Raw genomic sequence first — 57,671 nt, 5'->3', positions numbered from 1 at the left:
AAGGGCTGGACCGGTCCGGCGACCCTGCACGGCAGGCGGGTGGAGGGCTCCTGGCGCGCCCATCAGGTACCGCTGCCCGCGCCGAGGGAGGACCCGGATCAGCTCCGGCTGCTCGACGCCTGGCTGCGGGGCTACGACCCGGCCGCGCTCTTCCAGCCCGACGGCGCTCCGATCCGCGAGATCCGGGAGCTGCACCCGGCGGGCACCCGCCGGATGAGCGCCAGCCCGCACGCCAACGGCGGCCTGCTGCTGCGGGCGTTGCGACTGCCCGACTTCCGCGACTACGCGGTGGGGGTGGACCGCCCCGGCGGCACCAAGGCCTCCGCCACCGGCGTGCTCGGCGAGTTCCTGCGTGACGTGCTGCGGGCGAACGAGGCCGAGGGCACCTTCCGACTGTTCTCGCCGGACGAGAACAACTCCAACCGGCTCGGCGCGGTGCTGGAGGCCACCGGCCGCGCCTGGATCGCCGAGGCCCGTCCGGACGACGACGCGGCACTGGTCCCGGACGGCAGGCTGATGGAGATGCTCTCCGAGCACACCTGTCAGGGCTGGCTGGAGGGTTATCTGCTCACCGGAAGACACGGCCTGTTCTCCTGTTACGAAGCCTTCGTGCACATCGTGGACTCGATGTTCAATCAGCACGCCAAGTGGCTAAAGGTCTCGCGTGAGCTGACGTGGCGCAGGCCGATCGCCTCCCTCAACTACCTGTTGACCTCCCACGTCTGGCAGCAGGACCACAACGGCTTCTCCCACCAGGACCCGGGATTCATCGACCACGTCATGAACAAGAAGGCCGAGGTCGTCCGCGTCTACCTGCCGCCGGACGCGAACACGCTGCTCTCGATCGCCGATCACTGCCTGCGCAGCAGGGACTACGTCAACGTCATCGTGGCAGGCAAGCAGCCGGAGGCGCAGTACCTGGACGTCGAGTCGGCCGCGACGCACTGCATCAAGGGGATCGGCATCTGGGACTGGGCGAGCAACGACGAGGACGGCGACGTCGACGCGGTGCTCGGCTGTGCGGGCGACGTGCCGACCAAGGAGGTCCTCGCGGCTGTGAGCCTGCTGCGGACCCGGCTGCCCGAGCTGCGGCTGCGCGTCGTCAACGTGGTGGATCTGATGCGGTTGCAGGACGAACGGCAGCATCCCCACGGGCTGCCCGATGCCGACTTCGACTCGCTCTTCACCACCGACCGGCCGGTGATCTTCGCCTACCACGGCTACCCGTGGTTGATCCATCGACTGACGTACCGACGGGCCAACCACGAGAACTTCCACGTGCGCGGCTACAACGAGGAGGGCACCACCACGACGCCCTTCGACATGTGCGTGCTCAACGGCATCGACCGCTTCCACCTCGCGATGGACGTGATCGACCGGGTGCCCCGGCTCGGCCCGACGGCCGCGTATGCGCGTCAGGAGTTCCAGGACGCGCTCATCAGGCATCGGCGATATGTGACGACCCGAGGCGAGGACCTGCCCGAGGTGCGCGACTGGTCGTGGCCGTCGTGGAGCAGGACGGCCTGAGCACCGCGTGCCGTAGGCGGACCGGCTGCAGGCCGCGCCGCTGCGGTCGCTGGTAGTCCGCCGCCGCTCTCGGCCCGACGAGCCACCGGGGCGTCGGGGCGACATCCGGCCTTCACCGTGAACGACGACACGATGGTGGTCGCTCAGCGATTCCGCCTGGTCACCCGGCGGCCGAATGCGTGAATTCCCGCAGGCGACGCGGCCACCCGGCCTAGAGTGAGGATCATGTCCGCCGAACCACCTGCAGGCAGCACACCCCCGCACTCCGCTGTCGCGGACGACCTCGCGGGCAGCCTCGCAGCACGTCGCAGTCTCGGTCCCGACGCGGAGGAGGCGGTGATCGCGTCATTCCTCGAACGCACCGGGGAGTCGATCGACCGGCGGGTCGAGGAGCGAGTCGCGGCCGAGCTGGCCGCGCGCACCGACACGTCCGCGTCGGATCGGTCGGACCGCAGGCGCAAGGACAGCCAGTCGCTCGCGCTGGCGATCATCTCGCTCGCCCTCGCCGTCCCGATCACGATCCTCGCGCCGGTCGGCGCCGGGACGCTGGTGATCGTCTGGCTGGCCATCGTCGCGGTGAACATCAGTTTTCGCACGACCCGGTGATCGAGGGACCGCGAGGGGCACGGCAACGGATCTCCGGCGTCCGGCGACAGGCGCAGGCCACCGACGCGCCCCTGTCTGAAGCACCAGGATGCGGTTCGTCCCTGCTCCTGCCCCGGTCGTGACGCCCTGAGACCTCGTCCGGGCCGCCTGCATCCCACCCGGTGACGAGGCCGCCGCCATTGCTCGGCACGGCGCCCGGATCGATCCGGGGCGCGGGCCTGCCTGCCGAACGCCCCGCTCGTTCACGGCGGATAGCACCGCACCTCGTCGGGCCGCACCGCCGCCCACAGCCGCGCGCCCGCCGCGAGACCGAGTTCGGCCATCGCCGCCGGGGTCACGTCGGCCGAGATCCCCGGTGGATCGGCCAGCCGCACGCGCACGCCGATGCCCCCTGCGGCCACCTCGGCGACGGTGACCGGGCGGCTGCAGGGGACCGCCTCGCGATGCAGGGTCACCGCAGCGGGCGGGAAGGCGACGAGGACCGAGCCGGTCTCGGATCGCCCACCGGCCTGGGCGACCCTGCCGAAACCCTCGATCTCGACGTCGGCGCCGTCGACCGTCCCTCGGCACAGGTTCAGACCGACCAGGGCTGCGACGTAGTCGGTGCGGGGTCGCGTCGCGACCTCGGCGGGGGTGCCGTCCTGGACCACGGACCCCGCTTCCAGGACGACCAGCCGCGTCGCCAGCGCCATCGCGTCCAAGGGGTCGTGGGTGACCAGCACCGCACAGCCGTCGAAGTCGGCGAGTTGCCTGCTCAGTTCGGCACGGACCGCCAGCCGGGAGCCCGCGTCCAGAGCCGCCGTCGGCTCGTCCAACAACAGCAGGCCGGGCCGGACGGCCAATGCCCTGGCGAGTGCGACCCGCTGTGCCTGACCACCGGACAGCCGGGCGGGCAGCCTGCGGGCGAGCTCGGCGAGGCCCAGCCTGCCCAGCCACTCCATCGCCGACGCTCGGGCGACTCGCCGCCGCACGCCTCGTGCCCTCGGACCGAAGGCGACGTTCTCCAGTGCGCTGAGATGCCCGAACAGCCGGTGATCCTGGAAGACGACACCGAGGTTCCTTCGCTCCGGCGGGACGAAGCGATCCGGCCTGCCCGGCTCGTCGACAACCTCGCCCGCCAGCTCGATCCGCCCCTCGTCCACGGGGAGCAGGCCCGCGAGCGCCCGCAATGCGGTGGTCTTGCCCGCGCCGTTGGGCCCCAACAGGGCCACGACCTCCCCCGGCCGGACGCGCAGGGCGAGATCGAGTCGGAATCCGGTGTCGCGGCGCACGATCAGCCGAGCATCGAGAGTCATCGCAGCCCGCCCGTCCACCGTTCCCGCAACGACACCAGCACCAGCACGCAGACCGTCAGCAGCAGCAGACTCAGGACCACGGCGGCGTCCGGACTGGTCTGCAGGGCGACGTACACGGCGGAGGGCATGGTCTGGGTCGCACCGGGCAGGCTGCCCGCGAAGGTGATGGTGGCGCCGAATTCGCCGAGCGCCCGCGCCCAGCAGAGCACCGCCCCCGCAAGCACGCCCGGCGCGACCGAGGGGAGGGTGACGCGGCGGAAGACGAGCCACCGCGAGGCCCCCAGGGTGGCCGCCGCCTCCTCGAATCGTCGATCGGCGCCGCGGAGGGCGCCCTCCACCGAGAGAACCAGGAACGGCATCGCCACGAAGGCCTCGGCGAGTACGACGGCCAGGGTGGTGAAGGGGATCGACACCCCGAACCAGGTGTGCAGTTGCTCCCCGACCAGGCCCCGTCGTCCCAGGAACAACAGCAGTGCCACGCCGCCGACCACGGGCGGCAGCACCAGCGGCAGCGTGATCAGCGCTCGCAGCACCCGACGGCCGGGGAATTCGGCTCGCGCCAGCACCCACGCCAGCGGTACGCCCAGCAGGAGACACAGCACGGTCGCCAAGGTCGCGCACAGCAGGGAGAGTCGCAGTGCCGAGCGCACCTCCGGGGTGGCCAACCGCGCGGGCAGCTCGGCCCACGGGGCGGCGGCCAGCAGGCCGACCAGCGGTCCGATCAGGAAGACGGCGGCCAGTCCCGCGGGCAGGATCAGCATCGGTGGAACGCCGAGGACCCGCGATCGGCGGCGGGCCCGACCGGCAGGCATCCGAGAGGACCGGGGACTCACGGGAGATCGAAGCCGAGGTCGGTCAGCGCCTCTTCGCCTGTCTCGGAACGCACGGAGTCGATGAACGCCTCGGCCAGCAGGGCCTGCGGCGCCTCCGTGACGACGGCGACGGGGTAGTCGTTGACGACCTGAGCGGCCTCGGGGAAGTCGACGCCGCGCACCGTCTCACCCGCCGCCCGGATGTCGGTGCGGTACACCAGCCCGGCATCGGCCTCACCCAGCACGATCTTGGTCAGCACCGCCTTGACGTCCTGCTCTCTGGTGTCCGGAGCCGGCTCGAGTCCGGCCAGATCGAAGACCGCCTCGGCCGCCGCGCCACACGGCACCTCGACAGCGCACAGCGCGATGGTGTTCGCAGGCTGCGCCAGGTCGGCGAGGCCCTGGACGTTCGCCGGATCGTCCGGCGGCACGGCGATCTGCAGCCGGTTCGAGGCGAAGACGACCGCGTCCGAGGCGGTCAGGCCCGCGTCCACCGCCCGGTCCATGGTCGGGATGTCGGCGGTGGCCAGCACGTCGGCCGGTGCGCCGTGTTCGATCTGCTGCACGAGGGTGCCACTGCCCGCGAAGCTCAGTCGCACCGTGACGCCCGGGTTCGCCTCCTCGAAACGGCCTGCCAGCTCGGTGAACCCGTCGGTGAGCGACGCGGCGGCGAAGACGGTCAACTCTCCCGTGAGCGTCTCTCCCGCATCGGACTCCTCCGTCGCAGCAGGCGAGCCGCCGTCGACCGATCCGGGTGCGACGCCGCAACCGAGCAGCGGCAGAGCGCATAACGCCACGGCCGCTCCGCGCAGGACAGGTGCCACCACGCCTCCTCTCCTCTCCGAGACATCGTCGACGATCGCCACCATGACGACGGAGATGCGGAATCATCCGCCGTGCCGAACCGCATCTTCGGCGATGTGTCGACGAATGTCCACCGGCTGAGCGATCGCCGGTCCCTGGACGGTCGTCTCCCAGCCTGCCTGCCTGTGAGAAGGCCCGTGCGGACGTCGGCGGGAGCACCCCGTGCCCGGCGCCACGCCCGCCGCCGACAATTCCCTTGGTTCTCTCGGTGTCACCGAGTAGGACAGGCCCATGACCCGAGATGATCTGCACACCCGAACCCTCACCGATGCCGACTTCGAGCAGCTCGAGGCGGTGTTGTCCGGAGCGTTCCTGCTCGAGGACCCGGAGGTGTGGGAGATCAACCGACGATTCCTGGAGATCGACCGCGTGCACGGGGTCTTCGACGGAACCGAACTGGTCGGCGGGGCGGGCGCGCTGACCCGATCCCTCACGTTGCCCGGCGGGTGGCAGAGCCCCGTCGCGGCGGTCACCTGGGTCGGGACGGCACTCGGACACCGCAGACGCGGCATCCTGAGCAGACTGATGACCGCCCAGCTCCACGGTCTGCACGAGGCGGGGGCGGAGCCGATCGCCGGTCTCGGCGCCTCCGAGGCGGGCATCTACCGTCGGTTCGGCTACGGCGTGTCCACCGAGTGGGCCAAGACCACGGTGCCGGGCAAGGCGCCGTTCCGGCCGGAGGTGGATCTCGGCGGCGATCGAGTCCGTGAGGTGCCTCGGGCCGAGGCGCTGCCACTGATCACCGCGCTGTACGACCGGTCCGCAGCACATACCGGCTGGATGTCGCGATCGGCTGCTCACTGGGAGTTCACCCTGGTGGACACACAGGCGATGCGGACGGGTGGTGCGAGCAGACTGCACTTCGCACTGCACCCCGAGGGCTACGCCGTCTATCGGGTGCGGCCAGGCGGCAGCATCTCGGCGCCGAGGTATCAGATGAGCGTCGTCGAGCTGGGCTCGACCAGCCCCGTCGGGCACGCCGCCGTGTGGCGATACCTGCTGGACGTCGACTGGATCAGCGAGGTCCGCTACGAGAAGTGCGCGACCGACGACCCGATCACCAGCCTGCTCGCCGACCGACGACAGGCGGAGCGCAGTGACGTGGACGCGTTGTGGCTGCGGTTGGTGGACGTCGATCGAGCGCTGATCGCCCGGCGCTACTCCGCGCCGCTGGACGTCGTGCTGGAGATCGTCGACCCACGCTGCCCGTGGAATCAGGGGCGGTGGCGGCTGCGTGTCGACGACGAGGGAGCCGCCACGGTGACGGCCGCCGCCGAGCGGGCGGATCTCACCATCGGGGTCGCCGACCTCGGCGCCGCCTTCCTCGGTGCCACCCGGCTGAGCACGCTTGCCGCGAGTGGCCTCGTGCAGGAGCACCGTGCGGGCGCCGTCGCCGCCGCCTCCCGGTCATTCCTGGCCGATCCGATGCCCTACTGCGCGGTCGACTTCTGACGTCGACGGACTCTCGGAACTCCGGAGCGACCCGCCGCAGGCAGCCGCCGAGCCCGTCCGGACGGAGCCCCCGGACGGGCTGCACACATATCTCCACAGTGGACTGCTCACGATGCGACGTCCGGGCGTGGGACGACGATTCCCTGTCCCTACACCGATATGCCGACTAGATCGACTCGGTCGGGGTCTTGACTCAGGCGATACGCACAACCGGTAACGTCTGAATCGTCGGTTTCGCGGCACAGCCGCACCGAGAACAGGAGGATTCCGTGGGCACCGCAATCGTTCTGATCGTCCTCGCGATCGTGGTCGTCGGTGGGGCGGTGGTGTTCGCGCAACGACGCGCGAAAGCGCAACAGCAAGAGCTGGACGACGCGAAGGCCGACGCCCGCCGCTGGGTCGAGCGCCTCGGCGGTCAGGTGATCAACCTGACCGGCACGAACGACGCGTCGAAGCAGGCCATGGCCGACGCGTCCGAGCGCTACACGGCCGCAGGCTCGCAGATGGAGCAGGCCCGCACTGCAGAGCAGTGCAATCTCGTCACCCAGACCGCGATGGAGGGCCTGTACTACGTGCGGGCCGCGCGTACCGCCATGGGGATCGACCCCGGACCCGAGCTGCCCGACCTCTTCGGTCAGACGCGGGCGGGCAAGGTGACCGAGCAGCGCGAGGTCGAGTTCGAGGGCAGGCAGATGATCGCCTCGCCGCAGCCGGACCAGCATGCCTCGCACTACTACCCCGGTGGTGAGGTCGCGGGCAGGCCGGTGCCGCAGGGCTGGTACAGCGAGCCGTGGTGGAAGCCGGCGCTGGTCGCAGGCGCCTGGGGTCTCGGTTCGGCGCTGCTGTTCAGCGCGATGTTCTCCGGGATGTCCGGGGTGCCCACCGACGTCTACGGCGACGGCTACGACGACGGCTTCGAGGCAGGCCAGGCACAGGCAGAGGAAGACGCCGAGGCCGAGGCCGACTCCGGTGGCGACGACTTCGGCGGCGGGGACGACTTCGGCGGGGGCGACATGGACTTCGGCGACTTCTGAGCCCGCTGCGGTCGGCCACCGAGGCCTGCGCCTGCGCGGCGGACACCGCCACGCTCGACGACGCGACAGACGATGCCGTGTCACCCTGGTTCTCAGCGGGTGACACGGCATCCGCCGTCTCGGGCACCGGCACACCGCTCCGGCCGGGGAACGAGCCCGCCCTGTTCCCCGGGAGCGGCTCGCACCCGCCGCACGGCTTCACACGATCGGCGGCCCGAAGGGGCGGGGCGATCCGATCGGCTCGGTGGCGGATCGCTTCGGAAGCCTGCCGACCGCATCCGATCCGATGGGCGGACCACCGACGAACGTCGCAGCCGGTGCCAGGCCGCCGAGAAGCAGGGCCGACGGTTCCGATGAGGCCTCCGACGCGGCACGGAGATCGGTCGGAACACGGCGGCCGACGGGCCCGGATCGTCAGAACCGATCTCGACCCGCGAGTCCGTCGACGTGCTCCCTGACGGGGCTGCCGCCCTCGGCCGCCGGTCGGGAGCCGATCAGCCTGCCTGACATGCGGGACACCAGTACAGCTTGCGGCCCTGCAGATCGCGCATCAGCACGGTCTCGCCACAGACCAGACAGGGCATCCCCGCGCGCCGATAGACGTAGACCTCTCCACCGTGTCGATCTCGCCTGGGCTCCCGGCCGGTGACGCTCGGATCGTGTTCCGGGCGCACGGTGTCGATGCGCCCGCTGCGCACCCCCTCGCCCATCAGCAGCACCAGGTCCGCCCAGATCGCATCCCAGGTCTCCCGACCCAGACGCGATCCAGGAAGCATCGGCGGCACGCCGTGGCGGAACAGGACCTCGGCGCGGTAGACGTTGCCCGCCCCCGCGAGGACGGACTGATCCAGCAGCAGCGCCGCGATCGAGGCGCGGGAACGGGAGACACGAGTCCACGCCGCGGTGGGATCGGCGTCCGGCCGCAACGGATCGGGGCCCAGCCTCGCCTGCAGCGCGGCGACCTCCGGCGCGAGCAGTATCCGACATGCGGTCGGGCCGCGCAGGTCCGTGACGTGATCCGCTCCGACGATCCGCATCCGCACCTGCCCGACCGGTTCTTCGACCGGCAGGGGATGTTCGACGAAGGTGCCGTACAGCCCGAGGTGGACGTGCACGGTCAGGCCGTTCTCGTAGTGATGCAGCAGGTGCTTCCCGTACGCCTGCGCCTCGCACAGCGTCACGCCGTCCAGCCGGGCGGCCTCCGTGGCGAAGCGACCCTGTGGACTGCTCACCGCCACCGGCCCACCCTCGAAGCGCCGCTGGTGGAGCCGGGCCAGTCGGTGCAGGGTGTGTCCTTCCGGCATCAGCCGATCATCCACCACAGCAGCACGGAGACGATGACATACCCCAGCAGCACACAGGCCGTCACCGCACCGGCATCGCGGAGGGCGAGGTGCAGTCCGAGCTCGCGGCCGCCCCGCGCCCTGGCTCGTCCCAGCAGGACGGACAACAGCAGTGCCACCAGCACGGACGCCACCCCGGCGAGAAACAGCATCACGCCGATGCCGAGTCCGCAGTCCGGAGATCCGCAGATGCCCTCGACACCGCCCGCGACGGCGGGCACGAGGGCCGACTGGCCGAAGTAGAGCAGGACGACGCCGAGCACGGTCGCAGGCGCCGCGAGCAGCGGGACCAGCGACCAGTGCACCGGTCGGTCCGGGACCGCCATCGGCTCAGCCCGTCGGCAGCGGCGGCGGAGTGCCGGTGGACTCGTACTCCGCGATCAGCCCGATCCGCCGCGAGTGCCGCTGTTCGTCGGAGAAGGTCGCGTCGAGGAAGGTCGTGACGATCTCGATCGCCTCCTGCGTGGTGTGCATCCGAGCGCCGACGCCGATGAGCTGGGCGTTGTTGTGGTTTCGCGCCAGCCGTGCGGTCTCCGGACTCCATGCCAGGGCAACCCGGGCACCGGGCACCTTGTTCGCCGCGATCTGTTCGCCGTTGCCGGAACCGCCGATCACGACCCCGACGCTGCCGTGGTCGGCGACCACCCGACTCGCCGCCTCGATGCAGAACGCCGGGTAATCATCCTCGGCGTCGTAGGCATGAGGTCCGACGTCGACGACCTCGTGGCCGAGGCCGCGGAGATGGTCGGCCAGCTCGTTCTTGAATTGAAAGCCTGCATGGTCGGCACCGAGATAGACACGCACGCCGGGCAGTCTGCCAGGTTGCGGCGGCGGAGGCGACGAGCGAGACCGCACCGGCGGTCGAGAGCGGCAATGGACTCGACTCGGCCCCCCTGGATGATCTTCGATGGCGACATGGCTGATGCACGCGTGTTTCGACAGGCCGATCACCGAATTCGGCTGGACTGGGGGCCTGCGGGACTCGCCGCCCTCGCCGAGGACTGCGCGGTGGTGGTCGTCGTCGACGTGTTGTCGTTCAGCACTGCCGTCGACGTCGCGATCGGGCGTGGGGCACGGGTCCTGCCGCTGCCCTGGCGCGACGATCGAGCGGCCGAGGCGGCCACGCGGGCAGGCGCCGTGCTCGCCGGGCCTCGGCGCGGTGCGGGCTGGTCGCTGAGCCCCGCTTCCTTGCGGGATATCCCCGCCGGGCAGCTGCTCGCGCTGCCCTCCCCCAACGGAGCCACACTCTGCGCCACGGCCGCTGCAGGGCAGGCCGCCGTGCTGGTCGGCGGTCTGCGCAACGCGGGCGCGACGGCTCGCCGGGCGCTGACGCTCGCGGCAGGCGGGCCGATCGCGGTGATCGCGGCGGGCGAGCGGTGGGGAGTGAACGAAGGCCCGCTGCGGCCTGCAGTGGAGGATCTCCTCGGCGCGGGAGCGGTGATCGCGGGGCTGGCCACCGGCGGCCTCTCCCCCGAGGCCGAACTGGCCGAGGCGTCCTTCCAGGGATGCCGCGTCCGGATCGCGGAGGTGATCGCGGGCTGCGTCTCCGGCCGCGAGCTGCGCGACGAGGGCTTCGCCGCCGACGTGGAGCTGGCGAGTCTCCTCGACGTCAGCCGAGCGGCACCGCAGCTGGCGGACGGCATCCTGGTCGATGGAGCCCGCCTCGGCTGATTCGCCGAGGCGGGCCGGGGCACGGCGCCGAGCAGCTGCGAGTCTGACGCAGCACCTCGGCAGGGACCACGTCCGACGACAGCACGGGAGCAGAAGTCATGACCGAGCCGCCAGAGCCCGCGCCCGCCGCGTGGTGGAGCGAGATCGCCGACGGAGTGCTGGTGCGGCGACATCGCGAACTGGACCTCTCGACCGGTCTGGTCATCGGCACGCGATCCTGCCTGGTGATCGACACCGGCGGCGATCATCGACAGGGAGCGGCCCTGGCGGCGGCCGTCCGGGAACGCACGTCGCTGCCCTGGGCCGTCGTCTACACCCACGCCCATTTCGACCACTGCTTCGGCACCGAGGCCTTCCTCCCCTGTCCGGTCTGGGCACACGAGCGGCTGCCTGCGGTGCTGAGGGCCACCGCATCGGCCCAACGAGACCAGTGGTCGACGCACTATCGCGACGAGGGCAGGCCCGATCTGGCCGACGCGCTCTCGGCCTCGCGGGCGGTCCCGCCGGATCGCACCGTGACCGATCACGTCGAAGTCGACCTCGGCGGACGGACCGTGGTGCTCGAACACCTCGGCAGGGGGCACACCGATCACGATCTGATCGTGACCGTGCCGGACGTCGACGTGGTGTTCACCGGCGATCTGATCGAGCAGGGTGCTCCGCCCGCCTTCGAGGACTCGTTCCCGCGAGACTGGGCCGCACTCGCGGCCGGACTCGCCGAACGCGGTTCGGCGGTCACCCGTTTCGTCCCCGGTCACGGCCGACCGGTCGACATCGCGTTCGTCCGAACACAGGCCGCGCAACTACGCACTCTGGTCGAGCACGCTGCGGCGCTCGGCGCAGTCTCCTACGCAGCCGAGGAGGGGCCGACTCACCCGTTCGGCGCAGCGGTCGTCCGCACCGCAGCCGACCGACTGCGCTGACCAGGCAGATCGCGGGCGCATCTCACCGACTGATCAAGTTGAGGATGCAACGATGCGGCGGAGTGCACGGCGGATATCGTGAGCAGGTCGATCGGCGGGCGGTACGCCCGCCTGTCAGCCGGGTCCCGGCGCGGTGTGCCGGACCGACAGCCTCTGCCCATCCCGACCGCGAGGGGGTCCCGATGCATGGCGACCGACCTCCGCAGGCACCGCCGCCGCAGCAGCCGCCGTGCCCTCCGACGCCCCCGACGTCTTCTCGACAGACCCGACAGCCCCGCCTCGACGCGCCCCATCCCGCAGGCAGGCGTGAGGAACTCGCCGAGGCGTTGGAGCAGGGCCCGTTCAGTAACGCGCTGCGCCTCGCCATCGAGGTGAGCGGCCTGAGCCTGGATCGGCTGCAACGACGACTGGCCGACCGGGGCGTGCGCGTCAGCCTCACCACCCTGAGCTACTGGCGGCACGGCCGCAGTCGCCCGGAGCGGCCCGACTCGCTGCGCGGAGTGCGCATTCTGGAGGAGGTGCTCGGCCTCCCGGAGGAGTCGCTCACCGGCCTGCTCGGCCCGCGTCGTCCCCGTGGGCGCTGGGTGGCTCGCAGCCACGGCACCGTCGACCTGGATCAGCTCTGGACCGACCCCGACACGGTTCGGGAGTTGCGGGCCCACATCGACGTGCCGCCGCCGAATCAGCTCAGCCCGCTCAGCGTCCAGGACATCGTGCTGGTCGGCTCCCAGCGTGACGAACAGGCGGTACGCACCCGGATGGTCGTGGAGGCAGCGGTGGACGGCGTGTCTCGCAGCTTCCTGGTCTACCGCACCGAGCCGGAGCGCTCCGTCGCGATCACCGCGACCCGTTACTGCACCCTCGGCGAGGTCGTCCACGGTCCGAGCGGCTTCATGGTCGCCGAACTCGTGCTCGACAGGGTGCTCGACGCGGGCGAGGCGACCATCTTCGAGTACGAGGTGGCGGGGCAGCCGGGCGAACCCATCCTGTTCCACGATCGACGCTTCGTGATGCCCACCCGGCAGTACGTGCTCCAGGTCGGCTTCCAGCCGGATGCGCTGCCCGTCCGGTGCCTGCGCTACCACCGGCCCAACGCCGACGCCCCGGAACAGGGGCTGCGGGAGGTCGCGATCGGCGCCTCGCACACCGCGCACGTCATCGAACTGGACGTCGCACCGGGGATCTACGGCATGCGATGGGACTGGGCGGACTGACGGCTCCGCGATCCGGGCTCACACCTGGATCGACTTGACCTCGAGGAACTCCTCCAATCCGAAGCGCCCGAGTTCCCTGCCCACCCCGGAGCGTCGATACCCGCCGAAGGGCGCCATCGGATTGAAGGCCGCGCCGTTGACGTCGACCTGACCGGTGCGCATCCGGCCGGCCACCGCGAGCGCACGATCCTGATCTGCGGAGAACACCGCGCCGGACAGCCCGTAGTCGGTGGAGTTGGCGATCTCGACGGCCTCGTCCTCGTCGCGATACGGCATGATCGCCAGCACCGGGCCGAAGATCTCCTCGCGCGCGATGGTCATCTCGGGTCGGACCTCGGCGAACACGGTGGGCAGCACATAGGACCCGCGATCGAGGCCGGTCGGCGTCTCGGTGCCGCCGACGACCAGCCGAGCGCCCGCCTCCATACCGCTTCGGAGGAAGTCGAGCACCCGGTCCCGCTGCGTCGCCGAGGCCAGCGGCCCGATCCGGGTGGCCGGGTCGGTGGGATCGCCCGGCGTGTATCGGGCGGCGGCCGACTCCGCCAGCGTCACCGCCTGGTCGTGCAGCGATTCGGGGATCAGCATGCGCGACCACGCCGTGCAGGTCTGCCCCGCGTTGATGAAGCAGTTGGCCAGACCGATCTTGACCGCCTTGGTCAGGTCGGCGTCGTCGAGGATGATGTTCGCGGACTTGCCGCCCAGCTCGAGGGCCACCTTCTTGACGGTCCCGGCCGCCAGCGCGGCGACCCGGCTGCCTGCCGCGACGGAGCCGGTGAAGGAGACCATGTCGACCAGCGGATGCGTGGCGAGCGCCTCGCCCACGATCGGTCCGGTGCCGTGCACGATGTTGACGACGCCCGGCGGAACACCGGCCTCGGCGACGATCTCGGCGAAGATCCCGGCGGAGAGCGGGGCGATCTCGCTCGGTTTGATCACTACCGTGCACCCGGCGGCCAGGGCCGGTGCGACCTTCGCCACGAGCTGGTGCAGCGGATAGTTCCACGGGGTGATGCAGCCGACGACCCCGACCGGCTCCCGAACGATCCGCGAGTTGCCGATCTCCTCGGTGAAGGAATACCCCGAGTCGAGCAGGTCCGCCACGGCCGCCGAGGTCGCCACCGGCAGCCCGGCCTGGACCTTCGTGGCGAAGGAGATCGGTGAGCCCATCTCGGCCGAGATGGTGGCGGCGAGATCGGCGCCTCGCGCGGCCAGTCCGCCGGAGATCCTGCGCACGGCGGCCGCTCGCTCCGTGACGGAGGTGGCCGCCCAGCCGGGCCAGGCGGCGGCCGCGGCGCGAACGGCCGCATCGACGTCGTCGGCGGTCCCCGCCGGAATCGAGGCGATGACCTGCTCGGTGGCGGGATTGACGACGTCGATCCGTTCATCGCCGCCGATCACCGCCCGTCCGCCGATCAGGTGACCGGTGCGAGCGGTGCCAGGAGCCGCCATGGGTCCTCCCCGAGTTGTGCGCGGTCGATGCGTCGGCCCCGAGCGTGGCACACCCGCCCGCCGAGGCGCATCCCTCCCCGCCGAGGCGCATCATCCCCGCGAGGCGCATCCCCCTCTGCGGAGGCGGATCCCTCCCCGCCGGTCATCCGGCGGGAAGGGATCCGACCGATCAGGTGAAGTCGAGCTCTCCGGTACGGGTCCGCTTCAACTCGAAGAAGTACGGATAGTCGGCCAACAGCCGCGCGCCGTCGAAGATGCGGCCCGCCTCCTCGCCGCGGGGGATCTTCGTCAACACCGGGCCGAAGAAGGCGGTGCCGTCGATGTGGATCGTCGGCGTGCCCACGTCCTCCCCCACCGGGTCCATGCCCTCATGGTGGCTCGCCCGCAGCCGCTCGTCGTAGGCGGTGGACTCGACGGCCTCGATCAGTTCGGCAGGCAGCTCGGCCTCCGCGAGCGCCTGCGAGATGGCCGTCGGCCGATCCCGGACCCCCTCGACGTGGATCAGCGTGCCGATCGCCGTGTAGTAGGCGGCCAGCGCCTCCGGCCCGTGCTGATGCTCCACGGCGATCGCCACGCGGACCGGACCCCAGGAGCGGTCCATCAGAGCCTGGTAGTCCTCGGACAGCTCACGTCCCTCGTTGAGGACGGACAGGCTCATCACCCGGAACCGGAGGTCGATGTCGCGCACCTTCTGAACCTCGAGGATCCACCGCGACGTGATCCAGGCGAAGGGACAGACCGGGTCGAACCAGAAGTCCACCGTGGTCCTCGCCGCGTTCGTGTTCGGGTCCTGTGCCATGCAGGGTCTCCTCGGAAATCGGTCGGCCTGTCACCCGTCGGGGTGCACCATGAACGACAACCATGCGACATCGACGAGGAATTCCCGATCGGGCTGACCCAGTCGGTTGACTGCCCCGGCCGCGCCGGACGTGATTGGATGCCAGCGACCTGCCCAGACTGCAGACCGAGGTGATCTGTTGCCCGCCCCGAACCTGACCCGCGAAGCCGCCCGCGAGCGGGCCGAGCTGCTGAGCGTGACGTCCTACGCCATCGACCTGGACCTCACCGACGGCGAGGGCGGTCCCGGCGAGAAGACCTTCCGATCCGTCACCACGGTCCGCTTCCGTTCCTCGGAGGTCGGCGCCCGAAGCTGGATCGATCTGGTCGCCGAGCAGGTCGACCGAGCCGTCCTCAACGGCGTCGAGCTCGACCTGGGCGGCTACCGCGAGGAGGATGGCATCGCGCTGCCCGAGCTGGCAGCCGAGAACGAGCTCGTCGTGCATGCCGACTGCCGCTACATGAACACCGGCGAGGGCCTGCACCGCTTCGTCGATCCGGTCGACGACGGCGTGTACCTGTACACGCAGTTCGAGACCTCCGACGCCAAGCTGATGTTCGCCTGTTTCGATCAGCCGGATCTGAAGTCCGTGTACCAGCTCACGGTCACCGCTCCGTCGAGCTGGAAGGTGATCTCCAACGACCTGATCAGCGAGACGACGACCGTCGGCGCGGCCGCCCGACATGTCTTCGCGACCACCCGACCGATGTCGACCTACCTGGTGGCTCTGGTCGCAGGACCCTACGCCGAGTGGCGTGCCGAGTACGAGGACGAGCACGGCGTCATCCCGTTGGGGCTGTACTGCCGCGCCTCGCTCGCGGAGCACCTGGACGCCGACCGCCTGTTCACCGAGACCCGACAGGGCTTCGCGTTCTACAACAAGGCCTTCGGCGTGCCCTACCCGTTCGGCAAGTACGACCAGTGCTTCGTGCCGGAGTTCAACGCGGGCGCCATGGAGAACGCGGGCTGCGTGACGTTCCTGGAGGACTACGTCTTCCGGTCGCGGGTCACCCGGTACTCCTACGAGCGCCGCTGCGAGACCGTGCTGCACGAGATGGCCCACATGTGGTTCGGCGACCTCGTGACCATGCGCTGGTGGAACGACCTGTGGCTCAACGAGTCGTTCGCGACCTGGGCGAGCGTCCTGTCGCAGTCCGAGGCCACCGAGTACACCCAGGCCTGGACGACCTTCGCCAACATCGAGAAGTCCTGGGCCTACCGTCAGGATCAGCTTCCCTCGACGCATCCGGTCGCGGCAGACATCCCCGACACCCACGCCGTCGAGGTCAACTTCGACGGCATCACCTACGCCAAGGGCGCCAGCGTCCTCAAGCAGCTCGTCGCCTACGTCGGGCTGGACAACTTCCTCGCCGGACTGCGGGTCTACTTCGCCCGCCATGCCTGGGGCAACGCCACCCTCGCGGATCTGCTGGCCGCGTTGGAGGAGGCCTCCGGTCGAGACCTGTCCTGGTGGAGCGCGCAGTGGCTGGAGACGACGGGGCTGAACTCCCTGCGGCCGCGCTTCGAACTCGACGACGAGGGTCGCTTCACCCGGTTCGAGGTCGTCCAGGGACCCGCCCACCCCGGTGCGGGCGAGCTCCGCACGCACCGGCTCGCGGTGGGCGTCTACGACGAGGATGAGCGCGGCAGGCTCGTCAGGACCCACCGGGCAGAGGTGGACGTGTCCGGTCAGAGCACCGAGGTCGCCGAGCTGGTCGGGGTGCCGCGCGGAAAGATCGTGCTGGTCAACGACGACGACCTGACCTACTGCGTGATGCGGCTCGACCCCGACTCGCTGGCCGCGCTGATCGACCGGATCTCCGACATCGAGGAGTCGCTGCCCAGGACCCTGTGCTGGTCGGCGGCCTGGGAGATGGCGCGGGAGGCCGAACTCAAGGCTCGGGACTTCGTGGCGCTCGCGCTCGGCGGCGTGCATGCCGAGGAAGAGGTGGGGGTGGCGCAGCGCCTGCTCATGCAGGCACAGACCGCACTGTCCTCCTACGCCGCGCCCGACTGGGCGCCGGAGGGCTGGCGACGGCTGACCACCAGGGTGCTCGAACTCGCCCGTGCCGCCGAGCCGGGCTCGGACCACCAGCTCGCCTTCGTCAACTCGCTCTCCGGATCGGTGCTCACCTCAGAGCAGCTCGACGTGCTCCGGGGCTGGCTGGACGGCTCCGACCCGCTGCCCGGCCTGACGGTGGACACGGACCTGCGCTGGCGTCTGCTGCTCGCGCTGGTAGCCCATGGTGCGGCCGACACCGCCGAGATCGAGGCGGAGCTGTGTCGCGACCCGACCGCGACCGGACGCAGGCATGCGGAGCGCGCGCGAGCACTGCGGCCGACGGCGGAGGCCAAGGAGGAGGCATGGCGACGGGCCGTGCACGACGACGAGCTGCCCAACGCCGTGAACGAGGCGATCATCCACGGCTTCTCGCATCCGGCGCAGAAGAAGCTGCTGGCCGACTACGTCCAGCGGTACTTCGCGGAGGTGGACGACGTGTGGCGGCGGCGATCGATCGAACGGGCTCAGCCTGCCGTCGTGGGGCTCTTCCCGTCCTGGGCGGTCGAGACGAGCACCGTGGAGGCGGCTGACGCCTGGCTGGCGGGAGACCATCCGCCCGCGCTGCGGAGGCTGGTGTCCGAGGGTCGAGCGGGGATCGTCCGCGCACTGGCCGCGCGGGCCTTCGACGACCACTGATTCCGGTGACGGACCACGGGGGTGCGGTTCATGCCGCACCCCCGGCGGTCGGTCTCATCACGGCGGCCTGGACACGGCCGGGCCCACTGCCGCCGCGTCGACAGGCGGTTCCTACCGGGTCGTCAGCTCGTTGCCCGCCTGGTCGGAGAGCATCCGCAGGCCGCTGAGCAGCCCGCCGACGAGATCGCCCTCCTTGAACGAGGCGACCATGCTCATCACGGCGAGCTTGCAGCCCCGGTTGGGCACCCTTCGTGCGGCCTCGAAGCCCGTCACCAGCTCGACCACCCGCCCGGCAGGCGACACGGCGATCAGGACGGCGTCCCGCGCGGCGAACCCGATGGAGGCGTGCAGCTCCTCCGCCCGTGCCCTGCTGTCCTCGCCGAGGCCGCCGAGGTAGATGCTGAAGTCCAGCCCGGTGGACCGACCTGCCAGCGTCAGCGCCTCGTCGAGCCGCGCCAACTGCGACGGTGTGAACGGGAGCGCGGGCTCCTCGTCACGCGTCAGCCTGCGAGCGACGGACACTCGGCCGGTGGACGTCACCACGGCGCCGAGGCCGAGATCGGCATCGGCGGCCTCCACTCGGCGGGTCAGCTCACCAGTTCCCACGAGCACCTCCCCTGGCCGTCGACACGTTCGGGTCGTCGGTCTGCGCTGCCTGGTCGTCGTGCTCCTCGGCTGCGGCTGCCCTGGCTCGCTGGGCCTCGCTCAGGCCCGCGGGGTTCGCGGTCCACCACACCGGTCGGTAGTCCCATTCCTGGCCGGGGCGGTAGCGCGCAGCCCGAGCAGCCTTCTGCCGCAGGGTCAGCATCATCACCACGCCGTAGACCACCAGGGGGATCAGCACGAAGACGAGGATTGTCTCCACTACGGTCACGCCTCGTACGGTAGCCCACGGGTCGACCACCAGGGTGTCTGCGTGTCAACGCCGCCCGAGATCACTCGCCGACGGCGGGCTCGGCCACCCCGGTCCATCGGTCTGCGACGGCGGGCGGGCGGGCCCGGTGCGCCTGCGGCGCGGAACCATCCGATCGTCGGGAATCGCCGCCCGAGGCAACCACGCATCGCGATCGTCCATCACGCTAGGTGTGCGAGTGCTTATACGCCCGCTACGACGGGTAACCCTTCAGCACGGAGTCGCACCGGCAGGGATCACTCGGTCGGACCAGCAGGCTCCCCCGTTCGGACCCGGACCAGAAGGGGGTGAATGCCACTCACATTGGCGGCTTGTCCAGGCCCGCCCAGGCTTCTACTTTCACCTGTACGGGTCTTGCACACATCCAGTAGGCGAAAGATCCGTCCGGATCGACGTCAAGGAGATGACATCATGTTTTTCAACATCCACGTATGGAGCAAGGACACCACCCGTCCCAACGGTAGCCGCCCTACCGCACCGCACAGTGCGACAACGACTCTGCGTACTGACGAGCCTGCCGCGAGAGCGGGGGTCCGAGTGACTCGGTCGACGCCGTCCGCAGGGGTGCGCGTCACGCGCACCGATTCGACGCCGTCCGGGCTGTCCCTGACGCTCGGGGTCCGCGTCACCAGGATGCTGCCTCAGGACGGTGTCCGCGTGACCCGCGACCTGCCCGAGGCCGGGGTTCGCGTCACCCGACGCACGCCGGACTGCGGAGTCCGGGTCACGAGGAGCACGGCGGGCGTCCGGGTGACCAGGCACCTGCCCGAAGCCGGGGTTCGCGTCACCCGACGACTTCCCGAGTCAGGCGTCCGCGTCACCCGAGGTCTCCCCGACGCAGGCGTCCGCGTCACCCGACTCCCGAAGGCAGGCGTCCGCGTCACCCGAGCACTTCCCGAGGCGGGGGTCCGCGTCACCCGGTCTCCCGAGGCGGGCGTCCGAGTGACCAGACAGGGAGTCCGGGTCACCCACACCCCCGTGCGCGAGCTGTCCGGTCGCGGCGTACGCGTCACCCGACGCGGACTCCAGGCAGGCGTGCGCGTCACACCCGGCGGGCGTTGACCTACCGCCTGCCCACACCACGAATTCCTCAGGCGGCGGGTTCGCCCAGGTAAGGCAGCCACAGCGGGTCGGTCTCGCCGCCGGCCAGCAGCCGCCAGTAAGGCCCGGAGGGCGCCCGAGGAATCGTGAGCAGCCGCCAACCGAGTTCCCGGAGCAGCCGGTCAGCCTTGCGGTGATTACACCGCGCGCAGGAGGCGACGCAGTTCTCCCAGGAGTGACTGCCGCCCCGACTCCTCGGCACCACGTGGTCGACCGTCTCCGCCCGACCCCGGCAGTAGGCGCAGCGGTAGCGGTCCCGCAGCATCAGCGCGGCCCGCGTCAGCGGCACCCGGCCGCGATACGGCACCCGCACGAATCGGCTGAGCCGGATGACGGAGGGAACGGACTGGCTGGCGTTCACCGAATGCACCGCAAGCCCCTGCGGGTCGTCGTGCACCACTTCAGCCTTGCCACAGATCACCAGGACGACCGCCCGACGCAGCGGCAGCGCCGCCAGCGGCTCGTAGGTCGCATTGAGCAGCAGGACCTGACGCCTGGCCCAGGGCGAGGGTGTCTCCCCGGCGGGCACCGCCTGCGCAGACGGAGTCGGATCGGCTCTGACGATGCTCGGCGAACAAAGTCTGGCGTTCGCCGGGCGCACGACAGCGGTCGGCGCCCACTCCGCAGGAGCGCCGATCGAAGTGGGTTGTCGATCTGGCACGCAACCACCTCCACCGGTACAGGAACCAGTCGACCACACTTTCGGCCGGTCTCGCACTCCTGAATCGCCGACCGGTCGGTGAACACCTGCGCCCGCGCACGACCGGAGGCGGCGAATGTGACGCGAACTACCGTGGTCCGACCGCCTGCAGCGTGCGAGCGGCCGGACAACCGCGCCACCAGCGCGCCGTGGGTCGTTCTCTAGAGTGCGGGTGTGCCCGCTGACTCGCCGATCTATCCGGACGCCGCGCGCGAAGATCTCATCGAGGACCTGCACGGCAGGGCCGTGGCCGATCCCTATCGCAGGCTGGAAGACCCAGCGGACCCCGCCACACTGGCCTGGCAGGAGGCACAGGACGGGCTGGCCTCGGCGGTGCTGGGTGCGCTGCCCGGTCGCGAGCGGCTGGCCGCCCGGCTGACCGAGCTGGCAGGCGCCGGTTCGGTGTCCGCACCCGTCTGGCGCGCGGGTCGTGCCTTCTTCACCCGCAGGCTGCCCGACGAGGACCACGCCGTGCTGTACGTCCGGGAGACGGCGGCCGACGGCACGACCTCCGAACGGACCCTGCTCGACATGAACCGGCTCGACCCCACCGGGCGAACGACCCTGGACACCTGGTCGCCGAGCCGGGAGGGCACCCTGCTGGCCTATCAGCTGTCGGTGGGCGGCGACGAGCATTCGCTGCTGCACGTGCTGGACGTGGCGACCGGCGAGGTCGTCGACGGGCCGATCGACCGATGCCGGTACTCGGCCGTCGCCTGGCTGCCCGGCGGTCGAGAGTTCTACTACGTGCGCAGGCTGCCGCCGGAGGACGTGCCCGAGGGCGAGGAGCAGTTCCATCGACGGGTCTGGCTGCACCGGGTCGGCCAGGACGCGGCGACCGACGTGGAGGTCCACGGCGCAGGCCTGGACCTGACCAACTACTACGGCGTCCGGGTGTCCGCCGACGGACGCTGGCTCGTCGTCGACGCGCGTCCCGGCACCGCCCCGAGGAACTCGACCTGGCTCGCCGATCTCGCGGCGACGGGCGAGTTGCGGCAGATCAGTGACGAACGCAACGAGGCGATGCTGCACGCCTGGGTGAATCGCGACGGCAGGCTGTACCTGCTGACGACGCTCGACGCACCCCGCTGGCGACTCTGCGTCGCCGATCCCGCCAGGCCGGACCGGGCGGACTGGACCGAGCTGATCTCCGAGGACGTCGACTCCGTGCTCAGCGGCGTCGAGTGGCTGCCGGGAGACGAGCAGGTGCCCGCGCAGCTCGTCGTCCTGCGGGCCCGACATGCGGTGTCGGAGCTGGCACTGCACGATCCGACGACCGGTGCACAGACCGCGCTGGTCCCCCTGCCCGGTCCTGGCACCGTCACCTCACTGTCCACCGTCGACCCCCGCACCGACACCGGGGGCGACCGGCTCTGGTTCGGCTGGACCGACTTCCTGACCCCGACGGGCGTGCGCGGTTACTGGGCGGGTTCCGGCCGAGAAGACCTGGTCGAGTCGGCTCCCGGCTCGGTGACGCCGCCGTCGGTGCGCAGTGAGCAGATCGTGTATCGATCGAAGGACGGCACGCCCGTCCGGCTCTTCCTCGTCAGCCCGGACTCCTCGGTAGCAACGTCGAGGCCCGCGATCCTCACCGGATACGGCGGCTTCTCGGTGAGCCGCCGCCCCGCCTACAACTCAGCCGCCCTCGCCTGGGTGGAGGCGGGCGGGATCTGGGCGACGGCCTCGCTGCGCGGCGGTGGCGAGGAGGGCGAGGCCTGGCATCAGGCGGGCATGCGAGACCGCAAGCAGAACGTCTTCGACGACTTCCACTCCGCGGCCGATGAACTGATCGCCCGACAGTGGACCACGCCCGACCAGCTCGCGATCATGGGCGGTTCCAACGGCGGCCTCCTGGTCGGCGCCGCGCTGACGCAGCGTCCCGACCTGTTCCGCGCCGTCGTCTGCTCGGCGCCGCTGTTGGACATGGTGCGGTACGAGCGATTCCTCCTCGGCCGGACCTGGAACGACGAGTACGGCACGGCCGACGACCCCGAGCAACTGGACTGGCTGCTCGGCTACTCGCCCTATCACCGCGTCACCTCGGGGGTGGAGTACCCCTCGGTGCTGTTCACCGTGTTCGACTCGGACAGCAGGGTCGATCCCTGCCACGCCCGCAAGATGTGCGCCGCGCTCCAGCACGCCACGACGGGCGATCCCGAGAAGCGCCCGGTGCTCCTGCGTCGGGAGACGGAGGTCGGCCACGGCGCACGCTCGGTCACGCAGGCCGTCGCGCTGTCCGCCGACCAGCTCGCCTTCCTGGCGGCGCAGACCGGGCTCGACCTGAGACAGGACTGAGGCCGGGCCGGTCGGCCGCCCGCGCGATCTTCTGCCGCCGTCCCCTGCCTCGTCAACCTGCCTGTCCCGATCCCGATCCTGGCAGCCCGCCTGGTCACGGGCGAGTCGCCGCCGAGGGCCGCATTGCCGTGTTTTCCGTTGGTGCGATGGATTAATCTTGAGGGCAGCGCTCGACATGCCGCCGTCCCGACGGACTCGGTGGCGCCAGGGGGTCGAGCAGCCACGGGAACCACCGGTCACCGGTGGGCGTCTCAACGGCGACGAGGGCGCGAACGAGTCGGAAGGCAGCACCCATGGAAGACCGCGGTTACCCCAGCGACCCGGGCCCCGGCCCGGCTGTCAGCGGCGGATCGTTCGAGGTCGACCCGGAGAACATCCAGAAGTTGATCGACGGGCTGAACGAGGCGATCGAGAAGCTGGAGACGATCGACCGCGACGCCCGCCAGCGGTTCGGCCAACTGGCCCCACCTGGTGGAGACGACTACAGCGAAGGCGCCGTCCGCCTGATCAACGAACGGGCGATGGGCTCGGACGGTGCGCACGGCATCGCCAACAAAGCCTTCCGCGAGGCGCTCGAGGCCACTATCGACAACTTGACTACCACGCTCAACGAGTACCAGCGCATCGAGGAAGAGAACTCGCAGATCGGAAACATCGACGTATGAACCGCAGCCTGCGCAGCACTCTCTGCGCCACCACGATTGTCCTACTGACCTTGACCGGATGTTCCACCGAGACCGATGGCGAAGGCACGGCTGCCGACACCACCGCAGCCACGACTCCCGCTGGGGAGAGCGAGACCAGCGCGAGTCCGCCCGTAGCGGATCGCCCCGTCGAAGATCTCGACCCGGGGCCCGCAACCGAGGACCCGTGTCTGTTCTTCACTCTTGATCAACTTGAAGAGTACGGTTTCGCTGAAGCGGGCGAGACCAGGGTGAGCCCGGTCGATGGGACCCTTGAGTGTTCCTGGTCCAACCGGCAGAGCGACTCTCTCGATCGGATCATCGTCGCCCATGATCAGGTCTCTGGTGGAATCGACCGCCTGCGGGAAGCACCTTTTCCCTTCATCGAGACCGATATCGAGATAGCGGGAAGGCCCGCGATTCACAGCGACACCCTTCCGCACGAACCCGAAGGGCAATGCGGCGCCTACGTCGACCTCACTGCCGACAGCACGCTAAGCATGACGATCTACATCTCTGACAACGACGTCGACGCTTACAACGACCCTTGCGCCAAGGTTGACGAGGTGGCGGCACTGGTAATCGAGAATATTCAAAGGGGGATTTGAGATGGGCGAGCCCATCGTCCCACAGTGCCGCGCAGTCGACGGAGATGAGATCTACGCCTGGTTCCACACCGATGCTACCGGCCCCGAGAGCACAACCGACCCGAACTATGAAGCATGGCTTGATGTAGGTAGAAGCTATCGGGACGTTTTCGAGATCGTAGACAAGGCCGTCGTCGAAGCCCAGGTCGGCTGGTCCGGTACGGCAGCGGACAACGCTGGGAGTGCGGTCAAACCGTTCAGCGAGTATGCGGTCAACGCAGAGCAGACCTGCACCGACATCTCGTACAAGGTCGCCTCCCAGAGCGGCTCTTTCCGGACAGCGGCGGGCAACATCGAGAAGCCGCCGGAAGTGCCGAACGAGCCCTGGTACAGCCCGGTCCCGTGGGAGATCGACTACGACCGGAAGAAAGAGGCGAACCAGGAGCAGAGCAGCGCCAACATCGCCGCGTACAACTCCTACGGCATGGAGACCTCGGATAACGTCAACAACCTGCCGGTCTTCGAGCAGCCCGCCGAGGTGCAGATCTCGATGAAGGGCGCCGACACCCTCGGAGTCGACCCGGGTGGGAACGGCGGCGGCGGTAATGGCGGCGGGGGCAACGGGTCCGGGGGCGGGCTCGGCTCCCTTCCTTCCGGCGGCGGGGGCGGGGGCGGCGGTTGGACGCCGCCCGGTGAAGTACCCACCGGCGGCGGCGGCGGCGGGGGCGGCGGCGGGGGCGGCGGCTTCACACCGCCCGGCAACGTCCCGCCGGGAGGTCCGACACCCAACCAGCCACCGTCGATCAGCCCCGACGCGAACATCCCGAACTCGCCCAGCCCGAACTTCCCCGGCCCCAACGGTCCGATCGGTCCCAACGGGCCGAGCCCCGGCGGGCCTTACGGCCCTAACGGTCCGGGTCCGAACGGCTTCGTTCCGCCCGGCGGCGGTGCGGGCGGACCCGGCGGCAGCGCGGGCGGCCCCGGCGGCGGCGGACGTGGACCAGGCGGATTCCGGATGCCCGGCGGCTTCGGCGGCGGTCCCGGTGGGCCCGGCGGCGGCTTCGGCCCCTCGGGCGGGGGCGCAGGCGGCGGCATGGGCGGCCGGATGCCCGGCGGCTTCGGTCCCGGTGGCGGCGGCTTCGGCCCGGCGGGCGGCGGGTTCGGCCCCGGCGGCGGTGGCGCGGGCGGCGGTATGGCAGGCGGCGGAATGGCGGGCGGCGGCCGCGGCGGCCAGGCCCAGGACGGTGAGGACGACAAGGAGCACAAGCGCGCCGACTACCTGGTCGAGACCGACGATGTGTTCGGTGACGGCCAGCGAGTGGCGCCCGCCGTGCTCGGCGAGACACCGCCCTCGAACTACCGCTGACTGGAGACCCATTCCGCGAAGGGTCGGCGTCACCCGCTGAGATGCGGGTGACGCTGGTCTTTCGAGGATCGGGCGGCTCATCCACCTGCCTGAGGAACGATCGCAGTCGGGAGCGACGATGTTGCGGAGCAAGATCACCATCTCCAACCTTGCCTACGACGTGCTGTGGGAACAGGAACGGCTCGAGGAGAAGCACCTGGCGTTGAACAGCCGCTCGCCGGGACGCACCTTCGACGAACGCCGTGAGCTGGTGAACCAGGCCTGGCAGGAGCTCGGCGGCCTCGGCCTGGCCAGGGGCCGCGAGGCACATCCCGACCTGCTCGACGCCCTCCGGCTGATCAAGCGCCCGGAGGTCGAGTTCTACGGGTGGTTCAGTCACGGCCAGAAGGACACGCGGTCGGCGCTGGCCCTCGGCAGCGGCGAACAGGCGCTGCTCGCCAGGATGGCCGACGACGAGCTCAGCCTCGAACCGGTCCGGTCCACCGGGCTGATCGACGCCCTGCTCTCGGCGCTGCCGCCCAACCAGGGTGGTCGCGGCCGTTCGTTCAACTTCCCCAAGGACGCGTTCGGTGACGGCGGCAACGACCCGTCGCGCGAGGGCGAATTCGGTTTCGAGGCGGCACCCGGCGGTGCGGGCGGACCGGACATGAAGGCGTTGAAGCAGCTCCTGGCCATGCCCAGGTCCTGCGCTGGGCAGCTCTATGTGGCACGGCGGGACCGGTTCGGGAAGCGGCACCGGGTCGAGAACGCGATCAGCTTCTTCGATCCGCCGCCGGGCCGCTACATGGCACAGCAGACGCTCGGTCCCGACGGGCGGAACTGGATGGTCGTCGCGCCTGCCAATGCGCGGGCGCTGGGCTCCCGACTCGCCGAGACGGCCGGGAGTCTCGCCTCCTGACCGACGGCGACCGTTCGACCGTCCGGAGACCCCGGCTGCATCGTCGTGGGTTCTGTCACGGCCACGTGCATGAGTTGATCACGAACTCGTGACGTGGACCGTGTACCACGATTACCATGACTCTCTGTGTTCATCCCCACGGCGGCGCCCGACTGCGCCCGTGAAGAAGACTCCTGGTGCGATCGGGTCTACGAGCTCACCGACAATGCTGTCGTCGCGCAGGTCTCCCCTGCGCTGATCACCGCCGTCCAGATCCTCCTGATCTTCCTGGCCGCCTTCGTGATCAGGTTCGTCCTGCATCGGGCCATCGGCCGGGCCACGAAAATGACCGGGGAGCAGAAGGTCCCCACCCTGCTCAAGCCGCTGCGGGACCGAGCGCCCGACGCGCTCGGCCCGCTGTTGTCCGAGCGGCGCATCCAGCGTGCTCGAACCATCGGCTCGGTGCTGAAGTCGATCACGTCCTTCGTCGTCTACGGCTTCGCCCTGATCCTGTCGCTGGACCAGCTGGGCATCCAGATGGCCCCGATCATCGCCTCCGCAGGTGTACTTGGCGTGGCCATCGGTTTCGGTGCGCAGAATCTGGTACGCGACTTCCTGTCCGGAATCTTCATGATGCTGGAGGACCAGTACGGCGTCGGCGACATCGTCGACCTCGGTGACGCGATCGGCACGGTCGAGGCCGTCGGACTGCGGGTCACCACGGTGCGTGACCTCGGAGGCACGGTCTGGTACGTCCGCAACGGCGAGGTGCTCCGCGTCGGCAACTTCAGCCAGGGGTTCGCGGTGGCGGTGATCGATCTGCCGCTGGCGCACTCCTCGGACGTCGACGCGGCGTTGGAGCTGGCGCAGGCGACCGCGGCCGACGCCGCGGCGCAGGCTCCGCTGTCGGAGAGCGTGCTGGAACCGCCGGAGATGCTCGGCGTGGACCAGATCACCTCGGACACGATCACCATCCGTCTGACCGTCAAGGTGCGTCCCGGCAGGCAGTGGGCCGTCGCACGAGCACTGCGGGCGCGGATCAAGGCGGCGTTCGACCGCGCCGAGATCAGCGCGCCCTATCCGACCGGCCGATCCTTCTACCAGGGATGATGCCGTGGTTGCCACCCTGAGGAGAAGAGCGTTGCGGACGTGAGCGAGTATGGACGCGTGGGCGTACCGGAGAACTTCTACGAGGCAGTCGGAGGCGAGCAGACCTTCCGCCGGATCGTCGCTCGGTTCTACGTCGAGGTGGCTCACGACGAACTGCTGCGCCCGATGTACCCCGAAGAGGACCTGGGTCCCGCCGAAGACCGCCTGCGCCTGTTCCTGGCGCAGTACTGGGGCGGCCCGCACACCTACTCCGAGCAGCGGGGGCACCCCCGGCTGCGGATGCGTCACGCAGGATTCACCATCGGTGAGGCCGAGCGCGTCGCATGGCTGCGGTGCATGCGGGTGGCCGTCGACGAGGCAGACCTCGATCCGGTGCATCGCGACCGGCTGTGGGCGTACATGGAGATGGCGGCGCAGACGCTGGTCAACTCCTGGCACTGACCCCCGCAGGCCGAGACGGACGAGTCTGATCATGAGCGGCCCCCGGCACGGGGGCCGTCTCCGCTCTGTGCAACCCGTCTGGATCACGCCGCATCCGGCCGCATCGCCCTCTCTCGCAGTGCCCAAGATCGCGCTACCCAATCACCCGTTTGAGGCAACTTTCCCCCGAAACAGATGGCAGGATGGCTCCCTGTGCGACGATCTGCCGACCTTCAAACCGAGACTGCGGAGAACTCCGCATGGTGGCGAAACGCAGTCTTCTATCAGGTCTACGTGCGCTCCTTCGCCGACTCCGACGGTGATGGTGTCGGCGACATCGACGGAATCCGAGCCCGACTCGGCTACCTCGAGCTACTCGGTGTCGACGCCCTCTGGCTGACGCCGTTCTACCGTTCGCCGATGGCCGACCACGGCTACGACGTGGCGGATCCCCGTGACGTCGATCCCCGTTTCGGCGACCTGGCCGGATTCGACCGACTCGTGTCCGAGGCCCACGCCTGCGGCATCAGAGTCACGATCGATCTGGTACCCAATCACAGCAGTGACCAGCACCCCTGGTTCCAGCAGGCCCTGCGGGCGGCTCCCGGCAGCCCGGAACGCGATCGGTATGTCTTCCGGCCCGGCCGAGGACCCGACGGCTCGCAGCCGCCGAACAACTGGACCAGCATCTTCGGCGGCCCCGCGTGGACTCGACTGCCGGACGGACAGTGGTTCCTTCACCTGTTCGCACCGCAGCAGCCGGATCTGAACTGGGCGAACATCGATGTCTGGAACGACCTGGAGCAGACGCTGCGCTTCTGGCTCGACCGGGGCGTCGACGGCTTCCGCATCGACGTCGCCCACGGCATGGCCAAGCCGGACGGGCTGCCGGACATGGACGCCAGGGCGGACCAGGGTTCGGCCGTGCTGCACGACAACCGGCTGGACCCGCGGTTCGACAACGACGGCGTTCACGACATCCACCGCATGGTGCGCAAGGTCCTCGACCAGTATCCGGGCCGCATGGCGGTCGGCGAGATCTGGGTGAAGGACGACGAGCGGTTCGCCCGCTATCTGCGGCCCGACGAGCTGCATCTGGGGTTCAACTTCCGTCTGGTCGAGGCGGGTTTCAACGCGGAGGTGATCCGCGAGGCGATCGAGCACTCCGTCAACGCGCTCGCCGCCACCGACACGCCCCCGACCTGGACGCTGTCCAACCATGACGTGGTGCGTCATGTGTCCCGCTACGGCGGAGGCCCGCAGGGAGCCCGACGCGCCCGCGCGATGGTGATGGTCGAACTCGCGTTGCCGGGTGTCGCCTTCCTCTACAACGGCGAGGAACTCGGCCTGCCCAACGTCGACCTGCCCGACTGGGCACTGCAAGACCCGATCTGGGAGCGGTCCCGGCACACCGAGCGTGGCAGGGACGGGTGTCGCGTGCCCATGCCGTGGGAAGGCGAGACGCCGCCGTTCGGCTTCTCCACTCGGCCGGACACCTGGCTGCCGATCCCACCGGACTGGGCGGAGCTGACCGCGGAGCGCCAGCTCGAGGACCCCGAGTCGATGCTCTCCTTGTACCGCCAGGCCCTGGAGCTGCGCAAGACGACCTCGGCATTCTCCGGCAGCGAGGTCGAGTGGTACGGCGCACCCGAGGGCTGCTTCGCGTTCCGGCGTAAAGGCGGTGGACTCATCTGCGCGCTCAACACCTCGTCGGTCCCCGTGCCGCTTCCCCCTGGTGAGGTGCTGCTCTCCAGCGGTCCGCTCGGGGTCGGCGAGCTGCCCCCGGACACTGCGGCCTGGCTGCACTGAGCCGCCAGAGAACGACGAAAGGCGCCGGTCGCGATCCAGTCGCACCGGCGCCTTCGTCGTTCTCGGGCGTCCTCGTGACCCGTGGCGGTCGAGCAGTCATCCGGGCGGGGTGCCTGCACCGATGACGTCGTCGTGCGGTCAGATCAGCAGCGGCAGCATCGCGTGTCGACGGCGGACCACCGAGCCGAACCGTGCGTCCAGCCGCAGCCAGGAGTCCGTCGCGACGACGCGAACCTGGTCCTCGGCCTCCCCGCCACCGACGAAGCCCATCCCGGACAGCGCGAACAGGCAGCGCAGCGGAATCTTGACGTCCAACCCGGCTCCGCTGACGGTGAGCACCGTCTGGTCGAGCAGCGACGCGGGGGGCGTGCCGTGCGGACCGGGATTCTCCCTGGCCACCGACACTCCGCGATCGGCGAGCTCGGCGATTGTTCCTGCGGGAACGTCGTCCACCCGCCGCCAGCCCTCCGAGGGAGGCAGTGCGGATCGCCAGAGAAGGTCCTGCGGCAGGCCCGGGTCCAGCCGATCGCCCCGCACCACGGTGAGCGTGGTGAGGAGGTCGTTGGCCCAGACGGTCGTGTCGGCGGGCGCCAGCACGCCCTCGACGGACCGGGTGACCAGCGCGTCGAAGGGGGTGGACACCCAGGCGTCCAGCATCGGGGGCGCGTCCTCGCCGATGCCGGGCCGGTTGCGCAGTCGCACCACGGCCTGCTGATCGAGCCGGACGGCACGCGCGACGAAGGCGCCCAGATCATCCCTGGCCGAGGAGTCGACGAGGCGAAGCTCAGCCACGGGAGTTCACCGCCTGCGGTCTGCCGGTGGGCAGCTTCGCCCGCCACCCGGCCAGGAAGTCCCGCTCCGTGTCGGTGAGCCTGCGCGGCCTGCCGCCTGCGAGGTCGTAGGGCACCATCACCGTCTCTGCGGTCGCGGCGATCGGGTCGTCGGGAGAACGCCCGCTCCGGAGCACGTAGACGAGCGTGAACGACGCCGCTCGCAGCTCGTCGACGGCGATCTCGACCCGGACCGAGGCACCGTCGACGACCAGCGGGCGCAGGTAGTCGACCCGCAGCCGGGCGACGACGGTGCCGTCGGCCATCTCGACTTCGCCGCGTCGCCCGCCCTCGACGAACAACAGCCCGACACGGGCCTCCTCCAACAACGTGACCGTGTTCGCGTGATTGACATGACCGAACGCGTCCATGTCAGACCACCTCGGTGTCACGTCCGCGACATACACACCCAAGGGACGAATGCCTCCCTGCGGATCGACCTCATACCGTTCCTCGCTCACCCTATCGGGGTCGCCGGAGCCGCAGACACGGTCACCGCACCATGCTGCGGATCTGCCGGGCCGCCACCGACAGGGTCGCCAGATCCAGCTTCGTGACGGCGTTGATCGCGGCCAGGGTGGTTCCCGCCCGCTCGAGCCGGGAGGAGTTGGCCTGCTCCCACTGGTCGATCTTCTCCGCCACGGTCTGCCCCTGGTCGCTGTTGCGCAGGACGTCGATGGTGATCTTGCGCAATGAGGTGTAGACGTCGTCGCGCAGGGCGAGCCGTGCCAGCGCGTGCCAGCGGTTGCCGCGTTCGAGATCGCTCACCGAGTTCAGAATCCGGTCGATGTCCAGGTGCGCCGACACCGCGAAGTACAGCTCGGCTGCCTCCTCGGGGCTGCGTTCCCGGCTGACGCCGCCGTCCCGCTCCGCCAGCTCGGCGACCTCGGTGATGTCGAGCAGGCTGAAGGTGTGCAGGAGGGCGGCGATGCGGTCCGCCGTGTCCTCGGGCACCCCGGAGGCGACCAGGTTCTTCGTCAGGCCCGCTGCGGTCTCGCGTTCCCGACCCTGCAGCAGGTCGGGGACGTGCGGGGTCAGCGCCTGCACCACCGGCTTGAATCGCGAGATCTCGGCACCGACCGCCAGCGGCTGCGGACGGTTCGACAACAGCCAGCGCGCCGCGCGATCCAACAGCCGCCGCGACTGCAGGACCAGGTCGTCGGCGACGGCGCTGGGCACCGTCGTGTCCAGCTCGTCGACGGCCCGCCAGAGCGCTGGCAGGTCGAAGACCTCGGTGACCACCGCGAACGCACGCACGGCGTCGGTCGTGGTGACGCTCATCTCCTCGGACAGCCGGAAGGCGTAGGAGATGCCGCCGCCGTCGACGACCTCGTTGACCAGCATCGTGGTGATGATCTCGCGACGAAGCGGATGCTGCGAGATGACGTCGCCGAACCGCTCGCGCAACGGTGTGGGGAAGTAGCTCGGCAGTCTGCCCGCGAAGATCTCGGCCTCCGGCAGACTTCCTGCCAGCACGTCGTCCTTGAGCGCAAGCTTGACGTGGGCCATCAGTGTGGCCAGCTCCGGCGAGGTCAGCCCCTCCCCTGCCTTGTCCATGGCCTTGAACCGCTGGGCGGTGGGCAGCACCTCGAGCTCCCGGTCGAGCCCATGGGTCGCCTCCAGGCCCGCCACCAGGCGCGCATGCACCGACAGCATCGGGGCGGCGTGGGATCGGGAGACTCCCAGGACCGCGTTCTGCCGGTAGTTGTCGGCCAGGACCAGCTCGGCGACCTCGTCGGTCATCTCCCCGAGCAGTTCGTTGCGCCGTTGTGGCTCCAGCGCGCCCGAGGCGATGACCCGGTCCAGCAGGACCTTGATGTTCACCTCGTGGTCGGAGCAGTCCACGCCTGCTGAGTTGTCCAGCGCATCGGTGTTGACCTTGCCGCCCGCCCTGGCGAACTCGATGCGGCCACGCTGGGTCAGCCCCAGGTTGCCGCCTTCGCCGACGACCTTGACGCGCAGGTCACGGCCGTCGACTCGCAGCACGTCGTTGGCCTTGTCGCCCACCTCGGCGTGTGACTCGTCGGCGGCCTTGACGTAGGTGCCGATCCCGCCGTTCCACAACAGGTCCACCGGGGCCAGGAGGATGGCCTTGACCAGTTCCGGCGACGACAGCTGGGTGACCGAGTCGGCCAGGCCGAGCGCGGCGCGGACCTGGGGGGCGATCGGGATGGCCTTGACGCTGCGCGGCCAGACGCCGCCGCCCGTGCTGATCCGCGTTCGGTCGTAGTCGTCCCAGCTCGACCGGGGCAGCGCGAAGAGTCTGCGCCGCTCGGCGAAGGAGACGGCGACGTCGGGTTCGGGGTCGAGGAAGATGTGCCGGTGGTCGAACGCGGCGATCAGCCGGATGTGCTCGGAGAGCAGCATTCCATTGCCGAAGACGTCACCGGACATGTCGCCGACGCCGACGACCGTGAAGTCGTCCTGCTGAGTGTCCACGCCCAGCTCGCGGAAGTGCCGACGGACGCTCTCCCAGCCGCCCCTGGCCGTGATCCCCATCTGCTTGTGGTCGTAGCCCGCCGATCCGCCGGAGGCGAAGGCGTCGCCCAGCCAGAAGCCGTAGGACTTCGCCACGTCGTTGGCGATGTCGGAGAACCGCGCCGTGCCCTTGTCCGCGGCCACCACCAGGTAGGTGTCGTCGCCGTCGTGGCGCACGACCTGGGGGGCGGGCACGGCCTGTCCGGCGTCGAGATTGTCGGTGAGGTCCAGCAGGCCGGAGATGAACATCCGGTAGCAGGCCACCCCCTCGGCGGCGTGTGCCTCCCGGTCCCGACCCGCATCGCCGGTGGGCGCGGGCGGACGCTTCACGACGAATCCGCCCTTCGCACCGACCGGCACGATCACGGCGTTCTTCACCGCCTGGGCCTTGACCAACCCCAGGATCTCGGTGCGGAAGTCCTCCCGGCGGTCGGACCAGCGCAGCCCGCCCCGCGCGACCGCGCCGAAGCGCAGGTGCACGCCCTCGACCCGAGGTGAGCAGACGAAGATCTCGTAGGCGGGCCGGGGTTCGGGCAGGTCGGGCAGTTCGCTCGGCTTGAGCTTGACGGCGAGGTAGGGCCTGGGCTCGCCTGCCTCGTCACGGACGAAGTAGTTCGTACGCAGCGTCGCACGGATCAACGTCACGTAAGACTGCAGGATCCGGTCGACGTCGAGGCTGGTGACCTCGTCGAGCAGCGCCTCGATCTCGGCGAGCGCGGACTCCGTCCCCGACCGCCGCGCCTCCTCGGCCAGTGCGGGGTCGAATCGCGACTCGAAGAGCCTGACCAGCGCCCTGGTGACGACCGGGTTCGCCCGCAGGGTGTCCTCGATGTAGTCCTGGCTGTAGGCGATCCGCGCCTGCCGGAGGTACTTGGCGTAGGTGCGGAGCAGGACGGCCTGCTGCCAGGTGAGATCGGCGCGCAAGACGAGCGAGTTGAATCCGTCGACCTCGCAGCGGCCCTCCCAGGCGGCCACGAAGGCGTCCTGGAAACGACTCTGGAGCTCGGCCATGTTCGGGGTCTGGTCGTCCAGGAGCGCGACGTCGAGCCGGAGGCCGAAGTCGTAGACCCAGCACTGGACGCCGTCGTGTCGATTGACCTCGTAGGGGCGCTCGTCGACGACCTCGACGCCCATCCGTTGCAGGATCGGCAGCACCTGGGAGAGCGTGACGCGCTCCCCGACCATGTAGAGCTTGAACCGCCGCTCGCCCGGTTCGCCGACGGCCGGTCGGTAGAAGGAGATGTCCACATCGCCCGGCCCCGAGAGCGCGAAGAGCCTGCGGAGGTCGGCGAGGCCCTCGGCGGCGGTGAAGTCCTCCTTGTACGCCTCGGAGAACGCCGAGGCGTACTGCCTGCCGCGTTCCGCAGCGGGTTCCGACCGCAGATCGTCGCCGTCGGCGTTCTCGGTCGTCCTGGGACCGTCGGAGGCGATGACCTCCTCGACCATCCGGTCGCTCCAGGTGCGCACCGCCGCGGTGAGCTGATCCTGAAGGATGCCGGTGTCGACGGTCACGTCGGCGTCGGGATCGGTTCGGACCATGAAGTGCACCCTGGCCAGCAACGACTCGCCGATGCGCGCGCTGTACTCGAGCTCGACGCCGTGCAGCTCGCGGAGCAGCACCTCCTGCATCGCCAACCGCGACGTGGTCGTGTAGCGATCCCTCGGCAGGTAGACCAGGCAGGAGAAGAAGCGGCGGAACTCGTCTCGCCGCAGGAACAAGCGCAGCCGACGGCGCTCCACGAGGGAGAGCACGCCCGCGATCGTGTCCTGCAGGGTCTCGGGGTCCGCCGAGAACAGCTCGGCCCGAGGGTAGTTCTGGAACTCCTCCAGCATTCGCTGTCCGGAGTAGGACTCCAGCGGGAATCCCGCCCGACGGATCACCGTTCGCACCTTGCGTGCGACGACGGGGATGTCGAGGACGTCCTCATGCAGGGCGGTGGTGGTGAACAGGCCGAGGAAGCGGTGTTCGCCGCTGACCGCACCGTTCTCGTCGAAGGTCTTGACGCCGACGTAATAGGGGTGCATCGGCCGGTGCACCGTCGACGGTGCGCTGCCCTGCGTCAGCACCAGCAGGTTGGGCGCCAACGCGTGCGCCATGCCGTCCGGGGCGGTGGCGAGGTCCTTGGCGTCGAGGCTGTCCCGACGGAGCACGCCGAGGCCGGAGGCCAGGACCGTCCGCAGCACCGGCTCGTCGTGTCCCGGCTCGTCGACGAGTTCGTAGTGTCGGTATCCCAGGAAGGTGAAGTGACCACCCGCCAGCCAACGCAGCAGGCGCGCACCGTCGCGAACCTCGGTCACCGGCAGCGGCAGGGTCGCCGACTCCAGCTCGGCCGACAGGGAGCGAGCGCGATCGGCCATCCGGTCGGTGTCCTCGACGACCTCGCGGACGTCGTTGAGCACCGAGTGCAGGCTGCGCTCCAATGCCTCCCGTGCCGCCTCGTCGCCGATCGGCGCGATCTCCAGGTGCATCCAGGACTCGACCAGCGAGTCCGTGGGCGGGTCACTGGGGTCTGCCGCGTCCAGCACCTGAAGCAGTTCGCCGGTCAGATCGCGTCGCACCACGACGATGGGATGCACGATGCGGGCCACCGAGGCGTTCTGCCTGCTCAGGCCCGCGACGACCGATTCGACGAGGTAAGGCATGTCGTCGGTGACGATCTGGATCACGGTGACGTCGCGGGTCACGCCCGCCTTCTCGTCCTCCGGGGCGAACACACGGATCGCGGGCCTGCCCGCCACCCGATGCTGTGCCAGCTCAACGTGTGAGGACAGCATTGCGACGAGTTGGTCGGCATCGTGTGCGACGACCTCCTCGGCGGAGACGTATCGAAAGTACAGTCGCAACAGACTGCCGATGGCGGGCTCGGACTCGGCTGCTCGATCGAGCAGCAGATCGCGAGTCCACTCGAGCGCGGCCGTCCTGTCCTGGCGGTGCGACGGTGCCGACTCGGCGTCGTTGCCGGTGGCGATCATCTCGGACTGTGCTCCTGTCGAGGTCATGGTCAAACGACTCCACATCACGGGTACCTCGGTTGTACCAAGGCCGGGGCCAACCTTAGTGCCTGACTCTGATCCCTCTCCGCAAGGCGAGGGCCTGCACCACCGCCCACCGAAGCGGAACAATCGGCCATAACGGCAGTCCTCATCGACGGTGACACGGAATGGCCCGGCGCAACGTCACCATGCGACGCCTGTGCACGAGATCACAGGCGAGCGGATGAGTTCGTCATCTCGTGCGCTGCTTTCGAGGGTGCCGGGAGATCGCCTGCGGCGGGGGGTGTTTCACCCGCCTCAATCCCCCGGAGGTGTCCAGACCTGATCGTCCTCCGAGTCGGCTACGACGTCGGACTCCGGTCCTCGTCGGGGCGGCAGGACCGCCCAGTCGCCACCGGCCTGCTCCGAGGCGACGGAGGACGGGGTCTGGCTGCCGGTCTCCCGGCCTGCGACCTCCGATTGAGGCCTGGCGTTGTCGACGAACGCGGCGGCCCCGAGCTGATTCGCCCCAGGCGGAACCCCGTCGCCGCTGCGCTGCCGGGGCGGTGTGCCCGACTCACCGGGAACGCCGCCGGAATCGCGTGCGGCCTGCGGCGGCTGCCCCGACTCGCCCACTCGCGGCGCGGGCGGCGGCACGGGCAGCTCCAGCCCTCGCAGGCTCGACTCGTACTCCATCATCGCGTCAGCCAGGAGATCCCCGATGCGTAGTGGAGAACGCACTCGGCGCAGTCGACCGGTGCTGGTCACATCGTCGCCCGCTGCCGAGCGCGACACGATCGGCTCCGGTACGGACGTGGCCTGCTCCGGGGTGCCTGCGGCAGGCAGGTCGCCGTACTCCGCCTGGTCCGGGACGGGCGGCGGTGTCTCGGACGGCGTCGACTCGGAGTGCGACACCGACGGCGAGTGCGCAGGCGGCGGTGCTTCCTGCGGAAGTGCCTCCTGCGGAGTTGCTGCTCCGGAAGTGGCGACTGCCTGCCAAGGCTCGGCGGGCGAAGACTCTGCTCGCGGAACGGATGTCTCCGGAGTCGTCGGCTCCGGAACCGGCACTGCGTGCGGAGACACTGCTCCGGAGTTCGCAGCCTGCGGGGACTCGCCGTCGGGCGTCGCGCGGCCCGCTTCGAACTCGACGGCAGGCGCCCCGGTGCCCTGCCCCGGCCTGCCGAGCGCGATCCCGAGCGGTGGGGTCCTCGGCTCGCCGGGATCGACGGACTCATACCCGGACGCGGAGGCGGCGATCCGGGGGATCGGCTCGGTGGGAGCATCCGAGAAGTCCGCGCCCGTCCACGGTGTCGGCGTCGAGCCTGCGGGCACTCGGTCGGTTTCCGCAGGCGACGACTCGGCGGCGGGGCCCGGTATCTGCGGCCCGGACGCGGAGCCTGCCGCAGTCGCGGGCACGTCGTCCCGAGCCACGGCATCCCTCGAGCCACGCAATTCGAAGCCCGGCACCGCATCGCTCCCTGACGCACCCCCCGGCGTCGAAGCAGCGGAGAGATCGGCGGCGTCGGGCGTGACTCGGGGTGGCGGACTCACCCCGAGGTCGGGGTCCGCCGCCCCCGTCGCTGCGGCAGCCGGATCGGACGGCCCAGGACGCACAGCGCCAACAGACGTGGACGAGTCCACCCCGCCGACGTCGGAGCTGATCGCCGATCGATCGCCACCCGCCGATGCCGGGCTGCCCTCCTGTTCCGCAGTGGTGGAGCCGACGTTCCGAGGAGGCACGGCCGGACCGCCGACGGCCCACGGAAACGAGGTCGCGGGCGAGGACGAGAGCGACAGGCCTACACCCGGTTCCCGGGCGGGACGCACCGGGATGCCCGCAGGCGGCGTCGGGGACTCGCTCGCGGCGAGCGTCTCCGCCCGCGCCGAGGCAGGGTCGCCGCGGAACGCAGGCTGATCAGGCGTGGTGGTCTCTCCGCGATCCGATCGGGCCGAGGCGACGTCGAGAGGCAACGCCCGTTCCCACTCCGGTGCTGCGGTGGCCTCGGCAGCGTGTGCCCGACGGCCGGAATTCGCCGACCGGCCCCCCGACCGCCATTCGGCTGCTGCTGCTGCGTCCCCTGCTCCGCCGGAGGTTCCGATGGCGGTCCCTGCGGACCCTGTCTCGGGTGTCCGGCCGTCGGCGTCGTCGTCGTGCGACGCGGATGCCGCCGCATCGAACACGGCCGGGTCGACGGGTCCCGACGGAGGGGACGCCCCCTCCGGTTCGACGGCCTGCGCTCGGTGGGATGCCGGGCTCGGCGGGGCGCCGCCCGCAGCGGTGCGCGGGCCGTCCGTCATGACGGCGACATCCAGCGGATCACCGGTCGGCCGCGTGGGTTCCGGCGACTCGAAGCCGGGTGAGGTCTCGGTCGGAGGAGTCGTCGACGGTTCTGCACCGAAGCTGCTCGCCGCGCCGACATCGGCTCCCTTGGCTCGGGCGTGGTCGGCACCACCACCGCGTTCCTGAACCGGTGGAGGCAGATCCTGAACCGAGTGGACGTCGGCTTCGGCGCCGGGAGCAGGCGCAGGCGGGGCGGTGGGGGCGTGGTCGGTCGGGTCGTCGACAGGACCGGTGACGGCCGGGTGCTGCGCAGCGGGCGCCCGGGCCGTCGGGTCCTGATATTCGGGCTCTCGAGACGCGGAGTCCCCCGATGCGGGGTGCGTGGCGGCGGGCTGTTCGGCGGGCTCCGGGCGAGGCGGTGACGGCATCGGCACTCCGACGCCGAACATGCCGAACGGCATGGGGGGCACCGGGTCCGCCGGCTCCTGATCCTCGTCGTCGGCCCGTTCGTAGGCGAGCAGCGGATCGGTGGTGCCGATGCCCCGGAAGAGCGCCAGCGAACTCGGGGCGAGGTCGATCTCCCCGCCCATCGCCGCCAGCTCGCTCAGGCTGAAGCTGGGCAGCGTGTCGCCGCTGGTGGGCGGTGTGTCGTCGCGGATGACCGGCAAGGGCGCGGTGATCTCGTTCGCCAGTGCCGCATCGTCGGGCAATCCCGATACGGCAGGAGCACCCGACACCGGCATCCCCTGCGGCGGGGTCGGCTGTTCTCCCGGCCTCGCCGCCCAGGACACCGGTCCGCCTGCGGCAGGCGCGGGTTCGGCAGCCCATGACGGAGCGGACTCGGAGCGGTGATCGGCTGCGACGGGCAGTTCCCCGCCGCCCGCCGCCGCGCGCCGCGACGGCAGCGGCTCCGCGGCGAAGGTCGCGCCGAGCGGCCCGGACGTCTGTTCCTCGTCGTGCCGGTCCGACCGCCGAGACACTACTGAGGGCGTCGCAGGCGGGTCGAAGCCCGCCTGCCTCCCGGACGTCGCCTGCCCGGCTGCGCGCTCCACCCCGAAGGCCGGACCCGTCCCGCCTGCTGCGGCGAGCTCGGACTGCACGCCTGCCGAAGCGACGGCCTCGCCCACTGGTTCACGGCCGGAGACCACGCCGGAATTCCCCTCGAAGCCGATGGGGGGCGCGGGGTGGACCAGCTCGGAAACCGCAGGGGCCGACGCTGCTGCGGCCCGGTCGGACGTCTCCGCAGAGGTGTCGCCACGGCGCGAGATGTCGGCGGAACTCCTCACCTGATCGCGGGGCGCCGAGGGGGCCGACGAGCCGGACTCGGACCCCGCGCCGGGCTCGACGAACGTCCCCGGCGGGGGAGCATCGGCGTCCGATCGGCGCGCGTCCATCTGGCCCGCACTCACCTCCGTCGAGCCGGTGAACACCGTGTCAGCGGGCCTTTGGTCGGCAGGCGCCTCGCCAGCAGGACCCACGTCAGCCGGACCCACGTCAGCGGGCACAGCGGCCGTCCGCCCGGCCGAGGCTTCGGTCATCGGTGTCGACGGCGCGGGACCGTCGAAGCTCTCGGCCGTCACATGCCAGGCCTGCTCCGTCGCCGCAGGCGCGCCGACCTGCCAGTTCGACGGCAGGGCCGGGACGTGTCGATCGGCGGGCTCCGCTGCCTGCGGCTGTGCGGCGGCGGGCTCCGCCGAAGGGATCGAAGCGACGAATTCTTGTGCGTGGGACTCCCCGCCCGCATCGTCCGGGCGCCGCGACGAGAAATCGTCCGCAGCTGTGCGGGGCTCGTCGCTGGTCCTCGGCGGGGCTGCTGCCCAGCCGGTCACCCCCGATCCGCCGTCGATCGAGTCGACCACGGCCGGGTCCCCCTGGTCGGCCCGCACCCGCCAGTCCGGCAGGCTCGGCGAGGCCGATTCGCGCGCTGGACCGCCAGGCGGTGGGAGGTCCTCCGCGTCGCGCTCGCCGCCCGCACCCAGCGTCGCCGCAGTGTGCGAGTCGGTCGCCCCGTGCCGACCGCGTGGCGCCGAGAGCGCCGCCCGATCCTGGTCTGCCGCATCCCGCACTGCGACTCCCGGCGGCAGGGTGAAGGCCGCCCGGATCGGCTCGCCGCCGGGTGCGACGGCCTGACCACGGGCGTCACCAGCGGAGTCGTCGATGCGCCACGCCACCGACGCCCCGCCGGGCTGTGCCTCCGCGCCGTCCGCAGTCTCGGCCGAACCCGGGACCGGGCTCGACGTCGCGGTGTACGAGGAGTCGATCACCGGCCCCGACTCGGCGTCCGGCCGCAACAGGCCGGTCAGGGTGGCTTTCAAGGCTGCGGCGTCGCCGAAGCTGGACGAGAACTCCGCAGCCAACTGCAGCCGGGCCGCGCTGACGGCTCGCTGCCTACGCTGCTCGGCGGCGTGCGCGGCGCGGAGGCAGCGCAGCGCCTCGGGCAACTCGTCGACGGCCTCGTAGAGATACGACAGGGCCTGCAGGCTCTCCGAGAGCAAGGGGTCCAGCCCGTGCCGTCGAGCACCGGCCGCCGCCTCCAACAACAGCTCACGTGCCGTCTCCGGCCGGCCGGCAGGCAGGTGCAGTCTGGTGGCCAGCACCACCCGAAGCCAGCCGACGGCCGAGGCCGACGCGGCTCGGACGGGCCGGTCCAGCGTGGCGCGGCAGACGTCCACGGCCAGGTCGGTCCGCCCGCCGTCCAGCAACAGGTGGGCCCGTTCGAGCATCAGCCGCGCATGCGCCTGTCCGCTGTCGGCCGCCGCGCCCCGGACGCCGTCCAGCAGGTCGAGCCCGTGGAGCACGCACTGCTCGGACCGTCCCGGTTCGCCTCGCCTGCGGTGAAAACCCGCCCGCAGCGCCTGGATCATGGCCTGCCGTAGCAATACGTCGTCTGGGTGCAGCGCGGCATCGGACTCGTACAGCCGATCTGCTGCGGACAGCGCCTGGGACCATCCCTCGTCCCGGCTTCCGCCGGGCAGACACTCCGCGAGTTCCAACAGACCTGCGGCGCGCACGTCGGATGCCAGACCGTCGTCCTCCAACACCGGCCGCAGCAGCCCGAAGGCAATCAACGGGGCACCGACTATCCGCGCGCTGTGGGCCAGTTCGACCCGCAGCGGCGCGGACAGCTCGGTGAACCGCTCGACCTCGACCTCACGGAGAGCTGCGATGCCGCGCTCGACGACCACCACACCTCGTCCGAGCCGATTGAGGGCGAACAACGCCATCAACTCGGCGGAGAGTCTGCTGCGGTGATCGCCCTCCTCGGTGGCGAGCCTGCGGGCTCGCTCGCCCGCGAGGAGGGTCACCTCCGGTGCGCTCCAACGGAGTCGCCAGGCGAGCTCCAGAGCGGAACCCACCTCGCCATTCGCCGGTGTCGCACCCCAGGCGGACGCCACCATGCTCCGTTCAGTCGCGTGTCAGTTTGCGTCGGGTGACGCGGTGCGGGCGCGCCGCGTCGGGTCCGAGCCGCTCGACCTTGTTCTTCTCGTAGCCCTCGAAGTTGCCCTCGAACCAGTACCAGCTTCCAGGGGCGTCCTCGGTGCCTTCCCAGGCGAGGATGTGCGTGGCCACCCGGTCCAGGAACCAGCGATCGTGCGAGATCACCACGGCGCAGCCGGGGAACTGCTCCAAGGCGTTCTCCAACGAGCCGAGGGTCTCGACGTCGAGGTCGTTCGTCGGCTCGTCCAGCAGGATCAGGTTCCCGCCCTGTTTGAGGGTGAGAGCGAGATTCAGCCGGTTGCGTTCGCCGCCGGAGAGCACGCCCGCAGGCTTCTGCTGGTCGGGTCCCTTGAACCCGAAGGCACCGATGTAGGCACGGGAGGGCATCTCGACGTTGCCCACGTGCATGTAGTCGAGTCCGTCGGAGACCACCTCCCACACGTTCTTCTTGGGGTCGATACCGCCCCTGTTCTGATCAACGTAGGACAGCTTCACCGTCTCGCCGATCCGGACGGCACCGCTGTCCGCCTGCTCCAGCCCGACGATGGTCTTGAACAAGGTCGTCTTCCCGACCCCGTTCGGTCCTACGACGCCGACGATCCCGTTGCGGGGCAGGTCGAAGGAGAGCCCGTCGATGAGCACCCGCTCGTCGAAGCCCTTCTTCAGCTTGTCGACCTCGACGACGACACTGCCGAGTCGCGGCCCCGGCGGGATCTGGATCTCCTCGAAGTCGAGCTTCCTGGTCTTCTCGGCCTCGGCGGCCATCTCCTCGTACCGGGCCAACCGCGAGCGAGACTTGGTCTGTCTGGCCTTGGCATTCGATCGGACCCAGGCCAACTCGTCCCGCAGCCGCTTCTGCAGCTTCTGGTCCCGCTTGCCCGCGACGGCGAGCCGCTCCGCCTTCTGTTCCAGGTAGGTCGAGTAGTTGCCCTCGTAGACGTACGTCCGTCCCCGGTCGAGCTCCAGGATCCAGGCGGCGACGTTGTCCAGGAAGTACCGATCGTGCGTGACGGCCAGTACGGCACCGGTGTAGTTGGCCAGGTGCTGTTCCAGCCAGAGCACGCTCTCCGCGTCGAGGTGGTTGGTCGGCTCGTCCAGCAGGAGCAGGTCGGGCTGGGAGAGCAGCAGCTTGCAGAGGGCGACCCGGCGACGCTCACCACCGGAGAGGACCTTCACGTCGGCGTCCGGCGGCGGGCAACGCAGGGCATCCATCGCCTGCTCGAGCTGGGAGTCGAGGTCCCAGGCGTTGGCGTCGTCGAGCTCCTCCTGGAGGGCGCCCATCTCCTCCATGAGCTCGTCGGTGTAGTCGGTCGCGAGCTGGGCGGCGATGTCGTTGAAGCGGTCGAGCTTCACCTTGATCTCGCCGACGCCCTCTTCGACGTTGCCCAGGACAGTCTTGTCCTCGTTGAGCGGCGGCTCCTGCTGAAGGATGCCGACCGTGTATCCGGGCGTCAGATACGCCTCGCCGTTGTTGGGCTGGTCGAGTCCCGCCATGATCTTGAGGACGCTGGACTTTCCAGCGCCGTTGGGCCCCACCACGCCGATCTTGGCGCCTGGGTAGAACTGAATGGTCGCGTCGTCGAGGATGACCTTGTCCCCGTGCGCCTTGCGGACCTTTTTCATGGTGTAGATGAACTCGGCCATGCCGGCGATCGTAGAGCGATGCCCGTAGGCGAGACACCTCGGACGGCCTCTCCGAGTCCCCCGCCGGGCATCGGCGGATCGACAGCGCCCGCGCGCAGGCAGGCCAGGGCGCGTGTCCCTGATCCCACGAACGGCGACTCGAGGCGGCGAAGCCCCGAAGAAGCCGGGCTGAGAGCGGGTCGGGGGCCGCCCCCAGCCCGACGTATCAGGTGGCGACCGCCAAGACGGGCTCGGCCGCCGTCTCGCCGCCCGCCTGTTGTTCGGAAGCACGGGCACCATGCCGCTCCGGAGCAGCACGGCACCGGGTGAGGTCCGGTCCGATGGCCGAGGCCGTGAGCTCCGTGCAGTGCCGCCGTTGCCCGTCCACCGCGTACTCACGGGTCTGCAGCCTGCCGTGCACGATCACCGGATCACCTTTCTCCAGCACGGCGATCGTGTGCTCGGCGAGCGTCCGCCAGCAACGAACCGTCACGAACAGCCGGTCGCCGTTGACCCAGTGCCCTCGGTCGCGGTCGTACCGGCGTTCGGTGCTGCTCAACCGGAAGCTGGCCGCCGCCACTCCCTCGGGGCTCCGGCGGAATCGCACTCCGCTGATCAGGTTGCCCATGATCGTGATGGTCGTCTCGTTCATCGGTGCGCCCTTTCCGGGTGTGATCTCCCTGCCTGCCGGGCAAGTGCTGAGATCAGGATCACCGGGACACGTGACGACCGCAACGAAGACCCCGCCTGCCTGTGGACAACCGAAGACATGTGGACGACACGCCGACACGAGACCGGTAGTCGGGCGTTGCGAACGAGGTGTTGTGGTATTCAGGGCCGTTCAGACAGGTTCTTGAGCATCTCGTTGTAGGCCGCGCGATCGGCGTCGCCGTCGCCGTCAGCGCGGCGGTCGTCCCGCCGTGCGGCCCGCCCGTCGGTCCGAGCCCACTGCACCAGCAGCGCGATCAGCACCACCACCACCGGAATCTCCCCGGCCGCCCAGGACAGTCCGCCGCCCAGTCGCTGATCCTCCAGCAGGTCCGTCGCCCAGGGCAGTGCGAGGCTGCGATAGAACGTGTCGCCGATCACGGTGCTGGAACTCATCAGCGCGATGCCGAAGAAGGCGTGGAATGGCATCGACGCGAACAGCAGGCCGAGCCTGCCCAGCGGCGGCAGATTTCTCGGAGCCGGGTCGACCCCGATGACCAGCCAGTAGAAGAGGTAGCCGGTGACGAGGAAGTGGGCGTTCATCGCCAGATGCGCCCAGTGCTCTTGCAGCGCGACGTCGAAGAGTCCCGAGAAGTACAGGATGTAGAACGACCCGACGAACAGGGTGAACACGATCGCCGGATGGGTGATCACCATGGTGGCTCGCGAATGCAGCGCGGCGAGCAGCCACTCGCGGGGGCCGGGCGGGGCATCGCGCCCGGCGGCGGGCAGGGCCCGTAGCGCGAGGGTGACCGGGCCGCCCAGCACGAGCAGGATCGGCACCAGCATCGCCAGCAGCATGTGGGCGCCCATGTGCACGCTGAACATCGCGGGGGCGTAGCGACCGATGCCGGAGGACGTCGCGATCAGCAGCGTCGCGCAGCCCGCCAGCCAGGCGATCGTGCGGCCGAGCTGCCAGCCGTCGCCGCGCTTGGCGAGCCTTCGGACCCCGTACAGATAGAGCCCCGCGAGCACCAGGGCGACGGTCCCGAAGATGAGGTCGAACCGCCAGTCCAGCAGGAGGGCCGTCAGGGTGGGCGGCCCGTCCAGGTCATAGCCGAGCGCCACCTCGGTACTGGAGGGCCCGACCGGGTCGAACTCGCTCGGCGGAGGCGTCTGTCCCAAGGCCACAGACACGCCCACCGTGCCGAGCATGATGAGCACCTCGACCGAGGCGAGTCGGATCAGCGTGCGGCCGGAGCCTGCGGCCACGACATCCGCCACACTGCGCCTGCGTTGGAAGTATCCGACGACGCCCAGCAGGATCAGCGCCGCGATCTTGATCAGCAGTAGCCGCCCGTAGACCGTCGTGAACAGCTCGCCGATGCTCACCCGGACGAGCCCGTTGATCGTTCCCGAGACGGCCATGACGATCCAGCAGACGAGGGCGATGCGCGAGAACCGGGTCGTCGCCAGCGCGAGATGTGATCCCCGCCGGAGTCCGTGGGCGAGCAGCGCGATCAGGCCGCCCACCCATAGGGAGGCGGCGTAGAGGTGCATGAGCAGGCTGTTCGTCGCGACGTCGTGGGCGCCGCCGGTCGCCGAGTGCCCCGTGACGACCACCGGCAGCATCCCGGCCAGCGCGACGGCGAACGCCGCCAGCGCCCACCGCCAGGTGAGGATGAAGCGACAGGCGATCGCCACCGCCAGGGCGATGCCCCCGGTCAGCAGCCACGCCCCGGTCTGCTCCAGCCTGGGGATGAGGGAACCCAGGATCTGCGGTTCGAGCACCTCGTCGAGCGGACGTCCGACGGCCTCCGCCACGAACAACGGGACCACCAGGGCGGAGCCGACCGCCCACACGACCGCCGCCCAGCCCGCAGTCCGCACGGCGGCATAGCCGTCTGCGGCGAGCATGCCGGACGGCTGCGGCGGCACCAGGAACGCGGCAGACAGCAGCGAGCCGATGCAGACGATCGCACCGAGCTCGGCGATCACCCGGACCGCAGGCAGTCCGAGCTGGACCAGAACACCGGGATCGGGCAGTCCGAGCGAGGCGTAGAGGTCGTCGGCGAACAACGCGGTCAGCAGGGCGGCGATCAGCACGGCGAACATCGCGCCCGGCAGCAACAGGCTGACCAGCGCGGTGGCCCGGCGCCGACGCGACCCCGTCGGGTCGGACTTCGGCAGCTCGCTGGTCGAGGACGTCTCGGGAGGCACCTCACGAGACTAGGCATCCGGCCTGCGCGCCCTGGCCCCGGCGTCGCCACCGGAGCACGCGCACAGGCAGGCACGTCCCTCGACTGTGACGTAGGCAATAGGCGTGAGCGGCACGCGGACCATCTCGACGCCCGAGCGAGCCGAGGGTGGATACTTGTCACCAGGCCTGGACCGAGCGCAGCAGGTGGGCACCATGCGACCGGCTCAGGGCACTGCTCACGCCGAGAAGGGAAAACCGCTGTCCAGAATGCCGCGTGCACGGTCGACTTCTCACCGTACAGCGATGCCGAATCAGTTGGATACCGGCTCGGCAACAGACGCGCGCCAAGGCTGAACAAGGACTTCACGCGGGTTACCCTGGCCGCGCGTCGAGCACAGAACGCCTCCGTAGCTCAGCGGATAGAGCGAGAGACTTCTAATCTCTTGGTCGCAGGTTCGAGTCCTGCCGGGGGCACTCCAAGGATGAGAACGGGAGCGGTGCTAGCCATGGCACCCTCCTCGTTCTCGTTGTCCTGTTTGCGCTGGTTGAGTCGCTGCTCTCGGTCGAACGGCCAGTTCCGGTGGTTCGTCAGGAGCCAGACGGCCGGGTGGCGTCGTCGCGGCGCTCGTGTTCCCGAGCCAACGCTCACACCCCCTTGTCCGATCATGTACCGGTTTTCGATCCTGAAGTAGCTGGAGTTCAGGACGCGTGGTGAGTGCACGCGCCTGCGGCAGCATTTCCAGGACGGGGTTCCAGGGCTCGGTCGCGTAGGCGATCGGGACGCAGTGCTGCGCGGCGAAGCGTTCGCGATCCAGGACACCAAACGGATCGCGCGACAGCCGCTCCGCCTTCTCGCAGGTCGTAGCCCGGTTCCGGGGTGGACAAAGACGCGGCCAGCTCGCGCCACCCGCCGTCGCCTCGGGGTAGTCCCCGCATCGTGCAGCAGCACCGGGTCCACGTCGGCGTCGCCGTGAATGATCTCCGGGTCGACGAAGGTGGTGTCGTCGGCCGTTGGGGCCCTCCTGCGTCCAGCCCTTGTCGATGTCCTGATCGCTCACCGGCCTGCGGTCCGCGTGAACGCGCAGGTAGTCCCCAATACGGAGAGCCGAGGCGGGTTTGGTGAACCCGGTCGCGCGCACCGGCGCCTTCGGCGTAATGGTCGGCGTTGCCCACGCGACGGGCTGCCGGAGCGGTTCCGGAATGCGTCGGCGCGGTGGCGGCTTCACCCCGGCGGGAACAGCACCGGGAAACAAGAAGCTGAGCGCGGGTGGCCACCAGGGGTGCTGCCGGTCGTGTTGTGCGCGGTGCTCGCTGGCCCAATCAAGCACACAGACGTCGCCACTGCTCACCACAACCGGCCCCGGCGCGCCGTGGCACCACATCACCGCCAGCGAGAGCCCGTCGACGTAGGCGCTGTCGAGGACTCGTGACGCGACCTCAGCCGGAACGCGTTCAATTCGCGCCACCCGGGCGAAGCCTTCGTCGACGGCACGGCCGTAGGCGGGAGGGCGGACTGTTGCGAACTGGAGATAGTCGCCGACCAGCAGGTTCGGTGAGTCTTGTGGTCCACGCGGACGCACGGCGCCTCCGTCGGGTTGTCGATGGTGCTGGCGAGGAGGGGTCCAAGGGTTCGCCGAGTGTCCGCGGTGGCGGCCGGGCACGCCGAATTTTGGCGGGCATGGGGGCCGCCAGGAGCACGTCGGTCACCTGGTCAAGGGATAGCTGTCGCGGGCTACCGCCGTTAGAGTGACGCCTTCACGATATCCTGGTTACCACTTCGCGAGGATGAGTAATGGAGTCTCAGCAGGCACAGCCGAACGGAACGCCCGGCACATCGCCGTTTCCTCGTGAACCGACTCCGCTCTTCGACGCGATCATCTGCGGCCTCGGACGAGAGATCCCGCCACCCGCCGATCGTCAACCTGCCGCCTCGGCAAGCAATGTGGCATCGCACTGACCGCGTACGCCACATTTGCCGGCTGGCTCCACACTTCCCCGCTCCATCGAGTGACCGTGTCCAGGGTTACCTGCCAGATTCCGAATGTTGACAATGTGACTGGCTGGGTCGTGCAGCCGGTCTCCCACGGGTTCCGGCCCATCAGTCGCCCCAATGCTGGATGATCAGCCTGGCGATCCGCGCCGCCAGCTCCGGCAGTGCCGCGCGTTCCGCTACGGTTCCCGACCGGTGTATCGAGCGCGGAATCGATGAACTGCACCCGGGTCGTCGTCGGCCCAGCGCAGGAACCGCTGTTCAGGCGGCGAGACCTTCACTGATGGCGAGCTGGCACGCGGCAGCGATGCGGATGGTGAACTAGTCCGTCCCGGTGTCGTGCACGCGGGCGAGGGGCAGAGTGTCGCCGGGGACGTTCGTGCCGACGTAGTCCATGGCGCGGCCGAGCACGTGCAGGTAGAGGTGAGGGTGGGGCGGCCTGGTGCCGAGCCTGCCGCGGCGAGTTCGGCGCGTATCTCGTCCTGGTGGTGTCAAGCACGGCTGATCCCCAGGGATCGACTCTCATCGCCGCGATGGTGGCGCGGACCGGTCCGGTCACCCAGGTCTCGAGCGGTATCGGCGCGCACATGCTCACGCGTTCCTCTCGTCGTCCGGATGTCGGCTGGCCCGGAGCAGGCCGGACATCTGCTCAATCCGGTCACCAGGCGAGGTATGGCCGCTGACCTGCGGCGCGCTGGATCAGACATTCCCTCACCTGCCGTCCAGTAAATCTATGTCGCCAGGGGTAGACATTCAACTGCCGCAGGGTGTACTGTTCCCCTTGTTCAGGGAGAGACAGCGTCAGATGGCGCGGGAGATGACGTAACTGCCCGCGAAAGGACAAGCGAGACCGCCATGCGGGACGGAGCCGATCACGGAAGGGGTTCCGGCTGGTGGCGGCCCCGGGGCCGGGTAGTGAAGACGAAGCAGTGGCGGCCCTGGTGCAGCAGACGCGGATGAGCACGAGTGTCCGCGTGCAGTGATGTCAGTTCGCAGTATGCAGTAAAGAAGACGGGCGGATGCGGGCCAGGCAGCGCACGGGCCAGCCCCGCATTCCCCAGCGACATCAGGCGTGCTGGGACCGATCTTGGTAAGGGGTTCCGGCCGGTGATGACCGCAGCGGTACCGAGTAAGAGAGAAACACAGAAAAGAAGGGACAGGGCACATCATTGGATCGCCCGCTGCGGCTGTGCAGTAGCGCCGCGCGGGTACCGCAGTCCCATCGGATTGGAAGGTGGTTCTCGGTTACGATTCAGCGATCCCCGCACAGTTCGCTTTTCGGCTGGATGCGGGTACAACAGTCCGGCGTGGATGCCGGTTGGCAATGATGAAACCCAAACCCCTGGGACCCCGGGTGCCTGTACGGCACCCGGGGTCCCTTGTGATGTGGAGGTGGAATGATCCCTGACCAACACGACCCGGCCGTGCCGGATGGCGGGGCGGACAAATTCGACGACGAGGACTACCCCGCCTACACCATGGGCCGCGCCGCAGACATGCTCGGCGCAAGTCAGAACTTTTTGCGCAGCCTCGACGAAGCCGGTCTGATCCAGCCGCAACGCTCCGCTGGCGGGCACCGGCGTTACTCCCGCCGCCAGTTGCGTATCGCCGCACGGGCGCGGGAACTGGTCGACCAGGGCACCGCCGTCGACGCGGCGTGCCGGATCGTGTCCCTCGAAGATCAGCTGCACGAAGCCCAGCAGCAAAATTCCAGTCCCCAGCGCGCCGACTGACACCGTGGGTGTGCCGCCCTCCGGCGGTACACCCATAACAGCTTGAGGGAAAGTTTGTCTGATCTCGCCGGCGTGAACCCACCAGTTCCGAGACCGCGGACCGGACGTCCGCCGACTCTGGCTTCCGCGCGTTGAACGTTTCCGGTTTCCGGTCAGAGACCGCGAGCATGGTCTGCGGCACGCAGTGGTGCGCCGAGCTGATGGAGGTGGCCGAGGACCTGCCGGTACGAGTGCAGCAGTCCGGTTTCGGCGTAAGGGATCTCGTGGCGGCGGCAGAATCGGTCCACAATCGGCTGAGCGCGGCGCAGGTGCGGGCGGGGCATGTTCGGGAAGAGATGGTGCTCGATCTGGTAATTGAGCCCGCCGAGCACGAAGTCGATGGCCTTCCCGCCGCAGACCTTGCGTGCGGTCAGCACTTGCCGGTGCAGGAAGTCGACCGGCTGCCCAGTCATCGTGGGCATTCCCTTGTGGTTCGGCGCGAACGAACAGCCCATGTAGATACCCCAGAGGGCTTGGTGCACCGCGACGAATGTGACCGCGAGACCGGGTGAGAACACGAGAAACACTGCGGTGAGGTAACTCGCGACGTGCGCGGTCAGCAGTGCGCCTTCCAGGCGGCGCATCTTCGTCTCACCGCGCCACACCGCCCGAATTCCGGAGACGTGCAGGTTAAGTTTTTCGAGGGTGAGCAGGGGAGGAAGAGGAACGCTTGGCTTTTGGCCATCCAGCGGCGAAAGCCCTGTTCATGCGGGCTTGCCGGCTGGTGAAGGCCAGTGCTGGGATGTCGAGGTCGGGGGTTCCTCATGGTTCGGGTTGGCGTGGTGACGGTTGTGCCCGTCGATCCACTACTGGTAGCTCATCCCGACCAGCCCGCCGTGCACGACACCGACCGCGTCGTTGGGACGCCTGGTCAGGAAATCTGCTTGTGCCCGGCATCGTGGCCGACGAACGCCAGTTGCGCGAACACCACGGCTAGGAGGACCGCGATCAGCAACTGCCACCACGTGTCGCTCAGGAACGCGAACCCGACCCACGCTCCGGCGAACACCGCCATGTTCGCGATGATCACCGCTGCGTAGTAGCCGTGGCGGCAGCGCAGCAGCCCCGACCCTCGCGGACCTCGGCGAGCAGATGGCGATAGGAACCCTGCGCGCTGTCGTTCACCGGCGCCGCGTCGCAGGCGCTCCGGCGGCAGAGGAGGAAAACCGAACGCCACGGGTACGGCGCTGATCGGCGTCGGAGAGCGTGTGTCCGGCGGCGTGCGAGACGGGGTGGCTGAACAGCACCGGCGAGACCGGGGCACGGGTGCTGCGGGAACGTACGGGTGTGCGCGACAAAAGAAACTCCTTGGGAAGGGGCCGGGCAGGTGAACACGGCCAGCGGTGACGCATGAGCACCGGACGGCAGCGTCGAGCAGGTCGGTGCGCCGTCGTCGGGCAGAGGCTTGGTCGCAGGTCGGACAGCGTCGTCAAGGCTCCTCGTGACCCAGGGTCGACAAGCGCGGCGCGAGCAGGCAGGTTCTGACGGTACGCGCATCGGCGGGCCACCGCGAGCACGGGGCGGGCGGACCTCGCTTGACGGCCCGCCCGCCCATGTGCTCCACTGCATGTGGTTGAAGATTTTTGTGCTCGTTGTTCCCGACGCCGCAGAGGTTTTTGGCGAGCGTCGCCTCGGTGCCCTTTCAGGCTTTCCTTGGTTTCACGCTCGCAGTCCGGCCGCCTCGCACGAGGCTGTGCCGCAATGTTCGACGCGACAAGGAAACGTATATGTCTCAAGGCACTGTGAAGTGGTTCAATTCCGAGAAGGGCTTCGGATTCATCGCCCCCGACGACGGCGGCAGCGACGTGTTCGTCCACTACTCAGAAATCACCGGCAGCGGTTTCCGCAGCCTCGACGAGAACGCCCGCGTGCAGTTCGACGTCGGCCAGGGCAACCGCGGCCCGCAGGCCACGGCGGTGTCGGTCCTCTGACCACCACCACGCCCGCCCACCCGCATCTCCATAACGTTCGGCGTTCCAGGTTTCGCGGTGTCGATCCTGACCTCGACCCCACCTCGCCAAGCGAAGGGCCGGCGGCGCAGTTCGTCTCCTCCCGTGCTCGCCACCTGCGCGAGCACCAGCATCACCGCGCCCGCGCGGCACGCACGGTCGCCCGCATGGCGCGCGACCCGCATGACGAAAGCCTCCTCTTGTCCGTTTGGGACATTGAGCCCACTGCCGACATGGCGCCGAGCTTGGATTCCGCGCTGGCGGGCTACGTCCGCCGGGTAGCCGAGCAGATTGGCGCCCCGTCGACGCGGTGACACACGAAGTCACCGCCACCGCCTACCTCGGCCTCGCCCCCTAGTACCACCGAGCCCCGCAGCGCGACCTGATGCTCGTCTGGGACGAACGACTCGGCTGGTCCATCGCGATCGGACCACGCGGCAACGACCACTCACCCGTGATCCGCCGCCTCTGCGGCCACATCGCACCACCACCCTGCACCGTCGCCCCGTTTGTCATCAACGTCCTCGACGGACACCACAACTGCCAACTCAGCCCAGTACCGCCCCCACTCGACCGGGCAACCCTGGCGGCGCACCTGAGCACACTCCCGCGCAGCGTCCCGGACGCCGACTCGAGCGCACCCGGCGTCCGACAGCTATCTCTGGCAGGCAGTTACCGATCCTCGCCGAGCAACAAGCATCGCGATTCCCTGGATAGCGATCGGCTTCGCACCAGGACATACCGAGGTTTCAGCCGGAAGCGTTCGAAGCCCTTGCGTACGGCCATGGCCGGTCCGTGGGTTCATTGGCTAACCAACGACCAACTGCTGCATCTCGTGGAGGCGGCGAGCCACTTGGGCGGCGACTCACCGCCATCCCTGCGGCTCGTGCTGGCGGGCGCAGCTTGGCGCGGTGATGGGGGTCAGCCGCTCCACCGCTCAGTATCGCCACGAGAAGGCCGCCAAAAGTGGTCGGACGACTAGTTGGGACTGTCAATTCCAGTCAGACCATGAAGCGATCACTTACTACCTCAATGTTCGTCGAACTTGGTGCAGCGTTCTTCGGCCGAACCTCCGCCACTAGAGCCCGCGATGTTGTCGCGCCAACCCGAAGCTGCTTCCGGAGCGTCTCCGCGGAGATCGGAAGCCGGCAACGTCGCCAGTGTTCAGCGTCCGCGCGGCGAGCGCTCTCTACGAGACAGCCGAAGAGCAGCATAGCGTCGATCTTCGGCTGCGAGTCGGGGTGCGCGTAGCGTCCCAGCCAAGGCTGACGTGCACGCCGAAGGACGTCCCCAGCGATCGGGGCCGGGGGAGTTCCTCCGCGTCGTCGCATACGCGGGTGATGGCTTGAGCACCGGTAGACTCACCTGCCGGAGAGCGACGATCAGGGCACGGACAAGGCAGCGCAGACGCGGGCGCTGCGCGGACCGCTGCGGAGATCGACGCTGCGGGAGCTCGGCACTTCGACCGTGGGCATCAGCCAGGTGAGCGAGGTCGAACACTTGCGGCGCAAATCGCTCGACCAGGTCGTTTCCGAGTCTTTGCAACGTCGGGCGACGACGGGGTACTGACCGGCCCTCCCACGTGCGGCTGGCCGCTTCTCGCGTGAAGGTACGCCCATGAAGCTCACGTTGAACAACGGTGTCGAGATGCCCGCCCTCGGTTTCGGTGTCTTCCAGACCGCTCCCGAGGAGACCGTCACAGCGGTCGAGACCGCACTGCACACGGGCTACCGGCACATCGACACCGCGGCCGCGTATGGCAACGAGCGCGAGGTCGGCGAGGCCATCCAGAGCTCAGACGTGGACCGGTCCGAGATCTTCATCGAGACCAAGCTCTGGATCAGCGACTACGGCTACGATCAGGCCCTGCACGCCTTCGACAAGAGCGCAGGCAAGCTCGGCGTCGATCGGATCGACCTACTGCTCCTGCACCAGCCGCTGCCCACCCGGTTCGACCTGACCCTGGATGCCTACCGGGCGCTGGAGAAGCTGCTCGCCGACGGGCGGGTACGGGCGATCGGCGTCAGCAACTTCATGCCCGAGCACCTCGACGACCTGCTCAAGAACACGACGGTCGTGCCCGCGGTCAACCAGATCGAGGTGCACCCGTACTTCGCGCAGCCGGACGTGCTCGCCGCAGACGCCGCGCACCGAATCCTGTCGCAGGCGTGGTCGCCGATCGGCGGCATCACCTTCTACCGCGAGGGCGCGGGGGGCAGCACCCTCGAGGACCGGACCATCATCGGCATCGGCGAGGCACACGGCAAGACCCCGGCTCAGGTGATGCTGCGCTGGCACTTGCAGCAGGGCCGGTCGGCGATTCCGAAGTCGACCCGTCCAGAACGGATCGCCGAGAACTTCGACGTGTTCGACCTCGAGCTCACCGACGTCGAACTCGCCGCGATCGACGGACTCGGTCGCGGGGTGCGGCGTGGCCCCGAACCTGCCTCGATCACCCTGGCGAGCGCCGGGCGGGACATCCCCGAAGCCTGACCGCCGTCCAGGAAACGTCGCTGCGCAGCACGCAGGACAGCGCTGGGGTTCGCCGTCAGCCCAGGGGTTCGGTGCCGGTGAGCCGCAGCTCCTCGATGTCGAGGCGGGTCTGGATCTGACGGGCGACCGCGTCGTCGATGACGCCCTCACGGCGCAGACGAATGAGGACCGCACGTTTGCGGTCGAGGGTCGCCAGCCGGAGTCGGGTGTATTCCTCGTTGCGGGTCAACGGCGAGTCCGCCTGCACAGGCTGCGGTGCGGCGGACACCGCCTCTCCACCGTCGGGAACGATCTCGGCGGGCTCGGGTCCTGGTCCGACCGTCGTGTCACTCGACCTGTTCGCCCGGGCGTCGATGAGATCAAGGTGCTCGTGATAGTCGCGGGCGAGCCGGTCGTGGACCTCAGCGCTGATGCCGTGTTCGACCGCGAGGTCGGGCAGGGCGGCGACGGCTGCGGTGGTGATCGCGTGTTCGGCGATCCTCAGCTCGTCTTCGGCGGCGCTGTCGTCGGGAAGCCGGGGCCGCGCCCACCGGACGACGACCGGCAGGAGTGGTCCCTGCACGAGCAGGGTCAGAACGATGACGCCTGCGGTGGCGAACACGATCTCATCGCGTCCGGGGAAGGCCTCGCCGTCGTCCAGCGTCACCGGCACGGACAGGGCGATGGCGAGTGAGACGGCGCCACGGAACCCGGCGACCGCGCTCACCACACGAGCCCGGTGGCTCATCCGGCGGGTCCGCTGGGACGGCCGCCGGTCAAGCAGGCGGATGAGGGAGACGCTGACCACCTGGAATAGGAAGCGGACCACGAACAGCGTCAGCCACACCGCCACGATGACCGTCAGCGCCCAGCCGATGCGCGCGACGTCCATCTGCCGGGACACGACGTTCACCTCGAGGCCGATGAGCACGAACAGCGCCCCATTGAGGAGGTAGGCCCCGAGGGGCCACGCCGATTCAGTCTGTCTGCGGGAGGCGGCCGTGCTGATCCGAGGGGCGACGAAGGCGACGAGAAGACCGGCGACGACGACCGCGAGGACACCGGAGGCTTCGATCAGCTCGGCCGACAGGAATGCGGTGAACGGCACCAGCAGCAGAGCAATGTTGATCACCGTGCTGTCGCGGAGCCGCCGCATCACCAGGTACGCCGCGCCCGCCACCACCGCGCCTGCCATCACGCCGCCGAGGTAAGACAGCAGCACCATCCCGGTGACGGCCAGTGGCGTGTAGTGGCCACCTGCCGCGACCCCGACGGCGATCGCGTAGAGCACGAGCGCCGTGCCGTCGTTGGTGAGGCTCTCGGCCTTCAGCAGCATGAAGTTGCGATGCGGCAGCGTGCGGCCCAGCGCGGCGACCGCGGTGGCGTCGGGTGGGGCGACGGCCGCGCCGAGGATGAGTGCCGCCTGCCACGGCATCCCCAGCAGGTGCGCGACCCCGGCTACGGCGAACGCGGTCGCGACGACGAGGACCGTGCTCATGAGCACGATGCCGCGGAAGTCCCGTCTGATCGACCGCAACGACGTCGTCAGGCTCTCCCAGAACAGCATGACCGGCAGGAACAACAGCAGCACCGTCTCCGGCGGCAACTCGACCTCGCGCAGCGCGGGTACGAAACCGAGCACGACACCGAAGACCAGCAGCAGCAGCAGCGGCACCGCGACGCGCAACCGAGGGGCCAGCACGGCGCCTGCGAGGACGGTGATGCCGAGCACCACCGTGAGTTCGAGCCCGCCCACCCGGCGCTCCTCCCGATCAGGCGCTCTCTCGAGCGCTCACCACGTGGACGCCGCGGTGCCTGCGGGCAGTCATGAGTCGCCGGTGTGTGCGTACCGGAGGCGAAAGTGGAGCGGCACCGCCCCCGATGGCCGTCTCGGTCACCGCGCGAGCGGTGCCACCACAGTGTCATCGTCGACAGTGGTCGATACGGCGATGTAGTTCATGGCGTGGCAGGTCATGCCATCCGATCGGATGACATGAAGCCATGCCGGCCCGTTCGGGCCGAGCCACAGCGCGACCGTGACGTCCCCACGGCTGCAGCCGGCGTCCACCCTGTTGGGGAACGCCCTGACCGCTCGGCTGGCGCTGGACGCGCTGGCCGTGCCGCGCGGCGGGACCGTCGCCGTGACCGGTGCGGCCGGGGCCGGCGGGGGGTACGCGGTCGAGCTGGCCAAGGCCGACGGGCTGACCGTGATCGCAGACGCCGCCCCGGCCGACGCCGAGCTGGTTCTCGGCCTCGGCGCCGACCACGTCGTCGACCGCGGCGACGAGATCGCCGATCGGACTCGCGGGCTGGCGCCCGACGGGGTCCCCGGACTTCTGGACGGCTCGATGCAGACCACTCAGGTCGCCCCGGCTGTCGCCGACGGCGGGGCGCTGGCCGAGGTTCGGGGCTGGGCGGCCCGGCCGAGCGCGGCATCCGGGGCGACCCGATCATGGTGTCGGACGCCATCGAGGACACCGCCGTCGTGCTGCCCGATGACCCCACACGCACTGACGTCTGCCGCGCGGGTCCGCCTGCCACTCGCAGCGGCCACGGCGAACCATCCGGGTCGTCCGCCGCCGTGCGCACCGCTGCATCGGCAGGCAGGCCCACCCCGGAACCAGGTGAGCCTGCCTGCCCTGCTGTGACACCGGTCATCGCCAGACGGACCGGCCTTCGACGGCGTCGAGGACGCGTGCCTCCTTGGTGTCCGCGGCGAACGGATCGGGTGTGTCGGTGCCGTCCGCCGGAACGGGCGGCCGAGGATCGCCCGTGCATTCGGAGTTCGCGGGCGGGAGGGCGCCGTTGATCAGGTAGTCGTCGACTTTCTGGGTCACGCAGGCGTTGAGCCCGTAGTGCCCGTGTCCGCCGCTGTCGCGAAGGGAGATCAGTCGGTGGCCGAGCGTCTCGGCCATCGCGGGGCCGCCTTCGTACTGGGTGGCGGGATCGCCGTCGGCCTGGATCACGAGGCCGGTGGGATAGCCGTCCCGCTCAAGCTCGACAAGGTCCTCGGGCGGGGTGAACGACCGGAAGGTGCAGTTGGTCGGCGCCGCACCGATGATCCCGCTGCCGTTGCCGTCGGCGTACGGGTACTCGTCGCGGTAGCGGCGCATGTCGTCGTAGTAGGTCTCGAGATCGGTGGGCCAGTCCGCCTCGCAGGTGACCGCCTCGTACACCCCTGGATCGACCTTGGGGGTGTCGTCCCCGGTCAGGAGGCCGACGGCGGCACCGGCGTCCGCAGACAGTGCCGTGCCCTCCGAGGCAGACCGCAGCTCCACGACCACCTCGGCGACGACGTCCCAGACCGGCCGGGGTTGGACGGCCGTGGCCAGGAACCGGTCCAAGGTGTCCCCGTCGAACTCCGTGGACCAGTAGGTGGGCCAGTCCGCAGGCCGTTCACGATCCAGCGTGACCGGCTCGGCCGCGAGGC

General features: G+C 69.7%; 44 protein-coding genes and 1 tRNA gene (2 of these 45 cut by a window edge). 23 read left to right on the top strand and 22 right to left on the bottom strand.

Translation table 11 applies throughout. The features are described from left to right. Both UA74_RS08120 and UA74_RS08115 read left to right on the top strand, forming a co-directional pair. Window positions 1–1,527 carry the 3' portion of a phosphoketolase family protein gene (locus tag UA74_RS08120; protein ID WP_075739722.1) on the top strand. The gene continues 873 nt to the left of window position 1, outside the view, so 1,527 of the gene's 2,400 nt are visible here — the last part of the coding sequence; the start codon falls outside the window, past its left edge; the stop codon is at window positions 1,525–1,527. A 225-nt stretch (window positions 1,528–1,752) separates the two neighbouring features. Further along, the gene (locus UA74_RS08115) at window positions 1,753–2,133 is read left to right on the top strand and encodes a hypothetical protein (protein WP_075739721.1); all 381 of its coding nucleotides are present in this window, start codon (window positions 1,753–1,755) and stop codon (window positions 2,131–2,133) included. Between the two features lie 242 nt (window positions 2,134–2,375). Here UA74_RS08115 and UA74_RS08110 read toward each other — a convergent pair whose 3' ends face one another. The 3 genes from UA74_RS08110 to modA all read right to left on the bottom strand — a co-directional run bounded on the left by UA74_RS08110 (window position 2,376) and on the right by modA (window position 5,067). Further along, window positions 2,376–3,428 carry an ABC transporter ATP-binding protein gene (locus tag UA74_RS08110; RefSeq protein WP_075743545.1) on the bottom strand — a complete coding sequence of 351 codons (1,053 nt, stop codon included), beginning with the start codon at window positions 3,426–3,428 and terminating at the stop codon, window positions 2,376–2,378. Continuing rightward, entirely contained in the window at window positions 3,425–4,189 is a 765-nt protein-coding gene (locus UA74_RS08105; RefSeq protein ID WP_198042964.1) for an ABC transporter permease, read from the bottom strand. The genes UA74_RS08110 and UA74_RS08105 overlap by 4 nt, the downstream gene beginning before the upstream one ends. A 68-nt stretch (window positions 4,190–4,257) precedes the next feature. Beyond that, entirely contained in the window at window positions 4,258–5,067 is an 810-nt protein-coding gene (modA, locus tag UA74_RS08100; RefSeq protein WP_232237672.1) for a molybdate ABC transporter substrate-binding protein, read from the bottom strand. A 268-nt stretch (window positions 5,068–5,335) separates the two neighbouring features. Between modA and UA74_RS08095 the strand changes: the two genes are divergently transcribed. Beyond that, the gene (locus UA74_RS08095; RefSeq protein WP_075739718.1) at window positions 5,336–6,556 is read left to right on the top strand and encodes a GNAT family N-acetyltransferase; all 1,221 of its coding nucleotides are present in this window, start codon (window positions 5,336–5,338) and stop codon (window positions 6,554–6,556) included. A 269-nt stretch (window positions 6,557–6,825) separates the two neighbouring features. After that, a complete protein-coding gene (locus tag UA74_RS08090; protein ID WP_075739717.1) occupies window positions 6,826–7,590 on the top strand; it encodes a hypothetical protein in 765 nt (254 codons plus the stop codon). A gap of 494 nt (window positions 7,591–8,084) precedes the next feature. Here UA74_RS08090 and UA74_RS08085 read toward each other — a convergent pair whose 3' ends face one another. Genes UA74_RS08085 through UA74_RS08075 form a run of 3 tightly spaced genes read right to left on the bottom strand, consistent with a single transcriptional unit; the run spans window position 8,085 to window position 9,737 of the window. Continuing rightward, window positions 8,085–8,894: an Fpg/Nei family DNA glycosylase gene (locus UA74_RS08085; protein WP_075766043.1), complete on the bottom strand. Its 810-nt coding sequence runs from the start codon at window positions 8,892–8,894 to the stop codon at window positions 8,085–8,087. Beyond that, a complete protein-coding gene (locus UA74_RS08080) occupies window positions 8,894–9,259 on the bottom strand; it encodes a hypothetical protein (protein WP_075739716.1) in 366 nt (121 codons plus the stop codon). The genes UA74_RS08085 and UA74_RS08080 overlap by 1 nt, the downstream gene beginning before the upstream one ends. Window positions 9,260–9,263: 4 nt before the next feature. After that, window positions 9,264–9,737 carry a ribose-5-phosphate isomerase gene (locus UA74_RS08075; RefSeq protein WP_075739715.1) on the bottom strand — a complete coding sequence of 158 codons (474 nt, stop codon included), beginning with the start codon at window positions 9,735–9,737 and terminating at the stop codon, window positions 9,264–9,266. A 111-nt stretch (window positions 9,738–9,848) separates the two neighbouring features. Here UA74_RS08075 and UA74_RS08070 point away from each other — a divergent pair, with 111 nt between their 5' ends. The 3 genes from UA74_RS08070 to UA74_RS08060 all read left to right on the top strand — a co-directional run bounded on the left by UA74_RS08070 (window position 9,849) and on the right by UA74_RS08060 (window position 12,741). Next, on the top strand, window positions 9,849–10,604 hold the full coding sequence (locus tag UA74_RS08070; RefSeq protein WP_075743543.1) for a 2-phosphosulfolactate phosphatase: 756 nt from the start codon (window positions 9,849–9,851) through the stop codon (window positions 10,602–10,604). Between the two features lie 98 nt (window positions 10,605–10,702). Continuing rightward, window positions 10,703–11,527, top strand: coding sequence for an MBL fold metallo-hydrolase (locus UA74_RS08065; RefSeq protein ID WP_075739714.1), 825 nt, complete (start codon window positions 10,703–10,705; stop codon window positions 11,525–11,527). Window positions 11,528–11,709: 182 nt separating this feature from the next. Beyond that, entirely contained in the window at window positions 11,710–12,741 is a 1,032-nt protein-coding gene (locus UA74_RS08060; protein ID WP_157434056.1) for a hypothetical protein, read from the top strand. 18 nt (window positions 12,742–12,759) lie between these two features. On the opposite strand, the gene UA74_RS08055 is transcribed toward UA74_RS08060, so the two are convergent. Together UA74_RS08055 and UA74_RS08050 are read right to left on the bottom strand one after the other, a co-directional pair. After that, window positions 12,760–14,190, bottom strand: coding sequence for an aldehyde dehydrogenase family protein (locus UA74_RS08055; protein WP_075739712.1), 1,431 nt, complete (start codon window positions 14,188–14,190; stop codon window positions 12,760–12,762). 169 nt (window positions 14,191–14,359) lie between these two features. Further along, on the bottom strand, window positions 14,360–14,989 hold the full coding sequence (locus UA74_RS08050; RefSeq protein ID WP_075739711.1) for a mycothiol-dependent nitroreductase Rv2466c family protein: 630 nt from the start codon (window positions 14,987–14,989) through the stop codon (window positions 14,360–14,362). 178 nt (window positions 14,990–15,167) lie between these two features. Between UA74_RS08050 and pepN the strand changes: the two genes are divergently transcribed. Next, window positions 15,168–17,726: an aminopeptidase N gene (gene pepN / locus UA74_RS08045; protein ID WP_075739710.1), complete on the top strand. Its 2,559-nt coding sequence runs from the start codon at window positions 15,168–15,170 to the stop codon at window positions 17,724–17,726. Between the two features lie 111 nt (window positions 17,727–17,837). Here the strand turns inward: pepN and UA74_RS08040 are convergent, their stop codons facing one another. Continuing rightward, window positions 17,838–18,332, bottom strand: coding sequence for a DUF5130 family protein (locus UA74_RS08040; RefSeq protein ID WP_075743542.1), 495 nt, complete (start codon window positions 18,330–18,332; stop codon window positions 17,838–17,840). Then, window positions 18,319–18,600, bottom strand: a complete 282-nt coding sequence (ctaJ, locus tag UA74_RS08035; RefSeq protein WP_075739709.1) for an aa3-type cytochrome oxidase subunit CtaJ — start codon at window positions 18,598–18,600, stop codon at window positions 18,319–18,321. Before ctaJ ends, UA74_RS08040 begins: the two co-directional genes overlap by 14 nt. Window positions 18,601–19,296: 696 nt before the next feature. Here ctaJ and UA74_RS33395 point away from each other — a divergent pair. Next, a complete protein-coding gene (locus UA74_RS33395) occupies window positions 19,297–19,701 on the top strand; it encodes a hypothetical protein (protein WP_232237671.1) in 405 nt (134 codons plus the stop codon). Between the two features lie 28 nt (window positions 19,702–19,729). On the opposite strand, the gene UA74_RS08025 is transcribed toward UA74_RS33395, so the two are convergent. Beyond that, entirely contained in the window at window positions 19,730–20,401 is a 672-nt protein-coding gene (locus UA74_RS08025) for an HNH endonuclease (protein ID WP_083683018.1), read from the bottom strand. Window positions 20,402–20,614: 213 nt separating this feature from the next. On the opposite strand from UA74_RS08025, the gene UA74_RS08020 reads away from it, so the two are divergent. From UA74_RS08020 to UA74_RS07985, 8 genes are all read left to right on the top strand, one after another. Then, window positions 20,615–22,735 (top strand): prolyl oligopeptidase family serine peptidase, encoded by a 2,121-nt coding sequence (locus tag UA74_RS08020; protein WP_075739706.1) that lies wholly within the window; start codon window positions 20,615–20,617, stop codon window positions 22,733–22,735. Window positions 22,736–23,028: 293 nt separating this feature from the next. Then, window positions 23,029–23,400 (top strand): hypothetical protein, encoded by a 372-nt coding sequence (locus tag UA74_RS32715; RefSeq protein WP_075764147.1) that lies wholly within the window; start codon window positions 23,029–23,031, stop codon window positions 23,398–23,400. After that, on the top strand, window positions 23,397–24,026 hold the full coding sequence (locus UA74_RS32710; RefSeq protein WP_075764145.1) for a DUF3558 domain-containing protein: 630 nt from the start codon (window positions 23,397–23,399) through the stop codon (window positions 24,024–24,026). Before UA74_RS32715 ends, UA74_RS32710 begins: the two co-directional genes overlap by 4 nt. Before the next feature lies 1 nt (window position 24,027). Continuing rightward, window positions 24,028–25,371 (top strand): hypothetical protein, encoded by a 1,344-nt coding sequence (locus UA74_RS32705; protein WP_075764143.1) that lies wholly within the window; start codon window positions 24,028–24,030, stop codon window positions 25,369–25,371. 118 nt (window positions 25,372–25,489) lie between these two features. Next, on the top strand, window positions 25,490–26,269 hold the full coding sequence (locus UA74_RS08000; RefSeq protein ID WP_075739702.1) for an ESX secretion-associated protein EspG: 780 nt from the start codon (window positions 25,490–25,492) through the stop codon (window positions 26,267–26,269). A 126-nt stretch (window positions 26,270–26,395) separates the two neighbouring features. After that, entirely contained in the window at window positions 26,396–27,358 is a 963-nt protein-coding gene (locus tag UA74_RS07995) for a mechanosensitive ion channel family protein (protein ID WP_083683014.1), read from the top strand. 39 nt (window positions 27,359–27,397) lie between these two features. Continuing rightward, the gene (locus UA74_RS07990; RefSeq protein WP_404799966.1) at window positions 27,398–27,799 is read left to right on the top strand and encodes a globin; all 402 of its coding nucleotides are present in this window, start codon (window positions 27,398–27,400) and stop codon (window positions 27,797–27,799) included. A gap of 192 nt (window positions 27,800–27,991) precedes the next feature. Further along, window positions 27,992–29,587: a glycoside hydrolase family 13 protein gene (locus UA74_RS07985; RefSeq protein WP_075739700.1), complete on the top strand. Its 1,596-nt coding sequence runs from the start codon at window positions 27,992–27,994 to the stop codon at window positions 29,585–29,587. Between the two features lie 138 nt (window positions 29,588–29,725). On the opposite strand, the gene UA74_RS07980 is transcribed toward UA74_RS07985, so the two are convergent. From UA74_RS07980 to UA74_RS07950, 7 genes are all read right to left on the bottom strand, one after another. Beyond that, a complete protein-coding gene (locus UA74_RS07980) occupies window positions 29,726–30,379 on the bottom strand; it encodes a hypothetical protein (protein WP_075739699.1) in 654 nt (217 codons plus the stop codon). Further along, the gene (locus tag UA74_RS07975; RefSeq protein WP_083683957.1) at window positions 30,372–30,788 is read right to left on the bottom strand and encodes an acyl-CoA thioesterase; all 417 of its coding nucleotides are present in this window, start codon (window positions 30,786–30,788) and stop codon (window positions 30,372–30,374) included. The genes UA74_RS07980 and UA74_RS07975 overlap by 8 nt, the downstream gene beginning before the upstream one ends. 121 nt (window positions 30,789–30,909) lie before the next feature. After that, window positions 30,910–35,895, bottom strand: a complete 4,986-nt coding sequence (locus tag UA74_RS07970) for an NAD-glutamate dehydrogenase (RefSeq protein WP_075739698.1) — start codon at window positions 35,893–35,895, stop codon at window positions 30,910–30,912. A 291-nt stretch (window positions 35,896–36,186) separates the two neighbouring features. Beyond that, the gene (locus tag UA74_RS07965; RefSeq protein WP_157442188.1) at window positions 36,187–41,505 is read right to left on the bottom strand and encodes a hypothetical protein; all 5,319 of its coding nucleotides are present in this window, start codon (window positions 41,503–41,505) and stop codon (window positions 36,187–36,189) included. Window positions 41,506–41,554: 49 nt separating this feature from the next. Further along, window positions 41,555–43,231: an energy-dependent translational throttle protein EttA gene (gene ettA, locus UA74_RS07960; protein WP_075739696.1), complete on the bottom strand. Its 1,677-nt coding sequence runs from the start codon at window positions 43,229–43,231 to the stop codon at window positions 41,555–41,557. A 205-nt stretch (window positions 43,232–43,436) separates the two neighbouring features. Next, the gene (ssb, locus tag UA74_RS07955; protein ID WP_075739695.1) at window positions 43,437–43,862 is read right to left on the bottom strand and encodes a single-stranded DNA-binding protein; all 426 of its coding nucleotides are present in this window, start codon (window positions 43,860–43,862) and stop codon (window positions 43,437–43,439) included. A 179-nt stretch (window positions 43,863–44,041) separates the two neighbouring features. Next, window positions 44,042–46,078, bottom strand: a complete 2,037-nt coding sequence (locus tag UA74_RS07950) for a cytochrome c oxidase assembly protein (protein ID WP_075739694.1) — start codon at window positions 46,076–46,078, stop codon at window positions 44,042–44,044. A 381-nt stretch (window positions 46,079–46,459) separates the two neighbouring features. Between UA74_RS07950 and UA74_RS07945 the strand changes: the two genes are divergently transcribed. Next, a tRNA-Arg gene (locus tag UA74_RS07945) sits at window positions 46,460–46,532 on the top strand. 2,913 nt (window positions 46,533–49,445) lie between these two features. Continuing rightward, window positions 49,446–49,781, top strand: a complete 336-nt coding sequence (locus tag UA74_RS07940) for a helix-turn-helix domain-containing protein (protein ID WP_075739693.1) — start codon at window positions 49,446–49,448, stop codon at window positions 49,779–49,781. 152 nt (window positions 49,782–49,933) lie between these two features. Here the strand turns inward: UA74_RS07940 and UA74_RS34180 are convergent, their stop codons facing one another. Continuing rightward, entirely contained in the window at window positions 49,934–50,404 is a 471-nt protein-coding gene (locus UA74_RS34180; RefSeq protein WP_318533296.1) for a fatty acid desaturase family protein, read from the bottom strand. 287 nt (window positions 50,405–50,691) lie between these two features. Next, complete coding sequence (locus UA74_RS34175; RefSeq protein ID WP_318533295.1) at window positions 50,692–50,850, bottom strand: hypothetical protein; 159 nt, start codon at window positions 50,848–50,850, stop codon at window positions 50,692–50,694. A gap of 697 nt (window positions 50,851–51,547) precedes the next feature. Between UA74_RS34175 and UA74_RS07930 the strand changes: the two genes are divergently transcribed. The 3 genes from UA74_RS07930 to UA74_RS07925 all read left to right on the top strand — a co-directional run bounded on the left by UA74_RS07930 (window position 51,548) and on the right by UA74_RS07925 (window position 54,262). Beyond that, window positions 51,548–51,751, top strand: coding sequence for a cold-shock protein (locus UA74_RS07930; protein ID WP_075739692.1), 204 nt, complete (start codon window positions 51,548–51,550; stop codon window positions 51,749–51,751). A 403-nt stretch (window positions 51,752–52,154) separates the two neighbouring features. Continuing rightward, window positions 52,155–52,751 (top strand): DUF6292 family protein, encoded by a 597-nt coding sequence (locus UA74_RS33390; RefSeq protein WP_232237670.1) that lies wholly within the window; start codon window positions 52,155–52,157, stop codon window positions 52,749–52,751. A gap of 635 nt (window positions 52,752–53,386) precedes the next feature. Continuing rightward, the gene (locus UA74_RS07925; protein ID WP_075764141.1) at window positions 53,387–54,262 is read left to right on the top strand and encodes an aldo/keto reductase; all 876 of its coding nucleotides are present in this window, start codon (window positions 53,387–53,389) and stop codon (window positions 54,260–54,262) included. A 55-nt stretch (window positions 54,263–54,317) separates the two neighbouring features. On the opposite strand, the gene UA74_RS07920 is transcribed toward UA74_RS07925, so the two are convergent. Next, entirely contained in the window at window positions 54,318–55,997 is a 1,680-nt protein-coding gene (locus tag UA74_RS07920) for a Na+/H+ antiporter (protein WP_075739690.1), read from the bottom strand. A 280-nt stretch (window positions 55,998–56,277) separates the two neighbouring features. Here UA74_RS07920 and UA74_RS07915 point away from each other — a divergent pair, with 280 nt between their 5' ends. After that, on the top strand, window positions 56,278–56,889 hold the full coding sequence (locus UA74_RS07915) for an MDR/zinc-dependent alcohol dehydrogenase-like family protein (RefSeq protein ID WP_198042963.1): 612 nt from the start codon (window positions 56,278–56,280) through the stop codon (window positions 56,887–56,889). Window positions 56,890–56,895: 6 nt separating this feature from the next. Here UA74_RS07915 and UA74_RS07910 read toward each other — a convergent pair whose 3' ends face one another. After that, window positions 56,896–57,671 carry the final stretch of an alpha/beta fold hydrolase gene (locus UA74_RS07910; protein ID WP_198042962.1) on the bottom strand. Its footprint extends 934 nt past the window's final position, so the window shows 776 of its 1,710 coding nt (coding positions 935–1,710); the start codon falls outside the window, past its right edge; it ends in the stop codon at window positions 56,896–56,898.

The organism is Actinoalloteichus fjordicus, from assembly GCF_001941625.1.
Lineage (GTDB): Bacteria > Actinomycetota > Actinomycetes > Mycobacteriales > Pseudonocardiaceae > Actinoalloteichus_A > Actinoalloteichus_A fjordicus.
The sequence above is the reverse complement of the archived record's forward strand: the minus strand, read 5'-3'. Positions and strand labels throughout refer to the sequence as shown.

Bases quoted from the DNA above. Each gene is read 5' to 3' on its own strand.
- UA74_RS08110 (WP_075743545.1), bottom strand. From the start codon at position 3,428: ATGACTCTCGATGCTCGGCTGATCGTGCGCCGCGACACCGGATTCCGA.
- UA74_RS08080 (WP_075739716.1), bottom strand. From the start codon at position 9,259: ATGGCGGTCCCGGACCGACCGGTGCACTGGTCGCTGGTCCCGCTGCTC.
- UA74_RS32715 (WP_075764147.1), top strand. From the start codon at position 23,029: ATGGAAGACCGCGGTTACCCCAGCGACCCGGGCCCCGGCCCGGCTGTC.
- UA74_RS08105 (WP_198042964.1), bottom strand. From the start codon at position 4,189: ATGCTGATCCTGCCCGCGGGACTGGCCGCCGTCTTCCTGATCGGACCG.
- ssb (WP_075739695.1), bottom strand. From the start codon at position 43,862: ATGAACGAGACGACCATCACGATCATGGGCAACCTGATCAGCGGAGTG.
- UA74_RS08070 (WP_075743543.1), top strand. From the start codon at position 9,849: ATGGCTGATGCACGCGTGTTTCGACAGGCCGATCACCGAATTCGGCTG.
- UA74_RS08115 (WP_075739721.1), top strand. From the start codon at position 1,753: ATGTCCGCCGAACCACCTGCAGGCAGCACACCCCCGCACTCCGCTGTC.
- UA74_RS07970 (WP_075739698.1), bottom strand. From the start codon at position 35,895: ATGACCTCGACAGGAGCACAGTCCGAGATGATCGCCACCGGCAACGAC.
- UA74_RS08000 (WP_075739702.1), top strand. From the start codon at position 25,490: ATGTTGCGGAGCAAGATCACCATCTCCAACCTTGCCTACGACGTGCTG.
- UA74_RS07975 (WP_083683957.1), bottom strand. From the start codon at position 30,788: ATGGACGCGTTCGGTCATGTCAATCACGCGAACACGGTCACGTTGTTG.
- UA74_RS32710 (WP_075764145.1), top strand. From the start codon at position 23,397: ATGAACCGCAGCCTGCGCAGCACTCTCTGCGCCACCACGATTGTCCTA.
- UA74_RS07940 (WP_075739693.1), top strand. From the start codon at position 49,446: ATGATCCCTGACCAACACGACCCGGCCGTGCCGGATGGCGGGGCGGAC.
- UA74_RS07930 (WP_075739692.1), top strand. From the start codon at position 51,548: ATGTCTCAAGGCACTGTGAAGTGGTTCAATTCCGAGAAGGGCTTCGGA.
- UA74_RS08065 (WP_075739714.1), top strand. From the start codon at position 10,703: ATGACCGAGCCGCCAGAGCCCGCGCCCGCCGCGTGGTGGAGCGAGATC.
- ettA (WP_075739696.1), bottom strand. From the start codon at position 43,231: ATGGCCGAGTTCATCTACACCATGAAAAAGGTCCGCAAGGCGCACGGG.
- UA74_RS08060 (WP_157434056.1), top strand. From the start codon at position 11,710: ATGCATGGCGACCGACCTCCGCAGGCACCGCCGCCGCAGCAGCCGCCG.
- UA74_RS08050 (WP_075739711.1), bottom strand. From the start codon at position 14,989: ATGGCACAGGACCCGAACACGAACGCGGCGAGGACCACGGTGGACTTC.
- UA74_RS08085 (WP_075766043.1), bottom strand. From the start codon at position 8,894: ATGCCGGAAGGACACACCCTGCACCGACTGGCCCGGCTCCACCAGCGG.
- UA74_RS34180 (WP_318533296.1), bottom strand. From the start codon at position 50,404: ATGCGCCGCCTGGAAGGCGCACTGCTGACCGCGCACGTCGCGAGTTAC.
- UA74_RS33390 (WP_232237670.1), top strand. From the start codon at position 52,155: ATGCTCGTCTGGGACGAACGACTCGGCTGGTCCATCGCGATCGGACCA.
- UA74_RS08055 (WP_075739712.1), bottom strand. From the start codon at position 14,190: ATGGCGGCTCCTGGCACCGCTCGCACCGGTCACCTGATCGGCGGACGG.
- UA74_RS32705 (WP_075764143.1), top strand. From the start codon at position 24,028: ATGGGCGAGCCCATCGTCCCACAGTGCCGCGCAGTCGACGGAGATGAG.
- UA74_RS07925 (WP_075764141.1), top strand. From the start codon at position 53,387: ATGAAGCTCACGTTGAACAACGGTGTCGAGATGCCCGCCCTCGGTTTC.
- UA74_RS08095 (WP_075739718.1), top strand. From the start codon at position 5,336: ATGACCCGAGATGATCTGCACACCCGAACCCTCACCGATGCCGACTTC.